Raw genomic sequence first — 57274 nt, 5'->3', positions numbered from 1 at the left:
TTCAGACCCCGAACTCCGCCCGGCAGGCGTCGAGCCCTTCCACGGTCACGTCCACGCTCCGGTGCGCCTCCCACCGGGCCCGGTCCAGGCGCAGCCGCCGGAGGGTGACCGGGGCCCCGCGCACGATGTCCGTCTCCAGGCCGTCGTCCGTGTACCCGAGCCGTCGCGAGACCCCGAGCGAACGGGGGTTGTCCGTCATGGCGGAGGACACGGCGTACCGCGCGCCGAGCCCGGCGAACGAGAGATGGAGGGCGGCGGCGCGCATCTCCGTACCGAGGCCCCGCCCCTGGAACGCGAGCCCGAGCCACGAGCCGGTCTGCACCTGCCGCCGCACCGCGAAGCCGCGCCCCGAGAGGTCCTGCCGCCCCACGGCCCTCCCCTCGTGGAGGACGGCCAGACTGAGCGTCCAGTCCTGTACGGACCAGTCGGCCACGGTCCCCAGCACATGCTGGAGCACCCCCCGCCCCACCTCCTCGGGCCGCCCGTCCGTCCACGGCACGGTGAACGGCATACGGCCCGGGGCGTGCACCCCGCCGGCGGCCACCGAGGCCAGCTCGTCGAGGAGTTCGAGCCCGGGCAGGCGAAGTTCGAGGCGAGGCGTACGGAGGCGAAGCCCGTACAGCGGCCAGTGCCGGAGGTCCATGGGGTCCATGACGGGACTCTGCCGGACGGATGCCGGAGGTGTCGACCGGAATAGGCGCGGCCCGCGGCGGCGGAGGCATCGCCGGGCCGGTGCGGCCACGCCCCCGCCGCCGTGTCAGGCCCCGATCCCGGCGGGCTGCTCGGTACCGGCCGGCCCGTCGCTCCCGCCCGGTGAGGCCCCGCTCCTCCGAGGCTCGCCGCGGTCGGCGGAGGGGCCGGCCGTCGACGCCCCCCGCCGGGCGCGGAGGCCGAACGCGCTGACGGCGGCGGCGATCAGGGTGGCGGCCACCGGGACGGCCAGGGCCGCCCGGTACCCGTCGAGCAGGGCGGCCGGCGACGTCCCGTCCGTGGCGGCGATGTTGACGGCGGCCACGGCGGACAGCCCCAGCGCGGCCCCGAACTGGAAGGACGTGTTGAGCAGTCCGCCCGCCACGCCCTGCTCCTTTGCGGCGATGCCGTCGGTGGCCACGATGGTGAGGGGCCCGTACACCAGGGAGAAGGTCACGCCGAGGAGGAGCAGGCCCGGGAACATGGCCGCGTACGACCAGTCCGCGGTGATCGGCAGGAACAGGGCGTACGAGAACGACGCGAGGAGCAGCCCGCCGAAGATGACCCGGGCATGGCCGAACCGGGCCACCAGCCTGGGAGTGAGGAGCGGCGAGAGGACCGCGTCCACGCCGATGACGAGCAGCGCGAAGCTGGTCCGCAGGGGCGACCAGCCGCGCAGCTCCTGGAGGTAGAGCACGACGATGAACTGGAAGCCGAAGAAGCCCGCGGCGAACAGCAGCCCCGACACGTTGGCGCGGACCAGCGACCCGCTGCGGAAGAGGCCCGGGCGCACCAGCGGTGAGGACGAGGCGCGCTCGATGAGGGCGAACGCGAGGAAGAGCAGCAGGGCCGCGCCGACCGTGCCGACGGTCCAGGCGGCCGGGGCGTGCGTGGCCCGCTCGACACCGAAGACGAGGAGCAGGATTCCGGCGGTGACGGTGACCGCTCCGGCCAGGTCGACCCCCTGCCCGGTGCGGTCCGGGCGCGGGGACGCGGGGACGAGCGCGAGCGCGGCGAGAAGGATGCCGAACGAGAGGATGACCGGCGCGAAGAACACCCAGCGCCAGTCGACGGCGGAGAGCAGTCCGCCGACGACCAGGCCGATGGAGAAGCCCCCGGCGGCGGTGCCCGCGTAGACGAGCAGGGCCTTGTCGCGCTGCGCCCCCTCCGGGAAGCCGGTGGTGATGATCGACAGCCCGGCCGGGGTCATGAAGGCGGCGGCGACCCCGGTCACGAAGCGGGCGGCGATCAGCATCCAGCCCTCGGCGGCCAGGCCGCCCAGGCCGGAGAAGACCAGGAACACCACGAGCCACAGGATGAACATCCGGCGACGGCCGAACAGATCGGCCGCCCGTCCGCCCAGCAGCATGAAGCCGCCGTAGCCCAGGACGTAGGCGCTCATCACCCACTGGAGTGTGCCGGTGGACAGGCCGAGGTCCGCACGGATCGCCGGCAGGGCCACGTTGAGCATGGCCACATCGATGCCTTCGAGGAAGATCGCGCCGCACAGCACGAGCAGCACACCCCGGGCGCGTCCGGTCATACGGTCACTGCTCGGAATCGATGAGGGCGGTGGTGAGGACACGGAGCGGCTCCTTGGGCACGGAAGGGAGGGCATGGCGAACCGCCGCGACAGCGGGTCGGCTGGGCGTGGTTCGCGTTCGGAGGCGTCAAGCGGCGCACCGCGGCGAGAAGTTACGAAACTGCCGGTCGGTTCCCTCTTGTAACCACTCGAAGCTTGCGGCACCGTGGGTGGGTATGGAAGAAGGCACTTCGAAGTCACCCGGTGACTGCGCGAATACCGGCGCTGACCAGGACTTCGACATCAGCCAGTGGGACGTCCGCGAGGGGTGCGAGGTACGGCAGATCCTCGACCGCGTCGCGGACAAGTGGTCGCTCCTCGCCATCGCCCACCTGGAACGCCGCACGCTGCGCTTCTCCGAGCTGCGCCGGCTGATCGAAGGCATCAGCCAGCGCATGCTGACGGTGACCCTGCGCCAGCTGGAACGCGACGGCCTGGTGCGGCGCACGGTCTACCCCGTCGTCCCGCCCCGCGTGGAGTACGAGCTCACGGAGCTGGGCGCGACGCTGCACACGACGATCCGGTCCCTGGTCGACTGGACCGAGAGCCACCAGCAGGAGATCGCGAAGGCGCGTGCCGACTACGACAGCCGTCAGGGCGTCGAGGCGTCCGGCCCGCCCAGCTCGTAGTGGTCGTACGCCGTGTCCACGCGGCCGACGCCCACTAGAGTGACGTGGTGACCTCACCTCAGCGAAACGCCGTGTCGCGTGTGGGCGAAGAAGAGCGCGAAAGCGCCGTGAGGCGTGTGCGGGAGGCGTACGCGGAGGAGCGCATCGCGCACGAGGAGATGGACGAGCGCCTCGGGAAGGCACTCGCCGCCACGACGCACGGCGAGCTCGCGGCGGCCCTGGAGTCGCTCCCGGCCGAGGACCCCGGCACCACGCTCACGATCGCCGCCGCCGGTGGACGGATCACGCGGCGCGGCGCGTGGCGGGTACCCCGCGTCCTCAAGGTCCAGTCCGCCTTCGGGCGGGTGCGCCTGGACCTGTCGCGGGCGCTCATCGAGTACCCGGTCATCGACATCGAGCTGAGCATCGGCACCGGCAACGCGCACGTCACGGTGCCGCGCGACGCGATCGTGGAGGCAGAGAGCGTGGAGACCGGCTGGAAGGACCTGCGCTACCAGCCCCGCCGGCCGTCCCGCCCCGGCGCACCGCGTATCCGCTTCTCGGGGGCGATGGGATACGGGCGGCTGAAGATCCGCCACGCCTGGCGCTGAGGAGCCTCGGGCGCGGCGGGCGGCCCTGCGGCGGCCGCCCCCGGCCGCCGTGAGTGCGTCCACGGGGCCGGGGCGGCAGCGTTCAGAGCGGCGGGAGGAGGCCGATCAGCCCGGAAGCCCCAACTCCCTCGCGATCAGCATCCGCTGTACCTCGCTCGTTCCCTCGCCGATCTCCAGGATCTTCGAGTCGCGCCACATCCGTGCCACCGGGTACTCGTTCATGAAGCCGTAGCCGCCGTGGATCTGTGTCGCCTCGCGGGCGTTGTCCACCGCGACCGTGGAGGAGTACAGCTTCGCGATCGCCGCCTCCTTCTTGAACGGCTCGCCCGCCACCAGCCGCGAGGCCGCGTCGCGCCAGCCCACGCGGGCCATGTGGGCACGCATCTCCATGTCGGCGATCTTGAACTGGATCGCCTGGTTCGCGCCGATCGGTTTGCCGAACGCATGGCGTTCGGCCGCGTACTTCACGGACTCGTCCACGCAGCCCTGCGCCAGGCCCGTGGCCAGCGCCGAGATCGCGACCCGGCCCTCGTCCAGGATGCGCAGGAACTGCGCGTAGCCCCGGCCCTCCTCGCCCAGCAGGTTCGCCGCCGGGACGCGGACGTCGGAGAAGGACAGCTCCCGGGTGTCCGAGGCGTTCCAGCCGACCTTCGAGTAGGGGGCGGCGACCGTGAAGCCGGGGGTGCCGGAAGGGACGATGATCGCGGAGATCCGGGGGCGGCCGTCCTCCTTGCGGCCCGTCACCGCCGTCACCGTGACCAACTCGGTGATGTCCGTGCCGGAGTTGGTGATGAAGCACTTCGACCCGTTGATCACCCACTCGTCGGTGGCCTCGTCCAGCACCGCCGTCGTCCGCGTGCCGCCCGCGTCCGAGCCGCCGTCCGGCTCGGTCAGGCCGAACGCGCCGAGCGCCTCGCCCGAACAGAGCTTCGGCAGCCACCGCCGCTTCTGCTCCTCCGTGCCGAAGAGGTGCAGCGGCATCGCGCCCAGCGAGACCCCGGCCTCCAGGGTGATCGCCACCGAGGAGTCGACCCGGGCCAGCTCCTCCAGGGCGATCCCGAGCGCCAGGTAGTCGCCGCCCATGCCGCCGTACTCCTCCGGGAACGGCAGTCCGAACAGGCCCATCCGGCCCATCTCGCGCACGATCTCGTACGGGAATTCGTGGCGCTCGTAGAAGTCGCCGATCTTCGGCGCGACCACGTCGTGGGCGAACGCCTCGACCGTGCGGCGCAGTTCCTCGTGCTCGGCGGTCAGCCGGTGGTCCAGGGACATGGTGGGGCTCACTCCTTGTGGGAGGGGGAAGAGGGTGGGGTCAGGGCGCGGACCGTGCGGGATGGGCTCGGCCTGCCCAGGTGTCCGGCCAGCCACGCGCTGGTGGCGGTCAGTGCGTCGAGGTCGACGCCGGTCTCGATGCCGAGGCCGTCGAGCATCCACACGAGGTCCTCGGTGGCGAGGTTGCCCGTGGCGCTCTTCGCGTACGGGCAGCCGCCCAGGCCGCCCGCCGAGGCGTCGACCGTGCTCACGCCGTGCTGGAGCGCCGCCAGGGTGTTGGACAGCGCCTGGCCGTACGTGTCGTGGAAGTGGACGCCGATCGACTCCGTGCGGACGCCGGCCTCGTTCAGCGCCGTCAGCAGCGCCGCCACGTGGCCCGGTGTGGCCACCCCGATCGTGTCGCCCAGCGACAACTCGTCGCAGCCCAGGTCCATCAGCGCCTTCGCGACCCTGACCACCTGCGCCACCGGCACCGCGCCTTCCCACGGATCTCCGAAGCACATGGACAGATACCCGCGCACCCGCACCCCGTCCGCCTTGGCGCGGGCCACCACCGGCTCGAACATGGCCAGCGACTCGTCCACGGTCCGGTTCAGGTTGCGTGCGGCGAACGTCTCCGTCGCCGAGCCGAACACCGCGATCGACCGGGCCCCGAGTGCCAGCGCCCGGTCCAGTCCGCGTTCGTTCGGCACGAGGACCGGGAGCGAGACGTCGCCCACGTCCGCGATCTCCCCGAGGAGGGGGAACAGGTCCTCCGCGTCCGCCAGTTGGGGCACCCACTTCGGGTGCACGAAGCTGGTCGCCTCGATGGTGGTCAGGCCGGCCACCGCCAGGCGGCGGATGAACTCGGCCTTCACCTCCGTCGGGACGATCCCCTTCTCGTTCTGGAGGCCGTCCCGGGCGCCCACCTCGTGGATCCGGACCCGGGCGGGCAGCCCGGGGGCCGGGACCGTCATGGGGAGCGGTCGCGTGCTCATGAGTCCTCCCGGGGCGCCACGACGGCCAGGACCTGGTCCATCGCGACCGTCGTGCCCGCCGTGACGTCCAGTTCGGTGACGGTCCCCGCGTGCGGGGCGGAGATCACGTGCTCCATCTTCATCGCCTCCACCACGAGCAGGCTCTGTCCGGCCTCCACCTCGTCCCCGACGGCGACCTTCACCACCGTGACCGTGCCCGGCATCGGGGCCGCCAGGGTGTCCGCCCCGCTCCGGCCGGCCCCGCTCAAGGACGCCTCCACCGGGTCGTGGTCCTGGACGTGCCAGGTGTCGCCGTCCCGGCCGAGCCAGTCCCCGGAGCGGTGGAAGTGGCCTACCGTGCCGTCGAGTTCGACCGTGACCCGGTCGGGCGTGACCGTCGCGGAGGCCGGCGCCCCGCAGGCCACCGGGTCCGCGCCCGGCACGCGCAACGGGAAGACCAGCGGCGCCGGCACACCGCCCGTCCGCCACCCGCTCGGCACCGAGAACGGGTCCGTCCAGCCGCCCGCGTCCGGCGTGGGCGCCAGCGCGTCGAGGCGCACGGCGGCCGCCGCCGCGTACACCTCGTCCGGCACCCCGTCCGGCACCAGGCCCTCCGCCTCGCGCTCCACCAGCCCCGTGTCCAGGTTCCCCGAGACCACGTCCGGGTGGGCCAGCAGGCGGCGCAGGAAGCCCGCGTTGGTCGGGACGCCCAGGATCACCGTGTCGGCGAGGGCCGCCCGCAGCTTGCGCAGGGCGCTCGCACGGTCGGGGCCGTACGCGATGACCTTCGACAGCATCGGGTCGTACAGGCTGCCCACCGGCACGCCCTCGCTGAGCCCCGAGTCCGTCCGCACCCCGCCGCCCTGCGGCTCGCGCAGCGCCAGCACCGTACCGCCCGAGGGCAGGAAGCCCCGGGACGGGTCCTCGGCGCAGAGGCGGGCCTCGATCGCGTGACCGGTGAGGCGGATGTCCTGCTGCGTGTACGGGAGCCGCTCGCCCGCCGCCACCCTCAGCTGCCACTCCACCAGGTCCAGGCCCGTGACCAGCTCGGTGACCGGGTGCTCGACCTGGAGGCGGGTGTTCATCTCCATGAAGTAGTACGAGGCCGGGTCGTCGCCCGGGACGATGAACTCCGCCGTGCCCGCACCGGCGTACCCGCAGGAACGCGCCGCCTGCACCGCGGCCTCGCCCATCGCCGCCCGGGTCTTCTCGTCGAGCAGGACCGAGGGGGCCTCCTCGATGATCTTCTGGTGGCGGCGCTGGAGCGAGCACTCGCGCTCGCCGAGGTGGATCACGTGGCCGTGGGCGTCGGCCAGCACCTGGATCTCGATGTGGCGCGGCCGGTCGATCCATCGCTCCACCAGGAGGGTGTCGTCGCCGAACGAGGCGCGTGCCTCGCGCCTCGCCGCCGCGATCTCCTCCGCCAGCACCGCCGTGTCGCGGACCAGGCGCATCCCCTTGCCGCCGCCGCCCGCCGAGGGCTTGAGCAGCACCGGCGTGCCGATCTCCCGGGCGGCCTCCTCCAGCTGGGCGTCGGTCAGGCCGCTGCCCGAGGAGCCCGGGACCACCGGAACCCCGGCCGCCGCGACCGTCTCCTTGGCCCGGATCTTGTCGCCCATGAGGGAGATCGCGGAGGCGGGCGGGCCGATGAAGACCAGCCCCGCGTCCGCGCAGGCCCGGGCGAAGGCGGCGTTCTCCGCGAGGAAGCCGTAGCCGGGGTGCACGGCCTGTGCGCCGGTGCGGCGGGCCGCCTCCAGCAGAGCGGGCACCGACAGGTAGCTCTCGGCGGCCGGCGGCGGACCGATCCGCACCGCCGTGTCCGCCTCCCTCACATGCCGGGCGTCCGCGTCCGCGTCGCTGAAGACCGCGACCGAGCGCACTCCCTGTTCCCGCAGGGTCCGGATCACCCGGACCGCGATCTCGCCGCGGTTGGCGACCAGAACGGTGTCGAACATCGTCATCTGTTCCTCACATCCGGAAGACGCCGAAGCCGGGCCCGGCCGGGTCCTTCTGGGGCAGCGGGGCATTGGCGCAGGCGGTCAGGGCGAGGCCCAGCACCTGCCGGGTGTCCACGGGGTCGATCACGCCGTCGTCCCAGAGCCGGGCGGTGGCGTAGTACGCGTTGCCCTGGGTGTCGTACTGGGCGCGGATGGGGGCCTTGAACGTCTCCTCGTCCTCGGCGCTCCAGTCGTCGCCGAGCTGGTCCCGCTTGACCGTCGCGAGGACGGAGGCGGCCTGCTCGCCGCCCATGACCGAGATCTTGGCGTTCGGCCACATCCACAGGAAGCGCGGCGAGTACGCCCGGCCGCACATGGAGTAGTTGCCCGCGCCGTAGGAACCGCCGACCACGACCGTCAGCTTCGGCACGCGGGTGCAGGCCACGGCCGTGACCATCTTCGCGCCGTGCTTGGCGATGCCGCCCGCCTCGTAGTCCCGGCCGACCATGAAGCCGGAGATGTTCTGGAGGAAGACGAGCGGGATGCCGCGCTGGTCGCACAGCTCGATGAAGTGCGCGCCCTTCTGGGCCGACTCGGAGAACAGGATTCCGTTGTTCGCGACGATGCCGACCGGGTGGCCGTGGATCCGGGCGAAGCCGGTGATCAGCGTCGTGCCGTACTCCGCCTTGAACTCCTGGAAGCGCGAGCCGTCCACCACCCGGGCGATGACCTCGCGCACGTCGTAGGGGGTGCGGGAGTCCACCGGGACCGCGCCGTACAGTCCGGCCGGGTCCGCCTTCGGCTCCTCGGCCGGTTCGACCGACCAGGGGAGCGGGGCGCGGTCGGGCAGCGTGGCCACGATGTTGCGGACGATCCGCAGGGCGTGCGCGTCGTCCTCCGCGAGGTGGTCGGTGACCCCCGACGTACGGGAGTGGACCTCGCCGCCGCCCAGCTCCTCCGCCGTGACGACCTCGCCGGTCGCGGCCTTCACCAGCGGCGGGCCGCCGAGGAAGATCGTGCCCTGGTTGCGGACGATGACGGCCTCGTCGCTCATCGCCGGGACGTACGCCCCGCCCGCCGTGCAGGAACCCAGCACCGCCGCGATCTGCGGAATGCCGGCGCCCGACATCCGGGCCTGGTTGTAGAAGATCCGCCCGAAGTGGTCCCGGTCGGGGAAGACCTCGTCCTGCATCGGCAGGAACGCGCCGCCCGAGTCGACCAGGTAGAGGCAGGGGAGCCGGTTCTCCAGCGCCACCTCCTGCGCGCGCAGGTGCTTCTTCACGGTCATCGGGTAGTACGTGCCGCCCTTGACGGTCGCGTCATTGGCGACGATCACGCACTCCCGGCCGCTGACCCGTCCGATCCCGGCGATCACCCCGGCCGCCGGGGCAGCGCCCCCGTACAGCCCCTCGGCCGCCAGCGGAGCCAGCTCCAGGAACGGCGAGCCGGGGTCGAGGAGGGTGTCCACCCGGTCCCGGGGGAGCAGCTTGCCGCGCGCCTCGTGGCGGGCCCGCGCCTTCTCACCCCCGCCCAGCCGTGCCGTGGCGAGGCGTTCCGCCAGCTCGTCGGAGAGCGCGCGATGAGCCGCCTCGTTGGCCTGCCAGGCCGCCGAGGCGGGATCGGCCGCGCTCGCCAGGACCGGTGCCTGCTGCATCGTGTCGAGCCCCCTTGCCCGTACCGCGGTAGAGAAATGGCGTTGACGTGGTGTTAATGAGCGTTAACGCGTTTCCCTCAGGTTAACGACCGCTAACGACCCTGTCTAGAATGAATCCTCATGAGCACCCATGCCGCCGCCCGCGTCGCGGCCCCCACCCGCCGCGAGCAGATCCTCCGGGAGGCCGCCCGCCTCTTCGCCGAGCGCGGCTTCCACGGTGTCGGCGTCGACGAGATAGGCGCCGCCGTCGGGATCAGCGGGCCCGGCCTCTACCGCCACTTCCCCGGCAAGGACGCGATGCTCGCCGAACTGCTGGTGGGCATCAGCGAGCGCCTGCTGGAGGGCGGACGGCTGAGGGTCACGGAGAACGCCGCAAGGGGCGACGGCGCTCCGGAGGCCCTCCTGGACGCGCTCATCGAGGGCCACATCGACTTCGCCCTCGACGACCGCCCCCTGATCACCCTCCACGACCGAGAGCTGGACCGGCTGCGCGACACGGACCGCAAGCAGGTGCGCCGGCTCCAGCGGGAGTACGTCGAGGTCTGGGTCGGGGTCGTCCGCGCCCTCTACCCGTCGCTGGCCGAGAACCGGGCCCGCGTCACCGTGCACGCCGTCTTCGGCCTGCTGAACTCCACCCCGCACCTGGCCCGCCCCGAGGCGCTGCCCGGCCGCGCGGCGACCGCCGCCCTGCTGCACCGGCTGGCCCGGGGCGCCTTCGCCGCCGCGGAGCCCTCCTGAGCCGCGGTTCCGCCGCCGCCGTGCGTTTCCCGGCCTGCCGGAGAAGCAGGCCGCCCCGCGCAGGGCCGAGACCGCCGACGGCCCCCGGGCGGGCGTGAGCGTGCGCGGGGCGGTCCGCGACCTCCGGGCGGCGGTCTCCACGACGACCGGGAGTGACGGACCTCCCCGAGGTGCCGCGGAACGCCCGGAGTGCCGGGTCAGCCGGCCGCGTCCCTGGCGAAGACCCTGACCAGGTCGACCCGCATCGGATGGCCCGGCTCCGTGGCCGGTCCGGCCGTCGCGCCGTCCGCCTCCGGCAGCTTGCCGCCGATCGCCACGTTCAGGATCAGGAACACCCCGTGGTCCACGGCCCGCTTCCAGGTCCCGGCGTCCATCGCGGCGGCCCGCACCCGGTGGTACACCCGGTCGTCCAGATACCAGCGCACCTCCTCCGCGCCGGGGGAGAGGTCGACCTCGACGGCGTACGTGTGGAAAGCCGTACGGCAGTCCGCGCACTCCTGCGGGCCCGACGTCAGCCCCACGGGCTCCTCGCAGGGGCCGCCCTCCAGGATGCCGCAGTGCATCGACCCGAAGAAGGTGTCCCGGCCGTTGACCGACTCCATCACGTCCAGCTCGCCGACCCCGGGCCAGCCGGTGTACCCGTCGCGCAGAGCCGACCCGAGGGTCCAGAACGCCGGCCAGTACCCCGCCGCCGCCGGACCCGTCACGTCCGGCAGCGCGATCGACGCCTCGATCCGCAGCACCCCGCCGGGCGGCGGCGCGAAGTCGGACCGCACGGTCGTGATCCGGCCCGACCTCCACGTCCCGCCCTTCCTGGTCGGGACGATCTCCAACACGCCCCGGCCGTCGAGGCGCACGTTGTCGGTCGAGTCGGTCATGGTCTCGATCTCGCCGGTGCCCCAGCGGGGCGCCGGGCAGCCCGGGTAGCAGGTGCCGAGGTCGTACTGCCAGCGCGCGGGGGAGGGGCGGCTGCCCGCCGGTCCGTCGAAGTCGTCCCGCAGCAGCTCGGTCCAGCCGTCCGCACCCGGCGCGGCGGGGGGTGCGGTCGCGGCCGGGGGCAGCGCGCCCGACTCCGTCAGCAGCCGCTCCAGCCGGGGGGCCAGCACGATCGCCGCCACGTTCGTCAGGTGGGCGTCGTCCCGGTAGAGCAGGACCCGGTCCCGTACCGCCGGGCACGTCGGGCCGTTCCCCGGGCACAGCGCCGGATTCAGGCTGACGGACCGCACGCCCGGCACCGCGCCCGAGGCGATCCGCCGCGCCAGCGGGTCGGCCGTCACCGCGTCCGCCCGGCTGAACGCGCAGGCCGCGGCCTTGTCCGGAGCGCCGGAGACGCACGCCGGGATGTCCGTCCCCGGTACGGGGGTGTCCTCGATGTACACGATGGGCGCGCCGGTCTCCCGCAGCGGCTTGAGCGTCTTCTCCCAGGCGGCGGTGAGGAGTTCACGGTCGGCGGTGTAGCGGTTGAGCGAGGCGATCACGATGAGCCGGGGCTCGGGCCCCTTCCGCAGGCGGTCCAGGGCGTCGGCCCGCCAGGTGTCGCACTCCCGGTAGACGCGCCCCAACTGCGGGCTTTTCACCGTCAGTTCCGGCAGCGGGCAGCCCTGTTTCACCAGTTCCTGGAGCGCCCAGCCGCGCTGGGAGGCGAGCGCGAGCAGCGGGGAGAACCACTGGCCGGCGTGCGAGTCGCCGAGCAGCACGACGCGGTCCGGGCTGTCCACCGCCCCGAACAGGCACTCCGGGCTGCGGGTCGCCGCCGGGGCGACCTGGCAGTCCCCGTCCGGCGGGAAGTCCTCACGCGCCTGGGCCGGGCCCGGCACCAGCGGGCCGTCCGCGGGCGCGGAGCCGTCCGCCCGGGCGAGCAGCGAAGGGCCGGAGGCCGCGCCCGGCGGCAGGCCCTTGGCGTCGACCGGGGTGACCGGGCCCAGCAGGTGCAGGGTCGTGGTGCCCACGACCAGCGCGAGCACGACGGGAAGGACGACGGCGGAGATCCCCACGGCCAGCCCGCGGCGCGGCAGTTCGGATACCGTACGGCTGCGGCGCAGCGGCTGTTCGACCCAGCGCATGGTGGCGAGGGCGGGCAGCGCGGCGGCCAGCGTCAGCGCTGTCTTCGCGGGCCAGCCGAGCGCCCCGAGACGCGTCTCGGCGAGGACGAGCACCGGCCAGTGCCACAGGTAGAGGTTGTACGAGAGCCGCCCGACCGCCCGAGGGGCCCGGCCCGACAGCAACCGCCCCACGCCGAGTGCTCCTCGGACGACGCGCTCGCCCCGGCCGGGGATCGCGGCGAGGATGACGGCGGCCGTGCCCAGAGTGGGGACGAGCGCCGCGTAGCCGGGGTACGGGGTCGAGGCGTCGTACGACACGGCGCACCAGACGATCGCCCCCGCCCCCGCCCACCCGCAGGCCGACCGCAGCGGACGCGGGCCGCGCAGCAGGTGCCAGGGCAGCAGCGCCAGCAGCGCGCCGACGGCGAACTGCCAGACCCGCGAGGGCGTTCCGAGGTACGCCAGGGAGACGGAGTCCCGCGTCCAGTGCAGGGACAGCGCGAACGAGGCGACGGCCAGGGCGGCGGTGGCGAGCGCCACGACCGCGCGCACGGCCCGCCCCCGGCGCACCGCGCGGGCGGCGACCAGGACGAGCGCCGCCAGCAGCGGGGCCCAGAACAGGTAGAACTGCTCCTCGACGGCGAGCGACCAGAAGTGCAGCAGCGGGCTCTGGTCGTGTCCGGCGGCCAGGTAGTCGGTCTGCTGGGAGACGAACCGCCAGTTGGCGACGGACAGTGCCGCGGCGAGGACGTCCTGCTCCAGGTCGGCTCGGAGCAGGGGAACGGTCAGCCACGCCCCGGCGGCCGCGACCGCCGCCAGGACGACGGCGGCGGAGGGCAGCAGACGCCGGGCCCGCCGGGAGAAGAAGTCGCCCAGCCGGATCCGGCCGGTGGTGACCGCCTCCCGCACCAGGAGCCCGGTGATCAGATAGCCGGAGATGACGAAGAAGACGTCCACCCCGACGAAGCCGCCCGCCATCCCCGGTATCTGGGCGTGGAAGGCGAGAACCGCGAGGACGGCGACCGCGCGCAGCCCCTCGATGTCGGGCCGGAACGTCGTCCGGTGCGGACTGGGCCCGGACTCGCCGCCCGAGCTGCTGGAGCCGCCCGAGCTGCTGGAGCCGCCGGGACCGCTCGGCCCGGACGGGCCGTCGGCGCGCGGCGGTGGTGTGACGGGCGGGGGAGCGGGCCGCTTCGGGCGAGGGCGAGGGCGAGGGCGGCGGGCGAGCGGGAAGGGCATGGGGCGGCGCCTTTCGGGACGGCTCAGCTCAGCCACGGGAGCATGGGGTCGACCCATCCCGAGGCGAGCAGGCCGGTGAGCAGGAGGACGGCGGAGGCGGCGAGCCCCTCGGGCCAGCGGCGGGGCAGCACGCCCGTCCGGGGCCGCGGCCGGCGCCCGGTGAGCGGATGGTTCCGGGGCCGGCCGGCCGTCGTGGCGGCCGGGCGCAGCTCGGCGAGCAGGTCCCGGATCAGGGGCACGTTGATCTGCGACTGGACCAGGAGGTAGAGGCCGAGGCCCCAGTTGGGCTCCCACCCGTTGCGGGCCACGGCCAGCGCGAGGCCCCCGGCGGCGGCTCCGTTGGACAGGACCAGCCAGACCAGCGAAGCGCCCACGACCCGGCGGGCCATCGAGCCCGGCCTCCCCTCGCCCTGTGCACCGGTGGGCACCCAGGCGGCGCGCCGGCCCCGCAGGGTGTGCCAGAACGCGGTGGCGGCGGCCACGCTGGTGAGGACGTTGGCGCGGATCACCTCCACCCGCCACCGGGTCCGGCTGATCCGGGGCAGCAGCACGTGCCACAGCCACAGCGGCGCGAGGAGCGGCAGGACGTGCCAGGGGCGGACGTCGTCCGGGTACCAGAACATCATCACCAGCGGCGGCAGCGGTGCGGCGAAGGTGTTCACGGCCGTGGTCAGATAGCCGACGACGCCCTCGTAGAAGCACAGCCGCATCCGCCAGGGCGCGCCCATCCGCTGGAGCACCGGGGCGCCGAGGAGATGCAGGTTGCCCAACGCCCACCGGTACTGCTGGTTGACGAACGAGGTGACGGTGTCGGGCGAGGTGCCCTTGGCGACCAGGACCGGGACGTACTGGGTGCGGAACCCCCGCTCGTGCAGGGCGAGTCCGGTGTACAGGTCCTCACTGTGGTCGAGCCGGGCGAAGCCGCCCGCCAGGTCGATCGCTGCGCGCCGGTAGACGGCGTTGCTGCCGCAGCAGATCGCCGCGTCGCTGGCGTCCCGCGAGGGCTGGATCCAGCGGAAGAACCACTCCTGGGCGGCTCCGGCGGCGCGCTGGATCCAGTCCATCCCCGTGTCGGTGTCGAAGCACTGCGGGCTCTGCACGATGCCGACGGCGGGGTCCGCGAGGTACGGGACCAGATGGCGCAGGAAGTCCGGCCGGGGCGCGAAGTCCGCGTCCAGGATCGCGATGAACTCGGCGCCGCTCAGGGTGAGGGCGTGGTTGAGGTTCCCGGCCTTCTTCAGGTGCCCCCGGTCGGGTCGTACGACGTACCGGTAGCCGTGCTCGGCGGCCAGGGCCGCCACCTCGGCGCGGTCGGCGTCGTCCAGCACCCAGACGGTGAGCGCGTCGGGCCAGTCGAGGGCGGCGACCGCGCGGTAGGCGTTGGCGAGGACGGGGAGCGGCTCGCCGCAGGTCGGCAGGTAGAGGTCCACGGAGGGCAGGCGGGCGGGCCGCCAGGCGCGGACGAGCACCTCGTGCGAGGCCCGGGTCAGCCGGCGCAGGCGCAGGCTGTTCACGGAGGACAGGAGCAGGGCCACGACGTTCAGCCCGAGGATCACGAGGAACGCCCAGAGGGCGGGAGTCCGCAGCGCGAAGGTGAACATCGTCGCCGCCGTGAACACGAAGGCGAGGGAGCTGCTCACCAGCACCCACCGGCGCTGGGGCCCGAAGTACCAGTAGAGCTCGTCCTCGGACGGAGGTTGCGGAAGGTGATGCACGGTCATAAAGCCCCCCACGGCTGTGTATGTGCCCGTTTCAGGTGGCCCACCCTAATGTCAAAGGTATAGACCACTCGCGCGAAACCGCCGCAACAGGCAGAACCGGACACGGGTTTGGCGTGACTCAATTGGTCCAGACCTCTGGGTGCTCCCATTCGAGCCCGGCACCTGCCCGCCGGAGGAAGGAGCAGGTCACGCGGGGGTGAACAGTCCCCCAAGACTTGCTCCGCGAAACAGCCCGACCCGGCCGTGCAAGACACCGCGCACGCCTCGTGCACCGGACGGCACAATGGGGCCATGCCGATACCCAGCCGCGCCGCCCTCGTCGACCACCTCGTCCGTACGCGTATCGCCGGGGACGTCGCCACGCCGCGCGACAACAACCTCTCCCACTACCGCAAGCTCGCCAACGGAGACCGCCACTACTGGCTGGGCCTGGAGCTCGGCGACCGCTGGACCGACGAGCAGGACGTACTCGCCGTGATGGCCGAGCGGTGCGGCGTCAACGACGACCCCGCGCACCGGCAGGGGCAGGACACCATCGACCCCGAGCTGACGGTCGACGCCCTGGAGCGGATGGCGGCCCGGCTGCGCAAGGCGGCGGACGGCCGCGAGCGGGTGCTGTTCGCCACCGGGCACCCCGGCGGCCTGCTGGACGTGCACCGGCAGACGGCGGACGCGCTGCGCCGTGCGGGCTGCGAGATCGTCCGCATCCCGTCCGGGCTGGTCGCGGACGAGGGCATGGTGTTCCAGTTCGCCGACGTGGCGATGCTGGAGCGCGGGGCGACCCTCTGGCACACCCACTCACCGGCCCCGATGGCCGCCATCCTGGACGCCATGGCCCACCTCGGCCGCCCGCTGCCCGACCTGGTCGTGGCCGACCACGGCTGGGCCGGCTGCGCGGGGCAGCGGGGGCTGGACGCGATCGGATACGCGGACTGCAACGACCCGGCCCTCTTCCTCGGCGAGTCGGAGGGCACCCTCCAGGTCACGGTCCCGCTCGACGACCACGTCACCGACCCGCGCTTCTACGACCCGATGACGGACTACCTGCTGCACGCGGCGGGCCTGCTGGAGGAGGAGCCCGCAGGGGACGTGGAGCCGGCTTTCTGAGGGCCTGGTCCGCGCCGTGTCCGGCCGGCCCGCTGACCGGCTCGTTCCGGGATCACCGTGCGGATGCCGGGATCACCGCGGGGGTGCGGCGTCCGTGGTGTCGAGCAGCACGCACTGGTCGAATCTCATGCAGCCGCACTCCAGGCAGTCCGCGACTGCCTGGCGCAGGGCCTGGGTCTCCGCGATGTGCCGGTCGAGTTCGGGCAGCTTGCGCGCAGCCATGTTCCGCCACTGGCGGGTGGCGGACGGGGTGGTGTCTTCGGCCAGCAGCCGCGCGATCTCGGCGAGGGTGAGCCCCGCCCGCTGCGCCATCCTGATCAGGGCGACCCGGCGGATCGCGGTGGCGGGCCATACCCGGCGCCCGCCTTCGCGGCGCGCGCCGGGCAGCAGACCGCGCTCCTCCCAGTAGCGCAGCGCCGAAGCCCGCACGCGGGCTCTGTCCGCGAGCTCACCGATGGGCAGAAACCGCATGCCCGCCCCTTCCTCGGTCCTCGGTCCGGCCTTGACTTCAAGCGTGCTTGAAGGGCGACCGTGACCGGCATGTTCTCAGCATTACCGGGACGTCCGGTGCCCGGCCCCTACCGCTCCCTCTTCACCGACCGGACCTTTCGGCGGCTGATGCCGGTCTTCGCCCTGTCCGACCTGGGCGACGGCATGAGCGTCGTCGCCGTCGCGTGGCTCGCGTTCGCGCTGGGACCCGAGGGCGGCCGGGGCGCGTTGGCCGGCATCGCTGTCGCCTCCTACGTCCTGCCCGGCGCGCTGGGCGCACTGGTCCTCGGCAGGTGGATGCGCCGGCTCCCCGCGCGACGGCTCCTGGTCACCGACGCCGCGTTACGTGCCGTACTGCTGGGGGCCGTCCCCCTCGCGCACGTGGCGGGGCTGCTCACCCCGCCCGTGTACGTCGGGCTCCTGGGCGCCTCCTCGCTGCTCCACGCCTGGGGCAAGGCCGGAAAGCACGCGCTCTTCGCCCCGCTGCTCCCCGCCGACCAGCGTCTGGCGGCCAACAGCGTGCTCAGTACCAGTCTGTGGAGCGCGACCATCGCGGGCCCAGCTCTCGCGGGCCTTCTCGCGGGAGCGGTGTCCCCGGCATGGATCATCGGCCTGAACGCAGCCACGTTCGCCGTGCTCGCCCTCCGGGCCGGCCGCACCACCCTGCCCCGGTCACCGGTGTCCCCGGTGGCCGGCGGGACACAGCGCGGGCTGGGCATTCTGCGCCGTCAGCCGGAACTCCTCGGCCTGCTCCTCGTGACCTGGGTGTTCAACCTCGCCTTCGGACCCGTCGAAGTCGCCCTCCCTCTGTTCGTCTCCGACAACCTCGGTGCAGGCGCCGGGCTGCTCGGCGCCTACTGGGCCGCCTTCGGCATCGGAGCCGTCATCGGCACCCTCGCACTGGGCGCGGCCAGACGGCTTCCCCTGTGGCCGGCCATGCTCGGCATCATCGCGGGCCACGGCATCGGCCTGCTCCCCTTCGCTCTCACGGACACCGCCCTCCCCTCCCTGATCGGCTTCGCCTTCGCCGGACTCGTCTACGGCCCCTACTCCGCGCTCTCCTTCACTCTGGTCCAGGACCGCGCACCCGCCGACTCGCTCACCACGGTCCTGGCCGCGCGCGGCGCCGTACTCCTGACGGCCTCGCCTCTCGGAGCCGCGCTCGGAGGCTTCCTCCTCGACCGGACCGGTGCACCCGTCGTCCTCGTCGGCTGCGGTGCGTTGATGATCCTCATCGCCCCCGCCGGCTTCGTCGTGCTGGGACTGTACGGAGGGCGTCGCCGACGGCAGCGGCCCTCACACCCTCCGGCCGGGCGGGCGAGGTGCACCGATTGAGACCGGCCGGCGACACGTCACCGGGTGCCCGGGTGGACAGCGCCCTCACCCAGTGACGGCGACGCTTCGGCGGCGGTAGTAGGCGATCGCGAGAGCGAGGGTGATGGGTCCCCAGGCGGCGAGGGGGGTGACACACACCGTCGCCAGCGTCTCCCAGGCGGCATTGCTGTACTCGACCGTGTCGATGACGCCGTACGGGGTGAGTTCGCGACCCCCGCCGATCGGAACGCTGGTGAACAGCAGGGTGAGTATCAGGCCGCCGAGGGCAGCGGGGCCCCACGCCGCCACCGGCCGGACGCGTCTTCCGCCGATGACCGGTATCCAGGCGGGCGCCACCTCCCCCCAGCCCCGGACCAGCCCGATGGTCAGCAACGCGATCCCTTCCGACAGCGCACTGAGCCCGAGGATGTACGCGATGCCCACCCAGCCCAGCCAGGAGGCCGGCATGCCGCCCTCCTGGACCTGCCCCATGTCGAAGTGCAGAGCGAAGGGCAGCCGCCACAGGCACGACGGCAGCAGAAGCAGCGGAAGCGCATGGGCCAGGCGCATCGCCCAACGGGGAACGGGCCGTTCGGTGTCACCGACGGACGGGGGCCGGTGAAGAAGCTTCGGAGCCATGGCTTCATCCTCACCAGGCGGGCGCGACGGGAAATCAACCGAGCGGGCCGGACCGCTCCGCCGCGCGAAGGAGGCGCTCTCCCCCGCGCGGGGTAGCGGTTCACAGGGCATGCCCTCCTGGGGTCCCGGCCCGGGCCGGCGCCCCGACTCCCCCTTGGGGGGCGCTGTCGCAGCACGCTCCGCACGGCCTCGGTCGACGCGGGCGCGACGGCGGAACCGCTGCCGCGATGCGTCAGGCGCCGCTGCCGGGACCGCGTCCGCCGCGTCCCGGCGTGGGGTCCAGGTAGACCCGCCGGACCGACGGGAACCGTTCGCGCAACTGCGCCTCCGCCCCCTCGCACGCCCACTCCACTTCGGCGGCGGTGGCCATGTCCCGGAAGTCGACCTTCGCGGCGATCAGGATCTCGGCCGGCCCCTGGATCAGCGTGGTCAGCTCCAGGACGTCCACGATGTGCGGGACGGACTTCAGCTCCTCGCGCACCCCCGCCCGCATCGCCGGGGGCAGCGGCCGGCCGATCAGCAGCTGGGCGTTGGACCGGCCGAGTACCCAGGCCACGTACACGAGCAGCAGGCCGATCAGACAGGACGCGATCCCGTCCCAGACACCCGACCCCGTCAGCTGTCCGCCGAGCAGTCCGCCCGCGGCGAGCAGCAGCCCGGTCAGGGCCGCCGAGTCCTCCATCACGACGGCCTTCACCGCCGTGTCCGGGGTGTGGCGGAGGTAGTACGCGTCCGGCACCCGCAGCCGTGACGCCTCGCGCCGCAGCTGCTTGACCCCGGTGCGCAGTGAGTAGCTCTCCAGGAGGAAGGCGACGCCGAGGACGAGGTAGGAGATGAGCGGATCGCCCAGCTCCTCGCCGGCGACCAGCGTGTGCACTCCGTCGTAGACGGAGAAGACGGCCCCACCGACGAAGGTGGCGATGGAGGCGAGCATCGCCCAGATGTAGCGCTCGGGGCCGTAGCCGAGAGGGTGGTCCTCGTCGGCCGGCTTCCCGCTGCGCTTGAGCGCGGCGAGGAGCATGACCTCGGTGACCGTGTCGGCGACCGAGTGGGCCGCCTCGGAGAGCATCGCGCTGGAGCCGCTGATCATCCCGGCGGCGGCCTTCGCCACGGCGATGCCGAGGTTGGCGGCGGCCGCCACGACCACCGTGAACGTGGACTCCCCGCCATCGGCCCGGCTCTCGGCCTTCGCGTCATTCATGCTGGGGAGTATGTCCGAAATGGCGCGTCAGGTGGTGTTCATCCCCGGGGGACGCGGACGACGCCTTCCTGGATGACGGTGATCGCCAGCCGCCCGTCGGCGGTGTAGATACGGGCCTGGCCCAGTCCGCGACCGCCAAAGGCGGACGGCGACTCCTGGTCGTACAGCAGCCACTCGTCCGCCCGGAACGGCCGGTGGAACCACATCGCGTGATCCAGGCTCGCGCCCACCACGTCCCCGACCGCCCAGCCGCCCCGCCCGTGGGCCAGGAGCACCGAGTCGAGCAGGGTCATGTCCGAGACGTACGTGGCCATGCAGACGTGCAGCAGAGGGTCGTCGGCGAGCTTGCCGTTCGTCCGGAACCACACCTGCGAACGGGGCTCGCGCGCCTCGCCCACCGTGCCGAACGGCGGCGCGTCCACGTACCGCAGATCCACCGCCGCCCGTGCCTCGATCAGCCGGTCCACGACCCCCGGATCGCTGAAGCGGTCCGCGTACCGGGGCAGCATCTCGGCGGCCGTCGGCAGGGTCTCCGGGTCCGGTGCGGCGGGCATGGGGGCCTGGTGCTCCAGCCCTTCCTCGTACGTCTGGAAGGACGCGGAGAGGTGGAAGATCGGCTGCCCGTGCTGGACGGCGACCACGCGGCGGGTGGTGAAGGACCGCCCGTCGCGGATCCGGTCGACGCTGTAGACGATGGGAGCGCCCGGGTCCCCCGCCCGCAGGAAGTACGCGTGCAGGGAGTGGGCGGCCGGGGCCTCCCCCGCACGGGCGGAGCCGGGGGGCCGGGGGAGGCCGGCGGGGACGGTGCGGCCCGCGGCGACGAGCGCCTGGGCCGCGACCTGGCCGCCGAACACCCGGGGAACGAGTGAGCCGCGGCTCTCGCCCCGGAAGATGTCCCGCTCGATCTGCTCCAGGTCGAGCAGGTGGAGCAGATCGAGCAGAGGGCCGGGACTCTCGTTCATGGCGGGAACGTAACCCCTTACAGGCCCATGGACTTGGCGATGATCGACTTCATGACCTCGCTGGTGCCGCCGTAGATGCGGTTGACCCGGTTGTCCGCGTACAGGCGGGCGATCGGGTACTCGTTCATGAAGCCGTAGCCGCCGTGCAGCTGGAGGCAGCGGTCGATGACGCGGTGGGCGACCTCGGTGCAGAACAGCTTCGCGGAGGCGGCCTCCGCGGCCGTCAGCTCACCGGCGTCCAGGGCCTCCAGCGCGCGGTCGGCGACGGCCTGGGCCGCGTCGACCTCCGCCTGGCAGGCGGCCAGCTCGAACTTGGTGTTCTGGAAGGAGGCGACCGTCTTGCCGAAGACCGTGCGCTCCTGCACGTACTCCTTGGCGAAGCGGACGGCGGCGGCGGCCTGGGCGTACGCCCCGAAGGCGATGCCCCAGCGCTCGGAGGCCAGGTTGGTGCCGAGGTAGCCGAAGCCCTTGTTCTCCTCGCCCATGAGGTCCTCGGCCGGGACCTTGACGTCGACGAACGCCAGCTCGGCGGTGTCGGAGGTCTTCAGGCCGAGCTTGTCGAGCTTGCGGCCGACCGAGTAGCCCTCGGACGAGGTGTCGACGGCGAAGAGGGAGATGCCGAAGCGGCGGTCGTCCTCGCGCGGGGCGGCGGTGCGGGCGCAGACGATGACGCGGTCGGCGTGCACGCCGCCGGTGATGAAGGTCTTCGCGCCGTTGAGGACGTAGTGCGTGCCGTCCTCGGAGAGCTTGGCGGTGGTCTTCATGCCCGCGACGTCGGAGCCGGTGCCCGGCTCGGTCATCGCCAGGGCCCACATCTCCTCGCCGGTGGCGAACTTCGGCAGCCAGCGCTTCTTCTGCTCGTCGGTGGCGAGCATCTTGATGTAGGGCAGGCCGAGGAGCGTGTGGACGCCGGAGCCGCCGAAGGTGACGCCCGCGCGCGCGGTCTCCTCGTAGAGGACGGCGCCGTACTTGTGCGAGTCGACGCCCGCACCGCCGTACTCCTCGTCCACCTCGATGCCGAAGATGCCCAGCTCACCGAGCTTGAGGTAGAAGTCGCGCGGCACCTCGCCCGCGGCGAACCACTCGTCGTAGACCGGCACGACCTCGGCCGCGATGAAGGCGCGGATGGTCTCCCGGAACGCCTCGTGGTCCTCGTTGAATACCGTACGGCGCACGGGATGCCTCCTGGGTCGGCAGTCGATTCACGGAATGCGCGGAACGTGCCACGCGGCTAAGCGCTTGCTCAGACTGTCTCGAAGTTACCCGCCGGTCGCGGTCGCTGTCCAGGGTGATGCTCGGCACGCGATGGCCCGGCGAGCACCGCCGGAGCACCGCTGATGCTCCGGCGGTGCAGACCGATTGTCAGTGGCGTGGGGGAGTATCGGAACAACGGCGACGGACGTATCGGGGGGACCACCGTGACGATCACGAACGACCAGCTGGCGGGGCACACGTTCCTGGCCCCGCTCTACGAGGACGACTACTTCCCGGACGCGGACCCGGAGGAACTGATCGCCGAGCGGGAGTGGTGACCGCGTGTGGCGACCGGTTTTCCCGGTGACGGGCCGGGGCGGGAGCGGCTGTGGGAGGGTGGGGAAGTGAGACTGGAGGACCTGGCCCGGCTGCGTAGGGCCCGTGACCGCATGGACCGCGAGTACGCCGAACCGCTCGACGTCCCCTCGCTGGCCCGCTCCGCGCTGATGTCGCCCGGCCACTTCTCCCGCAGCTTCCGCGCCGCCTTCGGCGAGACCCCGTACAGCTATCTCATGACCCGCCGCATCGAGCGGGCCAAGGCGCTGCTGCGCCGGGGCGACCTCTCGGTCACGGACGTCTGCTTCGCCGTCGGCTGTACGTCGCTCGGCTCGTTCAGCTCCCGCTTCACGGAGCTGGTCAAAGAGAGCCCGAGCGCCTACCGGGCCCGCCCCCACGACGCGGGCGAGACCATTCCGGCGTGCGTCGCGAAGATGTTCACGCGACCGGTCAGGAATGGAGAAGCGCATCCCAACCCCGGGCCGTAGCGTGAAACGCATGGACATCAACCTCTCGCAGTGCTTCATCGCCGTCGACGACCACGACAAGGCGCTCGCCTTCTACCGCGACGCCCTGGGAATGGAGGTGCGCAACGACGTCGGCTTCGAAGGCATGCGCTGGGTGACCGTCGGGTCTCCCGCACAGCCGGATGTGGAGATCGTCCTGGAGCCGCCGCTCGCGGACCCGAACGCCCCGGCAGCCGACAAGCAGGCCATGGCCGAACTGCTCGCCAAGGGCATGCTGCGCGGCGTCATCCTCTCCGCCGAGGATGTGGACGCGGCCTTCGAGAAGGTCCGCGCCGCAGGGGGAGAAGTGCTCCAGGAGCCGATCGACCAGCCGTACGGCGTCCGTGACTGCGCCTTCCGGGACCCCTCCGGCAACATGCTGCGCATCACCCAGGCCGGCAAGAAGTAGCACCCGCACCACACCCGCCCCGCACCACAGCGCCGGGACCCGCCCGGGTCCCGGCCCCGGCACGACGTACCGGGCACCACGGCCCGGCACGACGTGCCCGCCGGGACGGGGCCGGGCAGGACGGCCCCGTTACGACGGAGCCGGGCACGACCGGGCCATCACGACGGAGCCCGGCACGACCGCGGGGGCTTGGTGTTCGCCGCGCCACCGGGCTCCCCGGCTCCCCGCGCCGCCGGGCTTCACATAACACCGGACCCCGGCGCTCGCACCCCAGTAGGCTCCGCGACCAGCGGGCCCGCAGCACCAGGGCCCCGCACCAACAGGCTCCGCGCACCAGTAAATGGAGAGACGACGAGCATGGCTCCGAGAACGAAGACCCAGCAGCCGCCCGCGCCGCACGCTGCCGACAGCCACGACCTGATCCGCGTGCACGGTGCGCGGGAGAACAACCTCAAGGACGTCAGCATCGAGCTCCCGAAGCGCCGGCTGACGGTGTTCACCGGAGTCTCCGGCTCGGGCAAGAGCTCGCTGGTGTTCAGCACCATCGCGGCGGAGTCCCAGCGGCTGATCAACGAGACCTACAGCGCCTTCGTCCAGGGCTTCATGCCCACCCAGGCGCGGCCCGACGTCGATGTGCTGGACGGGCTGACGACCGCGATCATCGTCGACCAGCAGCGGATGGGCAGCGACCCCCGCTCCACGGTCGGCACCGCCACCGACGCCAACGCCATGCTCCGCATCCTCTTCAGCCGGCTGGGCAAGCCGCACATCGGCCCGCCCGGCGCGTTCGCCTTCAACGTCCCCTCGGTGTCGGCGAGCGGCGCCATCACCGTCGAGCGGGGCAACAAGAAGGCGGTCAAGGCGACCTTCAGCCGCACCGGCGGCATGTGCCCCCGCTGCGAGGGCCGCGGATCGGTCTCCGACATCGACCTCACCCAGCTCTACGACGACTCCAAGTCGATCGCCGAGGGCGCGTTCACCATCCCCGGCTGGAAGTCCGACAGCTGGTGGACCGTGCGGACGTACGCGGAGTCGGGCTTCCTGGACCCGGACAAGCCGATCGCCAAGTTCACCAAGAAGGAGATGCAGGACTTCCTCTACCGGGAGCCGACCAAGGTGAAGGTCGAGGGCGCGAACCTCACCTTCGAAGGGCTGATCCCCAAGATCCAGAAGTCGTTCCTCTCCAAGGACCGCGAGTCGATGCAGCCCCACATCCGGGAGTTCGTCGACCGGGCGGTCACCTTCACCACCTGCCCCGAGTGCGAGGGAACACGGCTCACCGAGGGCGCACGTTCCTCGAAGATCAAGAAGATCAGCATCGCCGACGCCTGCGCGATGGAGATCCGGGACCTCGCGGAATGGGTCCGCGGCCTGCACGAGCCGTCGGTCGCTCCGCTGCTCGCCGCCCTCCAGCAGACCCTCGACTCCTTCGTGGAGATCGGCCTCGGCTACCTCGCCCTGGACCGGCCCTCGGGCACGCTGTCCGGCGGCGAGGCCCAGCGCGTCAAGATGATCCGTCACCTCGGCTCCTCGCTCACCGACGTCACGTACGTCTTCGACGAGCCCACCATCGGGCTGCACCCGCACGACATCCAGCGGATGAACGACCTGCTGCTGCGCCTGCGGGACAAGGGCAACACCGTGCTCGTCGTGGAGCACAAGCCCGAGGCCATCGCCATCGCGGACCACGTGGTCGACCTCGGACCCGGGGCCGGCACGGCAGGAGGCACCGTCTGCTTCGAAGGCACCCTGGAAGGGCTCCGCGCCTCCGACACCGTCACCGGCCGCCACCTCGACGACCGGGCCGCCCTCAAGGACGAGGTGCGCAAGCCGACCGGCGCGCTGGAGATCCGGGGCGCGACCTCGCACAACCTCCGCGACGTCGACGTCGACATCCCGCTCGGCGTGCTCACCGTCATCACCGGCGTCGCCGGCTCCGGAAAGAGCTCGCTCGTCCACGGCTCGATCCCGGCGGGCGAGAACGTCATCTCGGTCGACCAGAGTCCGATCCGCGGTTCGCGCCGCAGCAACCCGGCGACGTACACGGGCCTCCTCGAACCCATCCGCAAGGCGTTCGCCAAGGCCAACGGCGTCAAGCCCGCCCTGTTCAGCGCCAACTCCGAGGGCGCCTGCCCCACCTGCAACGGCGCGGGCGTCATCTTCACCGACCTCGGCATGATGGCGAGCGTCTCCAGCCCCTGCGAGGACTGCGAGGGCAAGCGGTTCCAGGCGTCGGTGCTGGACTACCACCTCGGCGGCCGTGACATCAGCGAGGTCCTCGCGATGTCGGTCACCGAGGCCGAGGAGTTCTTCGGGTCCGGCGAGGCGAGCATCCCGGCCGCGCACAAGATCCTGGCCCGCCTCGCGGACGTCGGCCTCGGCTACCTGAGCCTCGGCCAGCCGCTCACCACCCTGTCCGGAGGCGAACGCCAACGCCTGAAGCTGGCAACGCACATGGGCGAGAAGGGCGGCGACCGCCAGGTCTTCGTACTCGACGAACCGACCACCGGCCTGCACCTCGCGGACGTCGAGCAGCTCCTCGGACTGCTGGACCGGCTGGTCGACTCCGGAAAGTCGGTGATCGTCATCGAGCACCACCAGGCGGTGATGGCCCACGCCGACTGGATCATCGACCTCGGCCCCGGCGCCGGCCACGACGGCGGCCGGATCATCTTCGAGGGCACCCCGGCCGACCTGGTCGCGGCCCGCTCCACACTGACGGGCGAGCACCTTGCGGAGTACGTGGGGGAGTGAGGCCGCGCCTTCGGGCCGCCTACTGGGCCTCTCCGTCCGACCTCCGGGTCAGGCGGAGAGGGCCCCGCCCTTGACCGCGTCCACGAAGGACGTCCAGCCGGTGGCGGGGATGAGCAGGGCGGGCCCGCCGGGGACCTTGGAGTCGCGCACGGGGACGGCGGTGGGGTGGTGGTCCTGGACCTCTAGGCAGCTGCCGCCGTCGCTATTGCTGTAGGACGACTTGCGCCAGCCACTGAGGGACGACGTCGCGGGGGTGGTCTCGCTATCCATGATCTCTGTAGCCCTTCGATGTCGCCTTCAGCGCAGCCAAAGACTCCTTCAGCGACAGCGCGTCGCTCAGGGCGAGAGTGTAGTTGCCCTGGAGTGCCTCAACCACGGACGGCGAATCGTGCAATCTCCCCACGCGCACCCCTTCGCTGTAGGCGATCGGAGGCTGGTCCTCGAACCACATCAGCGTCAACATGCCGTTCAGCAAAGGGTGGTGTCCGAGCTCCAGCGGGATCACATGCGTGCGGATGCGTTCGGATTCGGTCAGACCGATGATGTGGTCGATTTGTTCGGCCATGATCGCGGCCCCGCCGACCGGACGTCGCAGCACTGCCTCGTCGAGCATGGCCCAGACCACGGGTGACGTCGGATTCTGGAGAATCTGCGCGCGCTTCAGTCGAGTGACGACCGCCCTGTCACATTCGGCTGGGCTCAGAGGGGGGAACGTCCTGCCGAGTACACAACGCGCGTACGCCTCGGTCTGGAGAATGCCTGGAATGAGGGAGGGCGCGAATTCGCGGATAGACGTCGCTTGTTGTTCCAGGTGCTGTACCGGTGCGAAGTAGTCCGCGACTGCGTCGGTGTCTGCTCCGGGCCGGAAACTGGTGAGCACATTGCCGGTGCCCAGCGCCCTGTCGAGCCGCTGGGCGTCCTCCTCGCTCGGCACGCGGCGTCCGGCCTCGATGTGCGAGATATGCGACCGCGTCATGATTGCCAGGCCCGCGAGCTGCTGCTGGGTCAGTCCGGCTGCCTCCCGCTGGGCCTTCAACCATGTGCCATAGGTATTACTCACAGCCAACTCCCGTGAGACGAACGCGGTGTCACCACAAACCCTCTGGCGAGCCTAGCCGCGCCGCTCGCACTCTGTGAGTGGATCGCTACGCAGCGAAGAATCCACCCCCACCGCACACGGAGTTGACGCCCTCATGAAAGAACAGCCGTTGGACGCCGTTCGCTTGCTCCCTTGGGCCGGAACGGCAGGCAGGCCGTGCTACGTCGTGGGCAACGGCGACGGCAAGGTCTCGCGCGAGGCCGACAAGGTCGAGGCCATGCAACTCGGCATGGCGTACGAACTCCTCGACCACGCCGACGACCTGGTCGAGGACGACCGGTCCACGGCGGTCCAGCTACGCCACGTCGCCGCCGCGCTGGCGCACTCGCTGCGGGACGTCCACCGGGTCGCCCGGAGCCGGGGCCTGAGGCTGGGGATTCCCGATGCCTTCGAGCCTGGTCACCCGTCCGGCCCCGGGCTGGTCCGGCTGCGACCGTGAGGCGGCACGTCGATGAACACGGCTGTGCCGCCGTCGCCCGGCCGTGACGGGGAGGGCGGGCGGCCCACCTTTCGGGGGAGGCCCGCCGCAGGGATGCACAGGAATGTGCGGGGTGGGCGGGTGGTGCCCCGTCAGGGCGTGATGCGGTCGCGCAGCCAGGTGCGGATGCCGCTGAGCGCCGTCGCGGCCAGCGCGGTGGGGTGGCCGGTGAAGCCGTGGGGGGACTCGGGGTAGACGCGCAGCTCGACGTCGTTGCCGGCCGCCGACAGCCGTCCGGCCAGCGTCAGGTTGTCCTCCAGGAGCACGTCCTCGCTTCCCACGACCAGCAGCGCCGGAGGAAGCCCGCTCAGGTCGGCGTAGAGCGGGGAGATGTCGGGCAGGGTGCGGTCGGCGACGTGGCCGGCGTAGGCGTGGATGAAGTACTCGTCCGCGATGCGACGGCCGCCGGGTGTGTGCGCGCTCACGTCGTAGGCGCCGAAGCGAAGGGCGGCCCCGGCGAACCGGCCGGCGACGCCCCGGTCCCGTAGCCGGAGCAAGGTGGCCAGCGCGAGCGTGGCTCCCGCCGAGCTTCCGCCGATGGCGAGCCGGGAGGTCCCGAACCGGGCCTCGGCGTTCTCGACGAGCCAGAGGGCCGCGGCTTCGCAGTCGTCGGGTGCGGCCGGCCAGGGGTGCTCGGGGGCGAGCCGGTAGTCGACGCCGACGACGGCGATGCGCAGGGCTTCCGCGAGCTCGCGGTGGCGTTCGTCGCCCTGTGCCGCTGAGCCCATGTAGAAGCCGCCGCCGTGGATGCCCAGGTAGACGGCCCGGGGCCGGCCGCCGGCGGGCAGGAAGATCCGGACGGGAACGCGGACCCCGGCGGCCTCGACCGTCTCTTCGACGGCGGGCGGGACGGCGGCACGGGGCACGGGCTTCTTCGCTCGTGCCGCCTTCAGCTCCTCGAACGAGGCGGGTCCACGGCCTGCCGCCCTCGACCGGTAGAAGGCGCGAGCCTCGGCGATCTGCTCGGCGGGTACGTCGACCAGCAGTGCTTCCAGTGCGAATCGCACGCGTCGCTCCTCATCCGTTCGGGTCTCGCCCGGATGCTATCGGCGCCGCCGCGAGGCCAGTCGGCTCTGCCCCGGGGCCTGGTGGGACGCCAGTCGCGCGCGGTCGTGACCGGTGCGGGGACAGGCCGTTCTACGCACTGTCAGGTCGTGATATTTTCCTTCCGCTGTGCACTGCTGCGAACCGAGGAGGTGAGACCGATCAACACATCGACACGTCGGGCCTCCCTCCCCCGCACGGCCTAGGGACGCCCGCAGAGGCATCCCGAAAGGCACGAACCGCTATGCGCTTCATCTCCGAGACGTCGTCCGACGGCGTCCGTGAACAGCTCTTCACCCTCGACGAGATCCCCGGCGCGCTGTGGACGCCGGAGGACGCCGTGGGCACGCGCCCGCTCGTCCTGATGGGACATGGGGGCGGTCAGCACAAGAAGGCCCCCGGCATCCTCGCCCGTGCGCGCCGCTTCGTGACCGCGTGCGGTTTCGCGGTCGTGGCGGTGGACGTCCCCGCCCATGGCGACCGGCCGAAGGTCGAGGAGTACGACCGGCTCGTGACCGAGAACCGGGCTCGTGCGGAAGCCGGTGAGGAGATGGCTCCGCTGATCGCCGAATTCCAGGCGCTCGTGGCCCGCCGGACCGTGCCGGAATGGCGGGCGGTCCTGGACGCGGTCCAGGGGCTCCCGTACGTCGGCGCCGGCCCGGTGGGCTACTGGGGGGTCTCGCTGGGGTGCGGACTCGGCGCCCCGTTCGTCGCCGCCGAACCCCGCGTCCGTGCGGCGGTACTGGGTCTGGGCGGGGCGCCGGCCACGGCCGGGGCCGCTGCGCGGATCACGGTCCCGGTGGAGTTCTTGGTGCAATGGGACGATGAGCGCGTGCCGCGGGACCACAGTCTGGCGCTGTTCGACGCCTTGGCCTCCCCCGAGAAGACCTTGCACGCCAACCCGGGCAAGCACGGGGAGATTCCGGCATTCGAGCTGGAGAGCACGCTGAGGTTCTTCGCCCGGCATCTCGGCTGATACTGCCGCCTGCCGCCTGCCGCCTGCCGCCTGCCGCCTGCCGCCTGCCGCCTGCCGCCTGCCGCCTGCCGCCTGCCGCCCCCACGCCCCGGCGTCGACGGGTGGCCGGGATCAGGCCGGGCGGCGGGCCATCCACGTCTCACGGGTCGACCGTACGACGAGGTCGTCCCGGTGGCGTACGTCCTCGGGGCCGCCGTCGATGAGCCGGTCCAGTGCGGCCAGGTCCTCGGCGGAGACGCGTCCGTCGAGAGCGCCGCGGATACGTTCGAAGACGAGGTAGGCGTACCGGCCGGCCCCCTCGGGCAGCGGGGCACGCAGCTCCCACGGCTCGGCGCGTTCCTGCTCGACGGAGAAGCCCGCGGACGCCAGCAGTGAGCCCCAGTCGGCGCCCCGGTGCGGCAACCGCTCGGCATGCAGGCCGTCGAGGGCCTCACGGCAGCGGGCCTCCAGCGCGCCGGGTTCGCCGTCCTCGGGCAGGAACGTCGGCATCCCGTCCATCTCCGCGACAGCCAGCAGCCCTCCGGGGCGCAGTGCGGCGCGGATGCCGGCGAGGGCGGTGGCGGGGTCGTCCAGGTGGTGCAGGGATGCCGACGCCCAGACGAGGTCGGCGTCGACGACTCCGGGCAGCCCGGCTCCGGCGTCGGCCTCATGGGTGTGCACCCGATCGCCCAGCCCCCGCTCACGGGCTGCCGAGGCGAGCCGCTCCAGCATTGCGGGGGAGCTGTCGACGGCGGTCACCCGGGCGGTCGGGAACCGCTCCAGCAGGGCGAACGTGCCGGTCCCGGTGCCCGAGCCGAGGTCGACGACGGTGCGGACGCCGTCACCGGTCAGGCAGGCGGTACGCCTGGTGAGCGCGGTCAGGTGGGGCGCGAAGAGGGCGGCGTCGAGGTCGAGGATCTCGGGGAGACCGTTCGACGGCCCACCGGATGCGTGGTCGTGGTCGTGGGTGTGCGAAGAGGGTGCCGTATGCCCGTGCTGGTGCTGGTGCTGGTGCTGGTGCTGAGGTCCGTGAGTCATGCGATCGAGCCTACGGGGACTTGCGCGCGCTGCATGGAATCTTGCCTAGAACGCAAGAAGGTGGCATCGGGACCTGCCTCGTACGCATGGAAGAGACGGTGCGGGGGAGCGCCGGTCCGTCCGATCGCGCCGGGCATCGTTTTGGGGCGTCGTTCCGGGGCCGGGCGGATGTGCAACCGTCCCGGCCCGGGGCCCGCGCCGGCACTGAGCTGTCGAGTGCTGAACGGCCGGCGGGGTCGGCCGGTTGTCAGTACCCCCCTCTATCTTGATGACATGAAGATCACCGAGCGGGCATTGACGGATGCCTGGCAGCGGACGGCCGTGCGACACGCGCTGCTCGACGGGGTCGGGTTGCCGCCCATGGCTTTTTCGGCCGACGAACTGGAGGAGCGGGCCGACCGGGCCGAGCGGGCCGGGGAGACGGAGGAGAACGGCCTGTGCCTGCTGCTGGACGAGGACGGTACGGTTCGCGGCCATCACGGCCCCTACCAGGAGGTCTTCGCCACCGGCGACCTCGAACAGGTGCTGTATCTGATCGCCGAGACCGCGATACGTCGGCGCGACGGCAGCCTTGAGGCGGTGGCCGACGCGCTGGGCCGGATCGATCCTGCGTGGGGCAGACGGTTCCGCAGCGGTGGTCTGGACGACACGGGGACCGTCGAGGCGTGCGGGCGTGACCCGCTGGACGGATTCGCCTGGATAGCCGAGTCCTGGTGCGAGCAGGACCCGTACACGGAGCTGGCCTTCTTCCGCGCGACACCCGGGCAGGCCGTCGACGCGGAGCGGCTGGCCGCGCTGTACGGGGCCGACCCCGCGCAGCTCGCGGCCGGTACGCGCCTGAAGGACCTGCGGGCCGTGGACGGCGGCCGGGCCCACTGGGACCGCCAGTGGGAGAGCTGCTGTTTCGGGCAGGCGGGCGAGTGGACATACCTGCTCTACCACGACACGCCGCCGGGGTCCTTCGCCGACAAGGAGGCGTACACGGCGCTCGGGATCAAGGAGAGCGTGCAGCTGTCCGCCACCTCCGCGAAGGCCATCTACAGCTTCGACTACACGCGGGACGGCCGCCGCGTCGACGACGACTGGGGCATGCTGGAGCTGATCTGGTACGAGCGCGGCCGCGCCCCCTATCGGCGGGGCGGTGAACTGGACTTCCTCAACAGGGCGTTGCGCCGTGCCGAGCTGGACCACCCCGAACTGACGAGCACGTTCCAGCTGTACTTCCACGCCCTGGAGGAGTCCCTCGGCCTGCGCCTGCCGCGCCGGGACTTCGCGGAGGGGGAGGTGCGGGCCGCGTACTGGGCCGCTGGTGGACGCCCCGGCACAGCGCCGGAAGCGGCTTCCAAGGAGAGTGGTCGACCGTCGTAGGTCAGATCCACCATGGGACAGCCTGAGCCGAGTCTTCCCTGACGGACGGTGCGCACGGCGAGCACGGGGTTCCTTTGTCGCCGCCGCATGCCGAGGGGCGGCTGCGGAATGCGCACCGGAGTGGCCGGGGCACCAAGGGCCGGGACGCCAAAGGGCGTCCGGGTTCACGCCCGGCGGGGGCGTGTCCAGTCGTGGCTTTCGCGTACGACGGTGAATCCGGCCGATCGGTAGAGCGCGACAGCCGCCTCATTGCCGGCCGTGGTCAGAACGGCCACCGCGCTCGCGCCCCGGTCGGTGAGGGCCGCGCAGGCGCCCAGCACGGCGTCGCGGCCGTAGCCGTGCCCCCGGTGGTCCGGATGCGTGCCGACCGGTTCGAGCAGTCCGCACCGGCCCGGGCCCGCGAACCAGCCGGTCGCGGCGGAAGCGGGGTCCCCGGCGGGGGTGCGGACGAGGGCCTCCACGGCCAGGTGGCCGGCCGGGGACGCCTTCATCGTGCGCCAGTGACCGATGCTGAACGCGGATCCCGCGAAGGCGGACCGCTGCACCAGCACCCGGTCGTCCGCATCGCCCTCGCCGACCGGCGCGGCACGGCCCGGCACCGGCTCCGGGCCCCTGGTCAGGAGGAGCCAGGTCTCGTCGAGGTCGGGCCCCCAGCCCCGCACGGGCAGGCCGTCGCACCAGTCGTTGCCGGGTACGAGCAGGTCCTCGGCGTCCGCCGCGAGCGCCCCCAGGTCCGCGCCCGGAGCGGCGGTGACCCGGAGGACGGGGCCGTCGAGGAAGCCGACCGCCACGGGCGCCGGACGGCCGGTCCCGGTGCCGATCGGTGTGCCGGCCGGGGCGGCGCCCTGTGCGGCATCCCGCGCGTCTGCCGGCGCGCCGGCCCGTGTCCTGCTGGGCGCCTCGGCCGGTGCGTCGGCCCGTGTCCAGCCGGGTGCTTCGGCCGGTGCGTCGGTCCAGAGGAAGACGGTCGCGTGGTCCAGCCTCAGGAGCCAGCCCACGTCGCCGGGATGGAGGCCGCCGCCCGGGGCGTCGGAGGGCGTCCACGCGCACAGCGCGCGCAGCGCCGGGCCGATGTCGGCAGGGGCCAGGCGGTGCCGTGTGAGTGAGGCCATGAGCGGGACCCTAACCAGCCCGCCAGGGGGGCGCGAAGATTTTTGGCCTCCCGGGTCCTCCCCGCCCCGCGTGCTCCCGTGCCCTCCCCGCCCCGCGTGCTCATCTCTGCCGCAACGCGAACCACAACTCCGCCCGTACGTCCATGTCGTCCAGGTCCATGCCCAGCAACTGGCCGCACCGCCCCACGCGTTGACGGACGGTGTTGCGGTGGACGGCGAGGGCCACCGCCGTACGGTCCCAGTTGCCGTGGAGGGAGAGCCAGCACCGCAGGGTGTCGGCCAGCGGTGCGGTGAGCGGGGCGAGGAGGGTGCGGGCGTGGGCGGCCGCCTGTTCGGGCGGGACCAGGGCGGCGAGGCCGCCCGTGGGCGCGTCCACCGTCAGCGGGGCGCGGGTCGCCCGGGCGTGGGCCAGGGCGCGGGCGGCCCGGGCGTCGGCGGCGTCGAGACCGGTCACAGGGGTGGGGGCGGACGCGCCGAGCGTCCAGCCGGGCTGGGCCTCGATCCGGCCGGGCTCCTGGCCGGGGCCCAGCAGCACCCGTACCGCCTCGCCCTCCCCGCGTCCCGCGTCGATCAGGGCCGTGCCCAGCGACGCGCCCAGGGCCCCGACGGTCAGCACGTCCGCCGGAGCACCGTCCGTACGGCGGGCGTGGACCACCGTCCACAAGCCGGGGGAGCCGGGCGATCCGCCGGAGCCGGCCGATCCGCCGGAGCCGGGTGGGCTGACTGAGCCGGGGGCGCCGCCCGAGGCGCCGGAGCCGAGGAGCGGGGCCACCTCGTCGGGGGACGCGCCCAGGAGCATGCGGACCAGGGCCGCCGACCGGCCCGCCGCGTCCGCGCCCTGATGCGGAGCCGCCAGGAGCGACAGCAGGACCACCGCGATGCCCGCCACCGTGTGATCGCCGGGCTCCCGCCGCCGGGTCGCGAGCGCCAGGACCAGGCCCTCGCCGCCGCCCAGGGCGTACGCGGCCAGGTGCGTGCCGTCGTGGGAGTCGGTCGCCGAGGCCGGGGAGGCGGGGCGCTCCCGGGCCACCACCCCGGCCAGCCGGATCAGGGCCGCCGATGCCTCCGGGTCCACGCGGCGGCCCGCCGCGTGGACCTCCTCGCCCCGTGCCGTCAGCAGGGCCGCCCGGCCGCCGAGCCGCGCCGCGAGCTGGTGGAGGACCGCCGGTACGGGATCGGGACGGGCCGCCGCCGTCGCCAGGGCCTGCTGGGCGCCGGCCACCCGGCGCAGCTCGCGGTGGCGCGCCTCCGCCATCAGCCGCCACACCGCCCGCGCGATCGTGGTGAACGGAGTCTGCGGCGGCACTTCCAGCAGCGGCAGACCGTGCCGGTCGCACGCCTCGATCAGCGACCGCGGCACCGTCTCGTGCACCGGCCGCACACCGAATCCCAGCGCCGCCGCCCCGGCCTCCACCAGCCGGCGGACGTAGCGGTCCGGGTCCGTCAGCAGCACCCCGGCGCTGAGCAGCAGCTCGCCGCCGAGCAGATACGGGTACGGGTCGGCCATCTCCGAGGTGTGCACCCAGAGCAGGTCGGCGTCGGCCGGGCCCGCGATCCGGCGCAGCCCCAGTTCCTCCCTGGCCAGCAGCTCCGCCAGCGGGATGGGCGGCGTCGGCGGGCCGGCCGGCGGGAGCGGAGCCGGCGTCGGGGCCGAAGCCGAAGCCGAGGTCGGGGCCGGGTCCGGTGCCGTGATCGAGGCAGGGGGCGGGGTGGGAGCCGGTGTGGCTCCTGCGGGAGAATGCGGCATGGACGGTTCATCCATTCAGAGCGTCGCGAATGGAGGAAACGTACACTTCAGCGTCGGCTTCGGGCCACCTAACGTCTTCCCTGCACGTCCAACCGTTCGTGCGGGACAACGGGACAACGGGACAACGGGACAACGGGCCGAGGCGCGACGGGACGGGGCGAGACGGGCCGCCGCCCCCCGGCCGGACGAGCCCGGGCCCGCCCGGCGTCCCGGGCCGGGCCCCGGCGTCGAAGGGCGAGGCCGGCACCGGACGAACCCGGCGGCGCACCGCGTCCCCGCACACTTGACACCGTACGAAACCCGAAGGAAAGGCACACCACCCATGAGCAGCACCGATGCGCCGCGCGGCCCGATCGACTCCTCCCGCGTCCCCCGCTACGCCGGGCCCGCGACCTTCGCCCGGCTGCCCCGGCTCGACGAGGTCGGCCGTACCGACGTCGCCGTGGTCGGCGTGCCCTTCGACACCGGGGTCTCCTACCGGCCCGGCGCCCGCTTCGGCGGCAACGCGATCCGTGAGGCGTCCCGGCTGCTCCGCCCGTACAACCCGGCGCAGGACGCTTCCCCGTTCGCCCTCGCGCAGGTCGCCGACGCCGGGGACATCGCGGCCAACCCGTTCAACATCAACGAGGCCGTCGAGACGATCGAGGGCGCGGCCGACGACCTGCTGGGCACCGGCGCACGCCTGATGACCCTCGGCGGCGACCACACCATCGCCCTGCCGCTCCTGCGCTCCGTCGCCAAGAAGCACGGGCCCGTCGCCCTGCTCCACTTCGACGCGCACCTGGACACCTGGGACACCTACTTCGGCGCCGAGTACACCCACGGCACCCCGTTCCGCCGGGCCGTCGAGGAGGGCATCCTCGACACCTCCGCCCTCTCCCACGTGGGCACCCGCGGCCCGCTCTACGGCAAGCAGGACCTGACCGACGACGAGAAGATGGGCTTCGGCATCGTCACCTCCGCCGACGTCATGCGGCGCGGCGTCGACGAGATCGCCGACCAGCTCCGTCAGCGCATCGGGGACCGGCCGCTGTACATCTCCATCGACATCGACGTCCTGGACCCGGCGCACGCCCCCGGCACCGGCACCCCCGAGGCCGGCGGCCTCACCTCCCGCGAGCTGCTGGAGATCCTGCGCGGGCTCTCCTCCTGCCACCTGGTCTCCGCCGACCTGGTCGAGGTCGCCCCGGCGTACGACCACGCCGAGATCACCTCCGTGGCCGCCTCGCACGCCGCGTACGAGCTGACGACGATCATGTCCCGCCAGATCGCCGCGGAGAAGGATGCAAAGGAAGCCGAGGACGCCAAGTGAGCCACGACCACGACGACCGGCCGCGGCTCACCGCCGCCCAGGCCGTCGCCGCACTGCGTCCGCCGCCCGGCCGCAACGGCGGCGACCTCGTCGCCGAGTCCCTCCAGGGCCTCGGCGCGACCACCGTCTTCGGGCTGCCCGGCCAGCACGCGCTGGGCACGTTCGACGCCCTGCGCCGCTCCTCCCTCCGGTACGTCGGGCTCCGCGTCGAGAACAACGCGGGCTTCGCCGCCGACGCGTACGGCCGGATCACCGGCGAGGTGGCGCCCCTGCTGCTGTCCACCGGCCCCGGCGCGCTCACCTCGCTCGCCGCGCTCCAGGAGGCGGCCGCCGCCTCCGCGCCCGTCCTCGCGATCTCCAGCCAGATCCCCACGCCGGGGCTCGGCGGCGGGCGGCACGGCTATCTCCACGAGCTGCGCGACCAGCAGGCCGCCGTCCGGGACATCGTGAAGTCCGTCCACACCGTGCGGACCGCCTCACAGATCCCCTCCGCGATCGCCGCCGCCTGGGAGTCCGCGCTGAGCGCCCCGCACGGGCCGGTCTGGGTGGAGATCCCGCAGGACGTGCTGCTCGCGGAGACGACGCTGCCGGTCGTCAGCGCCATGGACGCCACCCCGCGCGAGCTCTACCCGCGCCCCGAGCTGACGGTCGCCGCCGCCCACCTGCTGTCGAACGCCGAACGCCCGGTGATCATCGCGGGCGGCGGAGTCGTCCGCTCCGACGCCTCCGGCAAGCTGCGCGCGCTGGCCGAGAGGATCGACGCACCGGTCGTCACCACCTTCGGCGGCAAGGGCGCGTTCCCCTGGGAGCACCCGCTGTCGCTGCGCTCCTGGCTGGAGGACCGGCACACCACCGACTTCCTGGAGGACGCGGACGTCCTGCTCGTCGTCGGCTCGGGGCTCGGCGAACTCTCCTCGAACTACCACACCTTCCGCCCGCGCGGCCGGGTGATCCAGATCGAGGCGGACGCCGGGAAGCTGGAGTCCAACCATCCCGCGCTCGGCATCCACTCCGACGCCCGCGAGGCGCTGTCCGACCTCCTGGAGGCCGTCGACCGCCGCGAGGACTCGGACGCGGCCGAGCGGGTCCGTACGGTGCTGGAGAAGGTACGGGCCCGGATCGACGCCCAGGACCTCGCCCTGGAGCAGCGGGTCCTCGCGGCCGTCCGCGAGGCGCTGCCCGACGCCGCGCCCAGCTTCTGGGACATGACGATCCTGGCCTACTGGGCCTGGTCCGCGTTCGACGCCCGGCGGCCCAACACCATGCACTCCGCCCAGGGCGCGGGCGGCCTCGGCTACGCCTTCCCGGCGGCCATCGGCGCCGCCGCCGCCGACCCGACGAAACCCGTGCTCGCGGTCTCCGGCGACGGGGGCGCGATGTACTCGATCGCGGAGCTGGCCACCGCCCGCCAGTACGACCTGCCGCTGACCTGGCTGATCGTCGACGACGGCGGCTACGGCATCCTGCGCGAGTACATGACGGGAGCCTTCGGCGAGTCCATCGCCACCGAGCTGTCCCGCCCGGACTTCGTCGCGCTCGCCGAGTCCTTCGGCGTCCCCGCGGTCCGTACGGCACCGGAATCCCTCGCCGCCGACCTCGGCAAGGCGCTGGCGGCCCCCGGGCCCTCGGTCGTCGTGCTTCCGGCGCTGCTGCGGATGTTCGAGCCGACACACCTGTAGCGGGCGCGCCCGCCCGCGGCCCCCGGACGCCCCCGGCCACCGGACCCGCTCGCCGCCCCCTTGGCCGCGGCGGGATGAAATCCGCAGCCCCGGGCGTTGGTGCCTTGCGGTAGACCGGGTGGATCACCAGGTCTGCCGCAGGACCGGCGGACAGGCCGACGGACAGGCCGAAACGGGAGGCAACGCGTGACGGGCGCAGACCAACAGGGGTGGGGCCGGCGGCTGGCCGGGTACGCGTGGCGGTACCGGCGCAACGTCGTACTGGCTCTCGGCTCGTCGCTCGCCGGAATGGCCGTCATGGCCCTCGTGCCGCTCATCACCAAGGTGATCATCGACGACGTGGTCACCGACCACACCCGTTCGCTCGCGGTCTGGACCGGACTGTTCATCGGCGCGGCCGTCCTCGTCTACATAGCCACCTACATCCGCCGGTACTACGGCGGCCGGCTCGCCCTGGACGTCCAGCACGACCTGCGTACGGACATGTACGCGACGATCACCCGGCTCGACGGGAAACGCCAGGACGAGCTGTCCACCGGCCAGGTCGTCGGCCGGGCCACCAGCGACCTCCAGCTGATCCAGGGGCTGCTGTTCATGCTCCCGATGACCATCGGGAACGTGCTGCTCTTCGTCATCTCCCTGGTGATCATGGCGTGGCTCTCCCTCCCGCTGACGCTCGTCGCCCTCGCCGTCGCCCCCGCCCTCTGGTTCATCGCCCGCCGCTCCCGTACCCGCCTCTTCCCCGCCACCTGGTACGCCCAGAGCCAGGCCGCCGCCGTAGCCGGAGTCGTCGACGGGGCCGTCTCCGGCGTCCGGGTCGTCAAGGGCTTCGGCCAGGAGGACCAGGAGACCGGCAAGCTCCGCGCGGTCGGGCGCCGGCTGTTCGCCGGGCGGCTGCGCACCATCCGGCTGAACTCCCGCTACACCCCGGCCCTCCAGGCGGTGCCCGCCCTCGGCCAGGTCGCCATGCTCGCCCTCGGCGGCTGGCTGGCGACGCGGGGCGAGATCACCCTCGGCACGTTCGTCGCCTTCTCCACCTACCTCGCGCAGCTCGTCGGCCCGGTCCGGATGCTCGCCATGGTCCTCACCGTCGGCCAGCAGGCCCGCGCCGGCGTGGAACGCGTCCTGGAGCTCATCGACACCGAGCCCTCCATGAAGGACGGCACCAAGGAGCTGCCCGCCGACGCACCGGCCGGCATCGAGTTCGACGACGTCCGCTTCGGATACGCTGCGCCGCGCTCCCCCTCCGCTACGGACACGGACCTTGGAAGCGGAGCCTCCGAGCGGCCCGTCCTCGACGGCTTCTCGCTCACCGTCGAACCCGGCGAGACCGTCGCCGTCGTCGGCGCGTCCGGCAGCGGCAAGTCCACCGTCTCGCTCCTGGTGCCCCGCTTCTACGACGTGTCCCACGGGGCCGTCCTCATCGGCGGCCACGACGTCCGCGAGCTGACCCAGGCATCCCTGCGCTCCGCCATCGGGCTCGTCCCCGAGGACAGCTTCCTCTTCTCCGACACCGTCCGCGCCAACATCGCCTACGGCCTCCCCGACGCCACCCAGGAGCAGATCGAACAGGCCGCCCGCGCCGCCCAGGCCCACGGGTTCATCTCCGACCTGCCGAAGGGGTACGACACCACCGTCGGCGAGCACGGGCTCACCCTCTCCGGCGGCCAGCGCCAGCGCGTCGCCCTGGCCCGCGCCATCCTCACCGACCCCCGGCTCCTCCTGCTCGACGACGCGACCTCCGCGGTCGACGCCCGCGTCGAGCACGAGATCCACGAGGCCCTGAAGCAGGTGATGGCGGGCCGCACCACCCTGCTCATCGCCCACCGCCGCTCCACCCTCCAGCTCGCCGACCGCATCGCCGTCCTGGACGGCGGGAAGCTCGCCGCGGTCGGTACCCACGAGGAGCTGGAGCGCACCTCCGCGCTCTACCGCCGCCTGCTCACCGACCCCGACGAGCTGGGCGGCGCCTCGCCCGGACACCAGCCGCCGAGCGCCGGGGCCGCCCCGGAGGACGACCGCGCCCTCCAGGAGGAACTGGACGCCGAGTTCGACGCGGAGCGCGGCATCACCCCCGAGCTGTGGATCCGCAAGGAGGAGGAGCGGGACACCACGGTCGCCGGTATGCCCGCGACGCCCGAACTGCTCGCCCAGGTCGAGGCGCTGCCGCCGGCCACGGACACGCCCGCCGTCGACGAGGCCGCCGCCGTGCGGGCGGAGGACTCCTACGGGCTGCGCCGACTGCTGCGCGGCTTCGGCGGGGCCCTGCTGATCAGTCTCGGACTCGTCGCCGTCGACGCCGGCATGGGTCTGCTGCTGCCGGTCCTGATCCGGCACGGCATCGACGAAGGCGTCACCCAGGTCTCGATCGGGGCGGTGTGGGCGGCCTCGGCGATCGCGCTCGTCGTCGTGCTCGTCCAGTGGGTGGCCCAGACCGGCGAGATCCGGATGACCGGCCGGACCGGCGAGCGGGTGCTCTACTCGCTCCGTCTGAAGATCTTCGCCCAGCTCCAGCGCCTCGGCCTCGACTACTACGAACGTGAGCTGACCGGGCGGATCATGACCCGGATGACGACGGACGTGGACGCGCTCTCCACGTTCCTCCAGACCGGCCTCGTCACCGCGTTCGTCTCCGTGGTCACCTTCTTCGGCATCATGGCCGCGCTGCTCGTCCTGGACGTCCAGCTCGCCCTCGTCGTCTTCGCCACCCTGCCCGTGCTGATCATCGGCACCGTCTTCTTCCGGCGCAGCAGCGTCAAGGCGTACGAACTGGCGCGGAACCGCATCAGCGTCGTCAACGCCGACCTCCAGGAGTCCGTCTCCGGCCTTCGCATCGTCCAGGCGTTCGGCCGCGAGCGCGACGGGGCCGCCCGCTTCGCCGAGCGCAGCGACCACTACCGCCAGGCCCGGGTACGCGGCCAGTGGCTGATCTCCGTCTACTTCCCGTTCGTCCAGCTGCTGGCCGCCGTCGCCGCCGCCACCGTCATGATCGTCGGCGCCGGGCGCATCGACAACGGCACCCTGACCACCGGAGCGCTGGTCGCCTACCTCCTCTACATCGAGTTGTTCTTCGCCCCCGTCCAGCAGCTGTCCCAGGTCTTCGACGGCTACCAGCAGGCGACCGTGTCCCTCGGCCGCATCCAGGAGCTGCTGCGCGAGCCCACCTCGACGGCCGACCCGGACGAGCCGCTCGACGTGACGTCGCTGCGCGGCGAGATCGCCTTCGAGGACGTCTCCTTCGCGTACGGCTCCGAAGAGGAGGCCCTGAGCGGCATCGACCTGCGCATCCCCGCAGGCCAGACGGTGGCGTTCGTCGGGGAGACGGGGGCGGGCAAGTCGACCCTGGTCAAGCTCGTCGCCCGGTACTACGACCCCACGGCCGGCCGGGTCACCGCCGACGGCACCGATCTGCGGCGCCTCGACATGAGCGCCTACCGGCACCGCCTCGGCGTCGTCCCGCAGGAGGCGTACCTCTTCGCCGGCACGGTCCGCGACGCCATCGCCTACGGGCTGCCCGACGCCACCGACGCCCGGGTGGAGGCCGCGGCCCGCGCGGTCGGCGCGCACGAGATGATCGCCACGCTGGAGGACGGCTATCTCCACGAGGTCGCCGAGCGCGGCCGCAACCTCTCCGCCGGGCAGCGACAGCTCATCGCGCTGGCCCGCGCCGAGCTGGTCGATCCGGACGTCCTGCTCCTGGACGAGGCCACCGCCGCCCTGGACCTCGCCACCGAGGCCCTGGTCAACCAGGCCACCGACCGGCTCACCGGCCGCCGCACCACGCTGGTCGTGGCCCACCGGCTCACCACCGCGGCGCGCGCCGACCGGGTCGTGGTCATGGACCACGGGCGCGTCGTCGAGGACGGCACGCACGACGAACTGCTCGCCCGGGACGGGCACTACGCCCGGCTGTGGCGGGTCTTCATCGGCGAGGGCATAGGGGAGGACGAGCCCGCGGGCGTCTGACCGGCCCCGGGCCCCCGCCGGTCGGCGCAACCTCCAGCGGGTCCGCTGCGTCGTAACCAGGGAAGCGGGGGCGTGGACAGACGTCAGGTGGGGGAGAGCGTGTTCGACATAGCGGCGGTGGCGGCCGTGCCGGAGGGACCGAAGGCTCCGGGGAGCCGCAAGCGGCTGCTGGTCCGCCTCCTCGTCCTGCCGCTCGTGGCCGGACTCGTCCCGCTGCTCGGCGCTCCCGGTGCAGCCCAGGCCGCCGCCGCCTGCTCCGGCCGCCCGGCGAAGACGGTCGGGTTCTCCACAGGGGAGCTGCGCGTCTACAAGAGCCGCGCCCACGTCTGCGCGGTCACCGTCGCGAAGAAGCCCGGCAAGCGGCGGACGATGAGCGTCACGCTCCAGGCGCGCGGCGGACGCGCCGTCTCTGACAAGGGCTCGTACACGAGGATGGCCGGCCCGGTGACGGTCAACGCGCTCAACCGCTGCGTACGGGCGACCGGCGCGATCGGCAAGAAGTCCGCCTCCACCGGGTGGATCCTCTGCTGACTTCTTCACAGCCACGGACAACCAGGTCTGGCGTGGCGTGTGTTGCCCCGATAAGTTCACGGCGACTGTTGTGAATCAAGGGGAGGGTGCATGCGCAAGGCGCTCACAGGGGTTCTCTCGCTCGCTGTGCTCATAGGCACGGTCGGAGCCACGGGGGCCTCGGCCGGTGCGGCCACCGCCGCGGAGCCGGCCGCGAATCGGAGCAGCGGCGCCGCCGGAGGCGGCGAAGCGAGCGACGAGGACATCAAGGACCGCATCCTGGCCATCCCGGGCATGCGTCTGATCGAGGAGAAGCCGTACGCCGGCTACCGCTACTTCGTCCTCGACTACACCCAGCCGGTCGACCACCGGCGCCCGTCCAAGGGCACGTTCCAGCAGCGTCTCACGCTGCTGCACAAGGACGTGAGCCGTCCGACGGTCTTCTTCACCAGCGGCTACAACGTCTCCACCAACCCGAGCCGCAGCGAGCCGACGCAGATCGTCGACGGCAACCAGGTCTCGATGGAGTACCGCTACTTCACCCCGTCCCGGCCGGCCCCGGCCGACTGGTCCAAGCTCGACATCTGGCAGGCCGCCAGCGACCAGCACCGGGTGTTCACCGCGCTGAAGAAGATCTACGACAAGAAGTGGCTGGCCACCGGCGGGTCCAAGGGCGGCATGACCGCCACGTACTTCGAGCGCTTCTACCCGAAGGACATGGACGGCGTCGTCGCGTACGTCGCGCCCAACGACGTCGTGGACAACGAGGACTCGGCGTACGACCGGTTCTTCCGCAACGTCGGCACCGAGGAGTGCCGCGACAAGCTGGCCGGTGTGCAGCGCGAGGCGCTGATCCGCCGCACCCCGCTCCAGAAGAAGTTCAAGGAGCTGGCCGCGTCGCAGGGCTGGACCTTCAACACCGTGGGTTCCCTGGACCGCGCCTACGAGGCCACCGTCATGGACTACGGCTGGGCGTTCTGGCAGTACAGCCTGCTCGCCGACTGCGTCGACATCCCGGCCGACGCCGGCAAGGCCACCGACGACGCCATCTGGGACTCCGTCGACATCATCTCCGGCTTCGGCGCCTACGTGGACCAGAGCCTGGAGAGGTACACCCCGTACTACTACCAGGCGGGCACCCAGCTCGGGTCGCCGGACATCAAGCAGCCCTGGCTCCGCAAGCTGAGCCGCTACGGCTACCAGCCCCCGCGCAACTTCGTGCCCCGCTCCATCCCGATGACGTTCGACCGGGGCGCGATGCGGGACGTCGACCGCTGGGTCAAGCGCAACGCCCGGCAGATGATGTACGTCAACGGCGAGAACGACCCGTGGAGCGCGGAACCGTTCCGCCTGGGGCGCGGCGCGAAGGACAGCTACGTCTACACCGTCCCCGGCGGCAACCACGGCGCGAAGGTCTCCGGACTCGTGGCCGACGAGAAGGCGAAGGCCACGGCCGCGATCCTGCGCTGGGCGGGCGTCGCCCCGGCGGCCGTCGAGGCCGACCCGAGGAAGGCGAAGCCGCTGGCGAAGTTCGACACCAGGCTGGACCGGCGCAACGGCGAGATCGAGCGCGACGAGGCCACCCTGCGCCCGTAGGGCTCACGCGGCCGAGGGGCCGCGGCGCCCCGTGGCCCGGTCGGCGGCGGGCGCCCGCCGGTCGCCGTCCCCGGTGACCGGCGGGCACGCGGACGTACTCCCGGCGCGGCCCGCCGGACCGGGGCGGCGCCGGGTGTACGGACGCCTGGCGTCCGCGGCCGGATGCCCGGGGCGTCCGGACACGCCCTAGTACGACAGCCCGTGGCCCACCGGATACAGCACCTGTGCCGGGTCGTCCGCGCGCTGCACCGGGACCGGGAGCGTGCCCCGCGGATCGGCGCGGCCGGCGATGACCCGGGCGGCGGCGCGCAGTTCGACGTCGGTCCAGGAGTACGCGGCGAGGCTCGCCGCGACACCGGCGTCGGTGAGGTGGGCGACGTCGTAGGGATTGCGCACGGCGACCGTGACCACCGGGACGCCGGTCGACACGAGCGCTGTGACCAGGGCGCGTTGGGAACTTCTCGCCGTGACGTTGTACGTCGCCACGACCACCGCGTCCCGGCCCTCGGCGGCGCCGACCGCCTCGGCGATCTTCGCCTCGCTCGGGGCCGTGCCGGTGGACAACGCCCGTGCGGTGAAGCCCAGTTCACCGAAGGCGTGCGCCAGTGTGCTGGTCGGCGGGCCCGTCGTCCCGGAGGGCGACGCCGGATCGGCCCCCACCACCAGCAGGTCGCGGTGGGTGCGGCGGGAGAGCGGCAGCGTCCCGCCCGGGTCGGCGAGCAGGGTCGTCGTGCGTTCGGCGATACGGTCGGCGGCGGCCCGGTGGGCGCGGCTGCCGACCGTCCGCTCCACCCCTCGGTGGCTGACGAACGGGTCCCGGAACAGGCCCAGCCGGCTTTTCAGCCGCAGGACGCGCAGGAGCGATTCCTCGATCCGGGCCTCGCTGATTTCGCCGCTCCGCACCGCGTCCAGGACCGCGTTCCAGGCGACGGAGAGCTTCGGGGGGTTCAGCAGCTGGTCCACGCCCGCCAGCAGCGCGAGGACCGGCACGCGGTCGTCGCCGTACTTCGTGCGCACCCCCTCCATGCCGAGCGAGTCGGTGACCACCACCCCGTCGTAGCCCAGTTCCTCGCGGAGGATGCCGGTGAGGATCGGCCGGGAGAGCGTGGCCGGGTCCTCGGACGGGTCGAGCGCGGGGACCACGATGTGCGCGGTCATGATCGAGTCGATGCGGGCCCGGATCGCGGCGCGGAACGGCGGGGCGTCCAGCTCCTCCCACTGCGTGCGGGTGTGGTTGATGACGGGCAGGCCGGTGTGGCTGTCGGTGCTGGTGTCGCCGTGTCCGGGGAAGTGCTTGGCGGTCGAGGCGACGCCCGCGCCCTGGTAGCCCTTCACCTGGGCCGCGACCAGGGCGGCCACCGACTCGGGGTCGGAGCCGAAGGACCGTACGCCGATGACCGGGTTGGCCGGATTGACGTTGACGTCGGCGTCCGGCGCGTAGTTCTGGTTGATGCCCAGCGCGGCCAGTTCCGTGCCCGCGATCCAGGCGGCCCGGCGGGTGTCGGAGCGGGAGCCGCCCGCGCCCAGGGCCATCGCGCCGGGCAGCAGCGTGGCGGGCTCGCCGACCCGGCAGACGATGCCGTGTTCCTGGTCGGTGGAGACGAGCAGCGGCAGCCGGGAGCGTCCGGCGAGCGCGGCGCGCTGGAGGCCGTTGGAGAGGTCGGCGATCTGGTGCGGGTCGCGGGTGTTGTGCGCCCAGGTGAAGTAGATGATGCCGCCGACGTGGTACGTGGAGATCAGCTCGGCGGCGGTACGGACCCCGAGCTCGGCGAGGTTCGCGTCGATGTCGGCCTGGTCGGGGTCGGTTGCGGAGTGTCCGTAGACCCGCGTCACGAAGAGCTGGCCGACCTTCTCCTCCAGGCTCATCCCGGCGATGATCCGCCGCAGCCGGCGGTCGGTGGAGGCGTCGGCGGAGGGCGTGGAGGCGGCGGAGGGGGCGGCGAGGACGCCGGTGGCCGCGGCCGCCGTGGCGGCCGCGGTGGCGGTGAGGAGGGTGCGTCTTGAGGTGCGGTGGGGCACGTGAGCTCCTTCCCGGGGTGAAAGAAACTTTCGAGAAAGTAGGCTTATAGGGAAAGTAACTTCCGGTCAAGAGGGCGGGCCGGGTCCGCGGCGCTGCCCGCTCGAACGGATGGGGACCCGGCCCGCGGTCGGCGGTGATCCGCCCCGCGAGGACATGACGAGGCGTCAGCCGACGCTGAGGAGCAGCACGGTGTTGTGCCCGCCGAAGCCCAGCGAGTGACTGGCGGCCAGACGCACGGTTTGCTGCCGGGCCGCCCCGCTCACCACGTCGATGCCTTCGGTGGTCGCGTCCGGCGTCGTGAAGTTGGCCGTCGGCGGCACCGTGCCGCGGGCGATGGTCAGGACGGTCAGGGCCGCCTCGATCGCGCCGGCCGCGCCCATGGTGTGCCCGAGGACGCCTTTGGCCGAGGTGACCGTCGGCGGTCGGCGGGCGTACAGCTCCCGGATCGCCGTGGCCTCCACCGCGTCGTTCAGCGCCGTGCCCGTGCCGTGGGCGTTGACATGGTCCACGTCGTCGGCGGAGCGGTCCGCCGAGGCAAGGGCGCTCCCGGTCGCCGCCCGCAGCCCGGCGCCCCCGGGATGCGGGGCGGTCGGGTGGTACGCGTCGCCGGAGGACCCGTGCCCGGCGAGGAGGGCCAGCGGGCGGGCGCGCCGCGCCTCGGCGTGGCTGCGGCGCTCCAGGACCAGGACCCCGGCGCCCTCACCGAGGACGAACCCGTCACGGTCCCGGTCGAACGGGCGCGAGGCCCCGAGCGGATCGTGGCCGCGCCGGGACAACGCGCCCGTCTTCGCGAACGCCGCCGCGCACAGCGGGGTGACCATGGCGTCGGTCCCGCCCGCGACGGCGATGTCGCACAGCCCCGCACGCAGCAGCAGGGCCGCCGTGATGATCGCTGTCGCCCCCGAGGCGCAGGCGGTCGACGTCTGCAGCGAGGGTCCCGTGGCACCGAGTTCGAGGGCCAGATGTCCGGCGGCCATATTGGGCAGGAAGGCGGACAGCGTCATGGGGGAGAGCGCGCCCGGACCGGAGGCGAGCAGTCTGCGGTGCTGCGTCTCCAGGGTGCCGATGCCGCCCGCCGCCGTCCCCACGACCACCGCGACCCGCTCCGGAGCCCACTCCGCGGCGTCCAGCCGCGCGGCGGCCAGGGCCTCGCGGGCGGCGGTGAGCAGGAAGAGGGTCCCGGCGTCGAAGCGCCAGAGCCGCCCCGGACCGCGAGCCGTCGGCGGCACCCGGCAGGAGATCCGGACCGGGACGTCCGCCAGGGCCGGGTCCGTACGGGCCGCCGGCCGCCCCGCGCACACGGCCTCCCAGGTCGCGACGGCGCCGGTGCCGCCGGGCGTCACCAGCCCGGTCCCGGTGACGGCGATCTGCTCGCTCACGGTGCTCCCCCGGGGTCCGCGGGCGCCGCGGACGAGCCGGCGGCCAGGTCCGGACCGAGGAGGCCGGCCACCGCGCGTGCGACATCCTCGACGGTGAGGTCGGCGGTCGCGGCGGAGTCGTCGAGCGGGACCCCCCACTCCTCCTGGAGGGTGACGTAGAGCTCCACCACGGCGAGGGAGTCCAGTTCGAGGTCACCGAGGGTGACATCCGGAGTGATCCGCTCCGGGGCGACCTCGAACTTGTCGCCGAGCAGGGACACGAGACGGGTGTAGACGTGTTTCACGAGATGCTCCTGTTGGGGTCGGGGGTGCGGGGGACGGCACCGCTGTCCGGACCGGCCGGATGCTCCGCGCGGGGCGTGACGGAGGGCCAGCTCAGCGCGGCGGCCGCCCAGGTGAAGCCGCCGCCGAACGCGGTGAGCAGGCACCGCCCGCGGGGCGCGAGCGACCGGTGGACGGCGGGGTCGGCCAGCACGAGCGGGATGGAGGCGGCAGCGGTGTTGCCGAGCTCGCGGATGTTCCCGTACCGGTGCTCGCGGGAGATGCCCAGCCGGTCGCCGACCGAGTCGAGGATCCGCTGGTTGGCCTGGTGGCCGATGAACGCCCGCACCGAGTCCGGTGTCCACCGGGCCCGGCGCAGGACGGCGTCGGCGGACTGCGTCATCCGGCGCACCGCGTGGGCGTAGACCGCACGGCCCTCCATGTGGAAGACGTGTGCGTCGGGCGTGGGCGGCGGCAGCCGGAGAGGATGCCGGGCACCGCCCCCGGGGACGGTGATGGCCCCCCGGCCGCTGCCGTCGGCGCCGAGGTCCGTGGCGAGGACCGCGCCCGGCTCGTCCGGCGCCCCGGTGCGCAGCAGCACCGCGCCCGCACCGTCGCCGAAGATCGGGGCGGTCGTCCGGTCCAACGGATCGACGATGGTGGTGTAGGTGTCGGCCGCGATCACCAGGGGCATGGCGCACACGCCGCCCCGCACCAGCCCGGTGGCCACGGCCAGCGCGTACAGGAACCCCGAGCAGACCGCCGAGACGTCGAACGCGGCGATGCCCCCCAGCCCGAGCCGGTGGGCGACCGCCGGGGCGGTCGCGGGGCACGGGTGGTCGGGGGTCCCGGTGGCCAGCAGCACCAGATCTGGCCGGACGCCGCCTGCCGACGCGAGCGCGGCCCGGCCCGCACCGGCCGCCAGGTCGCCCGTGCTCGTGCCCGGGTCGGCGTGGCGGCGGCGCAGGATGCCCGTGCGGTGGTGGATCCAGTCGGCGTCGGTCCGCAGCCCGCCGCGCGCGATCACCGCGTCGTTGTCGACGACGCGCGGCGGGAGGCAGGAGCCGATGCCCGCGATGACGGCGGTGGAGTCGTCGGTCCGCATGCCGCTCCTTCCGGGGGTGGGCACTCAGGCCGCGGCGAAGGGGGAGGGAGGCTTGGGATGGCCGGCCAGTCCACCGTCCGGCACGGCCAGGCCGCCGTCGACGACGAGGGCGTGGCCGGTCACGAACGACGCGGCGGGGGAGGCGAGGAACAGCGTCGCCCCGACCACCTCGTCCGCCGTGGCCCAGCGGCCCATCGGCACATGAGCGGTGAGCCAGTCGGACAGGGGACCGGCCTCACTGGCGAACGCGGTCATGTCCGTCCGCGTCCACCCGGGGCAGAGGGCGTTGACCCGGATGCCCTGGCGGGCCCAGCCGACCGCCAGGCTGCGCGCCAGGGAGAGCTGGGCCGCCTTGGTGGCCGCGTACGCCTCCATCATCGGAGTGCCGACGATCCCCGCGATGGACGACATCAGCACCAGGCTCGCCCGGCCCGACTCCAGCAGATACGGGTGGGAGGCCCGGCAGACGGCGGCCGTGGCGTTCAGGTTGACGGTGATCACGGTCTCCCAGTCGCGCTGCTCGGAGTGCTGGAGCGGGACCAGCAGCGGGCCGCCGTCCTCGGCCGTGGGCAGGGTGCCCGCGTTGTGCACGACGACGTCGAGCCCGCCCAGCGCGGCCGCCGCCCGGTCCACCAGACCCGCCGCCACGCCCGGCCGCGCCAGGTCGCCGTCCAGCGCCACGGCCTTGCGGCCCCGCTCCTCGACGGCGCGGACGGCGGGGTCGAGGGCGGGCAGGGTCCGGGCGGTCAGGGCCAGGTCGCAGCCCGCGTCCGCGAGGCCCTCCGCGACGGCCCGTCCGATGCCCCGCGAGGCGCCGGTCACCAGGGCGCGCGCACCGTCGAGGCGGAAGAGGTCCAGGGCGTTCATGGCAGGTTCCTTTCTGACAGGTCGAGCACGGAGGGGCCGGTCGGCGGCGGGGGCATGCGGGCGGGGGCCCCGCTCCAGGTCAGGAGCGCGCTGCCCCAGGTCATCCCGGCTCCGAACACGGTGAGCAGAACCCGGTCCCCGGGGCTCAGCCCGTGCCGGGCAGCGGCGGCGGCCAGCGCGTAGGCGGCGCTGGCCGCCCCGATGTTGCCGACCTCGTCACCGACGACGACCAGTCGGCCGGGCGGGATGCCAAGCTCGCCGCCGAGCCGCCGGAGCAGTACGGGGTTGGGCTGGTGGCAGACGAAGCACGCGATGTCCGCCACACCGAGACCGGCGCGGTCGAGGCCCTCGGTGATCAGCCGGGGCAGCACCTCGACGATGAAGCGGCTGACGGCCCGTCCGTCCATGCGGATGTGGTGGCTTCCGTCGGCGAGCGTGGCCGGATTCGCCGGCAGCCGGCTGCCGCCCCCCGGGATCAGGACGAGACCGGCCTGTGTCCCGTCCGAGCCGAGCCGGAAGTCCGCGAAGCCGTACGGTTCCGCCACCGGCCCCAGGACGGCGGCCGCCGCCCCGTCGGCGAAGAGCACCGAAGTGCCCCGGTCGGCGCGGTCGAGGAACTTCGAGTACGCCTCCACCCCGACGACCACCGCGTAGCCGTCCCGGTCGGCGCCGCGCAGCCAGTCGTACGCCACCTTCGCGGCGAACAGCCAGCCGGAGCAGGCCGCGCCGACGTCCAGGGCCACGGCGCGGTGCGCGCCCACGGCGGCCTGCACGCGGCAGGCCGTGGCGGGCCCCAGCTCGTCGGGGGTCGAGGTCGCGCAGACCAGCAGACCGACATCGGCGGCGTCGATGCCCGCGGCCTCGACCGCCGACCGGACCGCGTGGGCCGCCAGGTCCGAGGCCGCCTCGTCGGAGCCCGCGACGTGCCGCGTGAGGACGCCGGTGCGCTCCCCGATCCACTCCGCGCTCACTCCGGCGTCCCGGGCGACCTCCTCGTTGGTGCGGGTGCCCGGCGGAAGGTAGGTGCCCATGCCGACGACGCCGACCGGGCGCGGGCCGGACCTCTCCCGGTCCCCTCGGCCGGTCATGACGCACCTCCCCGCTTCCAGGTCAGCCCGGCCGGGGCTGCGTTGACGTCGAGGGCGGCCGCCGGGTCCGGATCGGCTCCGTCGCAGACGCCGAACACCGCCGTCAGCAGCGGCAGATGCTCCATGACCGCGTCGCACAGCCGGTCGACGACCGGGGCGAGCGCCTCGACGTCCACCGGTGCCAGCGTGCCCACGGTGAGCAGCGAACCGGACCAGCGCCGGGCGGCCAGGACGCCGTGCAGCGCGGCCAGCGGCGTGAGGGCCCGGGACAGGCCGGCGTCGCGCAAGCCCGCGGTCACCCGGGCCAGGTCCTCGGCGACCATCAGCGTCGCCCGGGCCTCGCCCAGCAGACCGGCGCGCTCCAGCAGCGGGTTCCACCGCTCGAAGGGGTCCCGGCCGCCGTCCGCGCCGCCGAGCCGCCTCAACTCCCGGGCCAGGTCGTCCCGGTGGCGGCGCAGGACCACGGGCCACCAGTGCGGCGACGTGGTGTCCGGGGTCGGCTCCCGGCCCGTGCGGGCCTCCTCCTCCGGCGACTGCCCCTCCACGAATGAGCGGCCCATGTCGTAGAAGACGAGCTGGCTGTCGCCGCCCGCCGTGTCGAACGCGTGGTGGAAGCCGTGGTAGGCGGAGAGGCCGTGCACGCTCAACTGGCCGGAGAAGCCGCTGCGGTGCCGGCACTCGGAACTGACCCGGGCGGCGGTCCGGACGGTCACGGCCTTGTAGGCGGCCAGCGGCTCGCTGACGGCCGCCCAGGGCGTGAACCCGACCGCCGCGTCCCCGGCGTGCGGTGACGGGGCCGCCGCGGCGGCCGACCGCACGGCGCGTGCCCCGTCGGCGGCGCAGGTCAGGGCGAAGGCGTCGGCGAGGGCCCCGAGCACGGCGGTCTGCTGGCTGCGGTACGTGATCAGCGGGATGCCCGGGGCGAGTCGGCTCTGGGTGCGGCGGCGACGGGCGTAGGAGAGGGCCCGGACGGCGGAACGGCGTGCGGTGGCGGCGGCCACCGCGGGCATCGTCGCCCACAGGCCCTGCCCCACGCGCAGGGTCCGCTGGAGGCGCTGCTCGGGCGACCCGGCGGGATCGTGGAACACTCCGTCCGGGCCGATACGGGCTCCGTCGGCGAGCCAGTGGCCCGCCGGCACCCGCACGCCGTGGAACCGCACCTGGACGTAGTCCAGTGGCAGCGCGTCCAGGGCCACCGGGGAGGACATCTCGACGCCGGGTGACAGACCGCGCTCGTCGGAGAGGGCGACCATGAACGCGAAGACCCCGCGGTCGGCGCCCCCGGCGAAGAGCCGGGCCAGGACGACTCCCGTCTGCGGTACGCCGAAGGTACCGGCGCTGCCGAACTTGGCCGACTCCGGGCCGGGCGTGCGCAGGACGAAAGTACCGTCGGCCGGGTCGAGGTCGGCGCGGGTGCCGGTCGCGAGGTGGCTGTTGGCCTGGCCGGCCTCGGTGATCAGGTAGACGCCCTTGGCCCGGCCCTCCCGCAGTGCCGACAGGTGGGGCTCCAGACGGGCCGGGTCCTCGCAGAGTTCGGTGAGGGAACCGAGGCAGAGCAGATAGTGGACCAGTCCCGCCAGACAGAGCGACGGGTCGGCGACGGCGGCACAGGCGTGGACGGCGGCGATCCGGGCGGGGTCGTCGAGGACTCCCGCCCCCGGAGGCAGCGCCGCGCTCATGGCGCGTAGCCGCCGCAGCAGGACGGGGCCCCGGCCGGGGCCGTGGACGGGCCCGTTGAGGGGGAACCGCCCGGCCCCGCCCGTCGCTCCGCCGGGTATGCCGGGGTCGTCGGCCAGCGCGGTGCGCAGGGTCGCCAGGGCGGAGCGGGACGCGGGATCGAGGGGGCCCTCGACGAGCCGGAGCATTTCGGCACGGGCGCTGTCGGGCAGGGGGGTGAGCAGCTTCACAAATCCTCCGGGAGGTGCGGGAAGGTGCGGGGCGGGGGAGCCGGTCACCACGGGAAGTCCGGCTCCGCCAGCGGGGCGCGCACGGGGGGCGCCGGGGCCGGGCCGGCTGCCAGCACGCGGCGGGCGCCGGTCGCGAGCGCGCCGCCCGTGCCCGCTTCGAAGAGCACGCCCGGCCGGTAGGCGGCCGTCTGCCGCAGCACCGCGGGCACGGCGGCCGGCCGGATCAGACAGTCGGCCAGACGCGCCGCCAGATCGTCCCCGGGGCGGTAGCGGCGGCCCGCCACGGCCGAATGGACGGGGAAGCGGGCGTCGGACCGCGGGTAGGCCCGGAGCGCCGCGGCGAAGGACCCGGCCGCCGCGCTCAGGCCGGGGTGATGGGACGAGAACGGCAGCCGCAGGCGCACCGCGGCCACCCCCGTCTCCGCCGCCGCCTTCTCGGCCCGGACCAGGGCCGGCACCGGCCCGGCGATCACCACCGACTCCTCGTCGTTGACGACGGCCACCACCGCGTCCCCGGACCCGGCCCGGTCCAGCAGGTCGTGCGCGGCCCGCTCGGAGCAGGCCAGCGCCGTCAGCCCACCGGGGCACGAGGTCAGGACGAGGGCGAGGTCGTGGGCCGCGCGTGCGCCGTCGCCGACGGTGAACACCCCGGCGGCCGTCAGCGCGGCGATCTCGCCGAAGCTGACGCCCACGGCGGCGGCCGGTGTCCCGTACGTCCGGCACAGCGCCCGGTGCACGGCCATGGACGCGCCGAACTGGACGAGTTGGGATACGCCCGGAGCGGCGAGCGCCAGGTCGCGTCCGGTCGGCGGCCGCGGCCCCAGCAGCCGTGGGCCGAGCGGATCCAGTCCGCGTTCGGCCGCGGCGGCGTCGACTTCCTCGAAGACCTCCTGGACGGCCGTGCGCAGCCGGCCGGAGGCACGGACGCCCGTCACCAGGGAGCTGACCGAGAAGTCGCCCTGTCCCGGGAACAGGTGGACGGGCCGCTCCGGGCGGCCGGGCGGCCGGGCGGGATTCGCGTTCATCACTTTCCTCCGTTCACTGAAGGCCCTGAGGGAACTCGCGGCCACGGGCCGGCCGACGGGCCGGGGCTCTTCGGGCGGCCGCTGGGGCCGGGCCCCGGAGCCGTCGGGCGAGGGGCGGCCTGCGAGGGCTGTGCACGAGGGGCGCACAGCCGGCCGTGTGTGCGCTCCGCATGGGCACTGTGCACGGCCGGAGAGGGCCTTCACGCTGAGTCTGGGGGGAAGAGAGCGCTCGCCTCGCCGGAGGATGCGCGCGGGCACGTTGAACATGCAACGACGTTGAACCGGCGGGCCCGCAGGCGGCCGACAGGGGGCATGGTGAGAAACGTGCGAGCCCGCCGGATACCGAACCAGGCGCTGCGCGTCCTCCTCGCCGAGGCGGGATGGAGCGGCGCGCGGCTGGCGCGCGAGGTCAACGCGCTCGGCGCGGCGCAGGGCACCGCACTGCACTACGACCGCACGGCGGTGGCACACTGGCTGGCCGGCAGCCGCCCGCGCCGCCCGGTGCCCGCCCTGGCCGCGGAAGCCCTCACCCGCCGCCTGGGCAGAAGGGTGCGCGAACAGGACACCGGGCTCGACGGCACCGGCGGGCCGGGCCGCGACCCGGGGCCGCCCGCCGGCGGAGGGAGCGCCGTGGACCACCTCGACCACGTGCTGCGCGCCACCGACCGGCGCGGCGTCACCCGCGTCGGCGCCTATTCACTGGCCGCCCTGGTGGTACCGCACGGCCCACCGGCAGCCCCCGGCCCGCCGACCGCGGCGACCGGCCCGCCCGGCAGGGTGGGCATGGTCCATGTCGCCTCCGCCCGCGAGATGCTGGGCCTCTTCTCCCGGGTGGACGTCGTCTTCGGGGCCGGGCGGGTGTACGAGCCGCTGCGCCAGTACCTCTCCGCCACGGTCCTCCCCTGGTTGCGGCGCGACATGAGACCCGGCGTCCGGCGCGAACTGCTCACGGTGGCCTCCCGGCTCACCTATCTGTGCGCGTTCACCCACTTCGACATGAACCGCCACGCCGCCGCCCAACGCTTCTACCTCACCGCCGGCGAGCTGGCGCGGGAGGCGGGAGACCGGATCGGCCACGGGCTGGCGCTGCGCGGGCTGAGCGTGCAGGCTCACGCGCTGGGACACTTCGCCGAGGCCCACCACCTGGCCGAACAGGCCGTGGAGGAGGGCCGCCGCTATGCCCCGCCCCACCAACAGGCGTTCTTCCACGGCCAGCTGGCCGTGGCCCTCGCCGCCCGGGGCGACACCCGGCACGCCCGTCACCTGACCGCGGCGGACCGCTGCCTGGAGCGGTCGCCGAGCGGCGACTGGCCGGTCGGCGCCTTCCACCCGGGCTCGCTCGCCCTCCAGCGTGCCGCCGTGGCGGTGAGCCGGGGCGACCGCCGCTCCGCCGCGGCGGCGCTCGACGTCTCCCTGCGCCACCGCCCCGCCGACGAGCGCCGCTCCCGCGTCCTGAGCCTCGCCGAACTCGCCGAGAACCGGCTGGCGATCGGCCACCTGGAACAGGCGTGCGGTACCTGGCACGAGTTCCTGGACGACTACCCGCGCGTGCGCAGCGCCCGCGCCGACGACCGGCTGCGTCTGCTGATCGCCAGGACCCGCTCACACCGTACGAGCCCTGCCGTGGCCGCCCTGCACGCCCGCGTCCGCGAGCTGCGCCACAGGAGTGCGCCAGAGGAGTGAGAGCGGGGCGTCGTGGAACGGCGGGCGGGGGACCGCTCGGTTGTATGGCGTTGGCAGCCTCTCTCCGGACTTCCTCCGCATCGCCCCCGCTCGCGCCCCTCTCCGCCCCCCCGGGGGCGACCACCGGCAGGAACGCATGAACCGAACCAAACGCTCCGACGTCCTCCCCTCCTCCCTCCCCCTCGCCCGGGGCACACTCTCGGTGGCCACGACCTGGCTGCATCCCCACCGGGGCTGGATGGACTGCCCCGCCCATCCGCTGCTCTCGGCCCACGCCCGCCGGGCCGGGTTCCTCGTCGAGGCCCTGCCCCGGCGGGCCGGGGACCCGGCCGGCGGGGGCAAGCCGCCGACGACCGTCTTCGCGGTCTCCTACGAGAGGGCGGAGGGCGGACACCACGGCCTCGCGCTCGCGGCCCCTACCGAGGACCCCGCGGCGATGGCCTTCGCCCACCACCAGATCGAGACCTGGGGCGCGGTCCTGAGGACGCGGCGCGTGCTGTACGTCAACGAGGAGCGCCCGGCCCCGAGCGTCCCGGCTCCCGGCGCTCCGGCCGTCGCCGGCGCGATGGCGGCCGGATCCGCCCGCCTGCGGCCCACCGTGCCGTCGCAGGCGGTGACGGGCTGGCTGGCCTGCGGATGCCCAGCCGCCACGGAATGCCCCTCGGCCGGGTACGCCGAACGCTCGCTGCGCCGCTCGGCGGAGCGGGGGGACCAGGTGGTCGTCGTGGGCGCACCCGTGACCGGTCCGGGAGCGTGGCCGCGCAGGGCTCCGACGGGCCCGACGGGCCGGACGGCCGCGGCGGCGAACCCACGGCAGGCGGAGGAACTGGTCGTGCCCGATCCGGACCGCCTCGCGTTCGTCGTCGCCCCCGGCGCGGTGGTGTCGGAGGCGGCCGAGACCCTCGGCGTACTGCGCCGTCGCTTTCCGCGGCTGCGCGGCCAGCACCCCGGAGAATGGTGCTACACGATGGACGACCTGCGGACGGCCGCCGGTTCGGTGCTCGCCCAGTCCGACGCGCTCCTCGTCACCGGCGGCGGCGACGGTCCGCTCGCCCGCACCGCCCTCGCCGAAGCCGCGCGGACGGGCGTACGCGTCCGGGACCTGACGAGCCTGGACCGCCTGGGCCCCGAGGACGTCGACGGGGCGACCATCACCGTGCTGGACACCCCGGCCGGCGACGGGCCGGGCGGCCGGAGCGTGGCCCAGATCCTCGGCGGCCTGGGCCCGGCCAGCCATGTCCGGCGCACGGTCCGCTCCGAGGCGGTGCCGTCGCCCTCCGGCGCCCGGAGTGAGACACCGGCCCGCGTCTGAGGAGGCGCCCCCCCTGCCGCGGCCGGGGCGGGGCGGTCCTGCGCCCGCGCCCCGCCGGGCAGGGAGCAGCACCGTAAGCCCTGCCCTGGCGGGCCGGGGCACGGCCGCCGTCAGTCCTTCGGCGCCCCGAGCCGCAGCAGGTGCTCGCGCCCCGCGCCCAGCAGCCCCGGCAGCTCCGCCACTTCCGGGTACCAGCGCTTCTCGTACTCCCAGCACACCCACGTGTCCGGGCCCAGCGGGTCCAGGCAGGCCGCCAGCGGAAGCACCCCGGAGCCCAGCGCCACCGGGGTGAGGTCGTCCGCCGACACGACGTCCTTCACCTGGACGTATCCCAGGTGCGGGGCGAGCACCGCATGGCTCGCGGCCGGCTCCTCACCGGCGAGCCAGGTGTGCAGCACGTCCCAGATCGCGCCGACCCGGGGATGCCCGACCGCGGCGACGACCCGGGCGACGTCCAGGCCCGCGCGGTGCGAGTCATGGGTCTCCAGCAGGATGCTCACGCCCATGTCGGCGGCGGCCGGGGCGGCGGCGCCGAGCCGCCGGGCGGCCGTCGCGTCGGCCTCCGCCCGGTCCTGGCCGCCGCCGGGGAAGACCCGCACCCGGGGCGCGCCCAGGTCCCGGGCGAGCTTCACCAGCTCCGACAGTTCCGCCAGGACCGGAGCGTCGTCCCCCTCGGCTGCCGCCCGCACATATCCGGCGAGGGCCGGGATCTCCACCCCGCCGCTCCTGAACGCCTCGACCACCTCGGCCCGTTCCAGCGAC

Annotated in this window: 46 protein-coding genes (1 of these 46 only partly in view); 18 read left to right on the top strand and 28 right to left on the bottom strand. The window is 73.5% G+C overall.

Annotation, left to right across the window (positions count from 1 at the left end):
• Window position 1: 1 nt before the first annotated feature.
• A complete protein-coding gene (locus tag ACIQMU_RS06815) occupies window positions 2–643 on the bottom strand; it encodes a GNAT family N-acetyltransferase (RefSeq protein ID WP_402688423.1) in 642 nt (213 codons plus the stop codon).
• Between the two features lie 114 nt (window positions 644–757).
• Window positions 758–2233, bottom strand: coding sequence for an MFS transporter (locus ACIQMU_RS06810; RefSeq protein WP_402688346.1), 1476 nt, complete (start codon window positions 2231–2233; stop codon window positions 758–760).
• 215 nt (window positions 2234–2448) lie between these two features.
• Between ACIQMU_RS06810 and ACIQMU_RS06805 the strand changes: the two genes are divergently transcribed.
• Together ACIQMU_RS06805 and ACIQMU_RS06800 are read left to right on the top strand one after the other, a co-directional pair.
• Entirely contained in the window at window positions 2449–2901 is a 453-nt protein-coding gene (locus tag ACIQMU_RS06805) for a helix-turn-helix domain-containing protein (RefSeq protein ID WP_352241743.1), read from the top strand.
• A gap of 47 nt (window positions 2902–2948) precedes the next feature.
• Window positions 2949–3491 carry a DUF1707 domain-containing protein gene (locus ACIQMU_RS06800; protein ID WP_352241744.1) on the top strand — a complete coding sequence of 181 codons (543 nt, stop codon included), beginning with the start codon at window positions 2949–2951 and terminating at the stop codon, window positions 3489–3491.
• 105 nt (window positions 3492–3596) lie between these two features.
• On the opposite strand, the gene ACIQMU_RS06795 is transcribed toward ACIQMU_RS06800, so the two are convergent.
• From ACIQMU_RS06795 to ACIQMU_RS06780, 4 genes are read right to left on the bottom strand one after another with little or no spacing between them, the layout of a single operon-like run.
• Complete coding sequence (locus tag ACIQMU_RS06795) at window positions 3597–4763, bottom strand: acyl-CoA dehydrogenase family protein (RefSeq protein ID WP_352241745.1); 1167 nt, start codon at window positions 4761–4763, stop codon at window positions 3597–3599.
• A gap of 8 nt (window positions 4764–4771) precedes the next feature.
• Entirely contained in the window at window positions 4772–5740 is a 969-nt protein-coding gene (locus ACIQMU_RS06790) for a hydroxymethylglutaryl-CoA lyase (RefSeq protein WP_352241746.1), read from the bottom strand.
• On the bottom strand, window positions 5737–7680 hold the full coding sequence (locus ACIQMU_RS06785; protein WP_402688345.1) for a biotin carboxylase N-terminal domain-containing protein: 1944 nt from the start codon (window positions 7678–7680) through the stop codon (window positions 5737–5739). The genes ACIQMU_RS06790 and ACIQMU_RS06785 overlap by 4 nt, the downstream gene beginning before the upstream one ends.
• A gap of 7 nt (window positions 7681–7687) precedes the next feature.
• On the bottom strand, window positions 7688–9310 hold the full coding sequence (locus ACIQMU_RS06780) for a carboxyl transferase domain-containing protein (protein WP_402688344.1): 1623 nt from the start codon (window positions 9308–9310) through the stop codon (window positions 7688–7690).
• Between the two features lie 120 nt (window positions 9311–9430).
• On the opposite strand from ACIQMU_RS06780, the gene ACIQMU_RS06775 reads away from it, so the two are divergent.
• Window positions 9431–10048, top strand: a complete 618-nt coding sequence (locus ACIQMU_RS06775; RefSeq protein ID WP_402688343.1) for a TetR/AcrR family transcriptional regulator — start codon at window positions 9431–9433, stop codon at window positions 10046–10048.
• A gap of 197 nt (window positions 10049–10245) precedes the next feature.
• On the opposite strand, the gene ACIQMU_RS06770 is transcribed toward ACIQMU_RS06775, so the two are convergent.
• Both ACIQMU_RS06770 and ACIQMU_RS06765 read right to left on the bottom strand, forming a co-directional pair.
• Window positions 10246–13329 (bottom strand): SGNH hydrolase domain-containing protein, encoded by a 3084-nt coding sequence (locus ACIQMU_RS06770; RefSeq protein ID WP_402688342.1) that lies wholly within the window; start codon window positions 13327–13329, stop codon window positions 10246–10248.
• Window positions 13330–13352: 23 nt separating this feature from the next.
• Complete coding sequence (locus ACIQMU_RS06765) at window positions 13353–15050, bottom strand: glycosyltransferase family 2 protein (RefSeq protein WP_402688341.1); 1698 nt, start codon at window positions 15048–15050, stop codon at window positions 13353–13355.
• Window positions 15051–15341: 291 nt separating this feature from the next.
• On the opposite strand from ACIQMU_RS06765, the gene ACIQMU_RS06760 reads away from it, so the two are divergent.
• Entirely contained in the window at window positions 15342–16157 is an 816-nt protein-coding gene (locus ACIQMU_RS06760; RefSeq protein ID WP_402688340.1) for a phosphatase, read from the top strand.
• Between the two features lie 72 nt (window positions 16158–16229).
• Here the strand turns inward: ACIQMU_RS06760 and ACIQMU_RS06755 are convergent, their stop codons facing one another.
• The gene (locus ACIQMU_RS06755; RefSeq protein ID WP_402688339.1) at window positions 16230–16628 is read right to left on the bottom strand and encodes a MerR family transcriptional regulator; all 399 of its coding nucleotides are present in this window, start codon (window positions 16626–16628) and stop codon (window positions 16230–16232) included.
• A gap of 69 nt (window positions 16629–16697) precedes the next feature.
• Between ACIQMU_RS06755 and ACIQMU_RS06750 the strand changes: the two genes are divergently transcribed.
• Window positions 16698–17981, top strand: coding sequence for an MFS transporter (locus ACIQMU_RS06750; RefSeq protein WP_402688338.1), 1284 nt, complete (start codon window positions 16698–16700; stop codon window positions 17979–17981).
• Between the two features lie 45 nt (window positions 17982–18026).
• Here the strand turns inward: ACIQMU_RS06750 and ACIQMU_RS06745 are convergent, their stop codons facing one another.
• From ACIQMU_RS06745 to ACIQMU_RS06730, 4 genes are all read right to left on the bottom strand, one after another.
• Window positions 18027–18599 (bottom strand): hypothetical protein, encoded by a 573-nt coding sequence (locus tag ACIQMU_RS06745; protein WP_352241754.1) that lies wholly within the window; start codon window positions 18597–18599, stop codon window positions 18027–18029.
• 232 nt (window positions 18600–18831) lie between these two features.
• On the bottom strand, window positions 18832–19800 hold the full coding sequence (locus ACIQMU_RS06740; protein ID WP_402688337.1) for a cation diffusion facilitator family transporter: 969 nt from the start codon (window positions 19798–19800) through the stop codon (window positions 18832–18834).
• Between the two features lie 38 nt (window positions 19801–19838).
• Window positions 19839–20762, bottom strand: coding sequence for an acyl-CoA thioesterase II (locus ACIQMU_RS06735; protein WP_352241756.1), 924 nt, complete (start codon window positions 20760–20762; stop codon window positions 19839–19841).
• Between the two features lie 17 nt (window positions 20763–20779).
• Window positions 20780–21937, bottom strand: coding sequence for an acyl-CoA dehydrogenase family protein (locus ACIQMU_RS06730; RefSeq protein WP_356728828.1), 1158 nt, complete (start codon window positions 21935–21937; stop codon window positions 20780–20782).
• Window positions 21938–22360: 423 nt separating this feature from the next.
• Here ACIQMU_RS06730 and ACIQMU_RS06725 point away from each other — a divergent pair, with 423 nt between their 5' ends.
• The 3 genes from ACIQMU_RS06725 to ACIQMU_RS06715 all read left to right on the top strand — a co-directional run bounded on the left by ACIQMU_RS06725 (window position 22361) and on the right by ACIQMU_RS06715 (window position 25961).
• On the top strand, window positions 22361–22780 hold the full coding sequence (locus ACIQMU_RS06725) for a helix-turn-helix transcriptional regulator (protein WP_352241758.1): 420 nt from the start codon (window positions 22361–22363) through the stop codon (window positions 22778–22780).
• Between the two features lie 10 nt (window positions 22781–22790).
• On the top strand, window positions 22791–23207 hold the full coding sequence (locus ACIQMU_RS06720) for a VOC family protein (RefSeq protein WP_402688336.1): 417 nt from the start codon (window positions 22791–22793) through the stop codon (window positions 23205–23207).
• A 357-nt stretch (window positions 23208–23564) separates the two neighbouring features.
• The gene (locus ACIQMU_RS06715) at window positions 23565–25961 is read left to right on the top strand and encodes an excinuclease ABC subunit UvrA (protein WP_402688335.1); all 2397 of its coding nucleotides are present in this window, start codon (window positions 23565–23567) and stop codon (window positions 25959–25961) included.
• A gap of 48 nt (window positions 25962–26009) precedes the next feature.
• On the opposite strand, the gene ACIQMU_RS06710 is transcribed toward ACIQMU_RS06715, so the two are convergent.
• A complete protein-coding gene (locus tag ACIQMU_RS06710; RefSeq protein WP_352241762.1) occupies window positions 26010–26231 on the bottom strand; it encodes a DUF397 domain-containing protein in 222 nt (73 codons plus the stop codon).
• Window positions 26224–27021: a Scr1 family TA system antitoxin-like transcriptional regulator gene (locus tag ACIQMU_RS06705; protein ID WP_402688334.1), complete on the bottom strand. Its 798-nt coding sequence runs from the start codon at window positions 27019–27021 to the stop codon at window positions 26224–26226. The genes ACIQMU_RS06710 and ACIQMU_RS06705 overlap by 8 nt, the downstream gene beginning before the upstream one ends.
• 133 nt (window positions 27022–27154) lie before the next feature.
• On the opposite strand from ACIQMU_RS06705, the gene ACIQMU_RS06700 reads away from it, so the two are divergent.
• Window positions 27155–27499, top strand: a complete 345-nt coding sequence (locus tag ACIQMU_RS06700) for a hypothetical protein (RefSeq protein WP_402688333.1) — start codon at window positions 27155–27157, stop codon at window positions 27497–27499.
• Between the two features lie 131 nt (window positions 27500–27630).
• On the opposite strand, the gene ACIQMU_RS06695 is transcribed toward ACIQMU_RS06700, so the two are convergent.
• Window positions 27631–28545, bottom strand: coding sequence for an alpha/beta hydrolase fold domain-containing protein (locus ACIQMU_RS06695; RefSeq protein WP_352241765.1), 915 nt, complete (start codon window positions 28543–28545; stop codon window positions 27631–27633).
• Between the two features lie 281 nt (window positions 28546–28826).
• Here ACIQMU_RS06695 and ACIQMU_RS06690 point away from each other — a divergent pair, with 281 nt between their 5' ends.
• On the top strand, window positions 28827–29558 hold the full coding sequence (locus ACIQMU_RS06690) for an alpha/beta hydrolase (protein WP_352241766.1): 732 nt from the start codon (window positions 28827–28829) through the stop codon (window positions 29556–29558).
• A 111-nt stretch (window positions 29559–29669) separates the two neighbouring features.
• Here the strand turns inward: ACIQMU_RS06690 and ACIQMU_RS06685 are convergent, their stop codons facing one another.
• Entirely contained in the window at window positions 29670–30575 is a 906-nt protein-coding gene (locus tag ACIQMU_RS06685) for a methyltransferase (RefSeq protein WP_352241767.1), read from the bottom strand.
• 273 nt (window positions 30576–30848) lie between these two features.
• Between ACIQMU_RS06685 and ACIQMU_RS06680 the strand changes: the two genes are divergently transcribed.
• Window positions 30849–31943, top strand: a complete 1095-nt coding sequence (locus tag ACIQMU_RS06680; protein WP_352241768.1) for a hypothetical protein — start codon at window positions 30849–30851, stop codon at window positions 31941–31943.
• Between the two features lie 164 nt (window positions 31944–32107).
• Here the strand turns inward: ACIQMU_RS06680 and ACIQMU_RS06675 are convergent, their stop codons facing one another.
• Both ACIQMU_RS06675 and ACIQMU_RS06670 read right to left on the bottom strand, forming a co-directional pair.
• Complete coding sequence (locus ACIQMU_RS06675) at window positions 32108–33055, bottom strand: GNAT family N-acetyltransferase (protein ID WP_402688332.1); 948 nt, start codon at window positions 33053–33055, stop codon at window positions 32108–32110.
• Between the two features lie 100 nt (window positions 33056–33155).
• Window positions 33156–34802, bottom strand: coding sequence for a PucR family transcriptional regulator (locus ACIQMU_RS06670; RefSeq protein ID WP_402688331.1), 1647 nt, complete (start codon window positions 34800–34802; stop codon window positions 33156–33158).
• 322 nt (window positions 34803–35124) lie between these two features.
• Between ACIQMU_RS06670 and speB the strand changes: the two genes are divergently transcribed.
• The 5 genes from speB to ACIQMU_RS06645 all read left to right on the top strand — a co-directional run bounded on the left by speB (window position 35125) and on the right by ACIQMU_RS06645 (window position 43865).
• A complete protein-coding gene (gene speB, locus ACIQMU_RS06665) occupies window positions 35125–36114 on the top strand; it encodes an agmatinase (protein ID WP_402688330.1) in 990 nt (329 codons plus the stop codon).
• Window positions 36111–37793: a thiamine pyrophosphate-binding protein gene (locus ACIQMU_RS06660; RefSeq protein ID WP_352241772.1), complete on the top strand. Its 1683-nt coding sequence runs from the start codon at window positions 36111–36113 to the stop codon at window positions 37791–37793. The genes speB and ACIQMU_RS06660 overlap by 4 nt, the downstream gene beginning before the upstream one ends.
• 186 nt (window positions 37794–37979) lie before the next feature.
• The gene (locus ACIQMU_RS06655) at window positions 37980–41759 is read left to right on the top strand and encodes an ABC transporter ATP-binding protein (protein ID WP_402688329.1); all 3780 of its coding nucleotides are present in this window, start codon (window positions 37980–37982) and stop codon (window positions 41757–41759) included.
• A gap of 165 nt (window positions 41760–41924) precedes the next feature.
• Window positions 41925–42290, top strand: coding sequence for a hypothetical protein (locus tag ACIQMU_RS06650; protein ID WP_402688422.1), 366 nt, complete (start codon window positions 41925–41927; stop codon window positions 42288–42290).
• A gap of 90 nt (window positions 42291–42380) precedes the next feature.
• Window positions 42381–43865 carry a S28 family serine protease gene (locus tag ACIQMU_RS06645; protein WP_352241774.1) on the top strand — a complete coding sequence of 495 codons (1485 nt, stop codon included), beginning with the start codon at window positions 42381–42383 and terminating at the stop codon, window positions 43863–43865.
• A 186-nt stretch (window positions 43866–44051) separates the two neighbouring features.
• Here the strand turns inward: ACIQMU_RS06645 and ACIQMU_RS06640 are convergent, their stop codons facing one another.
• The 8 genes from ACIQMU_RS06640 to ACIQMU_RS06605 form a co-directional block, all read right to left on the bottom strand.
• The gene (locus ACIQMU_RS06640) at window positions 44052–45884 is read right to left on the bottom strand and encodes a glycoside hydrolase family 3 protein (RefSeq protein ID WP_402688328.1); all 1833 of its coding nucleotides are present in this window, start codon (window positions 45882–45884) and stop codon (window positions 44052–44054) included.
• 165 nt (window positions 45885–46049) lie between these two features.
• Window positions 46050–47264: a beta-ketoacyl-[acyl-carrier-protein] synthase family protein gene (locus ACIQMU_RS06635; protein ID WP_352241776.1), complete on the bottom strand. Its 1215-nt coding sequence runs from the start codon at window positions 47262–47264 to the stop codon at window positions 46050–46052.
• On the bottom strand, window positions 47261–47548 hold the full coding sequence (locus ACIQMU_RS06630; RefSeq protein ID WP_352241777.1) for a phosphopantetheine-binding protein: 288 nt from the start codon (window positions 47546–47548) through the stop codon (window positions 47261–47263). The genes ACIQMU_RS06635 and ACIQMU_RS06630 overlap by 4 nt, the downstream gene beginning before the upstream one ends.
• The gene (locus ACIQMU_RS06625; RefSeq protein WP_352241778.1) at window positions 47545–48630 is read right to left on the bottom strand and encodes a beta-ketoacyl-ACP synthase 3; all 1086 of its coding nucleotides are present in this window, start codon (window positions 48628–48630) and stop codon (window positions 47545–47547) included. The genes ACIQMU_RS06630 and ACIQMU_RS06625 overlap by 4 nt, the downstream gene beginning before the upstream one ends.
• Before the next feature lie 24 nt (window positions 48631–48654).
• On the bottom strand, window positions 48655–49497 hold the full coding sequence (locus tag ACIQMU_RS06620; protein WP_352241779.1) for an SDR family oxidoreductase: 843 nt from the start codon (window positions 49495–49497) through the stop codon (window positions 48655–48657).
• Entirely contained in the window at window positions 49494–50585 is a 1092-nt protein-coding gene (locus tag ACIQMU_RS06615) for a ketoacyl-ACP synthase III (protein ID WP_352241780.1), read from the bottom strand. The genes ACIQMU_RS06620 and ACIQMU_RS06615 overlap by 4 nt, the downstream gene beginning before the upstream one ends.
• A complete protein-coding gene (locus tag ACIQMU_RS06610) occupies window positions 50582–52492 on the bottom strand; it encodes an acyl-CoA oxidase (protein ID WP_352241781.1) in 1911 nt (636 codons plus the stop codon). The genes ACIQMU_RS06615 and ACIQMU_RS06610 overlap by 4 nt, the downstream gene beginning before the upstream one ends.
• Before the next feature lie 44 nt (window positions 52493–52536).
• Window positions 52537–53517 carry an acyltransferase domain-containing protein gene (locus ACIQMU_RS06605; RefSeq protein ID WP_352241782.1) on the bottom strand — a complete coding sequence of 327 codons (981 nt, stop codon included), beginning with the start codon at window positions 53515–53517 and terminating at the stop codon, window positions 52537–52539.
• A 312-nt stretch (window positions 53518–53829) separates the two neighbouring features.
• Between ACIQMU_RS06605 and ACIQMU_RS06600 the strand changes: the two genes are divergently transcribed.
• Both ACIQMU_RS06600 and ACIQMU_RS06595 read left to right on the top strand, forming a co-directional pair.
• A complete protein-coding gene (locus tag ACIQMU_RS06600) occupies window positions 53830–55200 on the top strand; it encodes a hypothetical protein (RefSeq protein ID WP_402688327.1) in 1371 nt (456 codons plus the stop codon).
• A gap of 136 nt (window positions 55201–55336) precedes the next feature.
• A complete protein-coding gene (locus ACIQMU_RS06595) occupies window positions 55337–56512 on the top strand; it encodes a 4-hydroxy-3-methylbut-2-enyl diphosphate reductase (RefSeq protein WP_352241784.1) in 1176 nt (391 codons plus the stop codon).
• A 110-nt stretch (window positions 56513–56622) separates the two neighbouring features.
• On the opposite strand, the gene ACIQMU_RS06590 is transcribed toward ACIQMU_RS06595, so the two are convergent.
• On the bottom strand, window positions 56623–57274 hold the 3' portion of the coding sequence (locus tag ACIQMU_RS06590) for a sugar phosphate isomerase/epimerase family protein (protein ID WP_402688326.1). It continues 134 nt past the right edge of the window; only the last 652 of its 786 coding nucleotides appear in the window; the start codon falls outside the window, past its right edge; the stop codon is at window positions 56623–56625.

The organism is Streptomyces sp. NPDC091649, assembly GCF_044756785.1.
GTDB lineage: Bacteria > Actinomycetota > Actinomycetes > Streptomycetales > Streptomycetaceae > Streptomyces.
The sequence above is the reverse complement of the archived record's forward strand: the minus strand, read 5'-3'. Positions and strand labels throughout refer to the sequence as shown.

Bases quoted from the DNA above. Each gene is read 5' to 3' on its own strand.
- ACIQMU_RS06685 (WP_352241767.1), bottom strand. From the start codon at position 30,575: ATGACTCACGGACCTCAGCACCAGCACCAGCACCAGCACCAGCACGGG.
- ACIQMU_RS06715 (WP_402688335.1), top strand. From the start codon at position 23,565: ATGGCTCCGAGAACGAAGACCCAGCAGCCGCCCGCGCCGCACGCTGCC.
- ACIQMU_RS06675 (WP_402688332.1), bottom strand. From the start codon at position 33,055: ATGGCCTCACTCACACGGCACCGCCTGGCCCCTGCCGACATCGGCCCG.
- ACIQMU_RS06735 (WP_352241756.1), bottom strand. From the start codon at position 20,762: ATGAACGAGAGTCCCGGCCCTCTGCTCGATCTGCTCCACCTGCTCGAC.
- ACIQMU_RS06770 (WP_402688342.1), bottom strand. From the start codon at position 13,329: ATGCCCTTCCCGCTCGCCCGCCGCCCTCGCCCTCGCCCTCGCCCGAAG.
- speB (WP_402688330.1), top strand. From the start codon at position 35,125: ATGAGCAGCACCGATGCGCCGCGCGGCCCGATCGACTCCTCCCGCGTC.
- ACIQMU_RS06745 (WP_352241754.1), bottom strand. From the start codon at position 18,599: ATGGCTCCGAAGCTTCTTCACCGGCCCCCGTCCGTCGGTGACACCGAA.
- ACIQMU_RS06815 (WP_402688423.1), bottom strand. From the start codon at position 643: ATGGACCTCCGGCACTGGCCGCTGTACGGGCTTCGCCTCCGTACGCCT.
- ACIQMU_RS06595 (WP_352241784.1), top strand. From the start codon at position 55,337: ATGAACCGAACCAAACGCTCCGACGTCCTCCCCTCCTCCCTCCCCCTC.
- ACIQMU_RS06805 (WP_352241743.1), top strand. From the start codon at position 2,449: ATGGAAGAAGGCACTTCGAAGTCACCCGGTGACTGCGCGAATACCGGC.
- ACIQMU_RS06670 (WP_402688331.1), bottom strand. From the start codon at position 34,802: ATGCCGCATTCTCCCGCAGGAGCCACACCGGCTCCCACCCCGCCCCCT.
- ACIQMU_RS06810 (WP_402688346.1), bottom strand. From the start codon at position 2,233: ATGACCGGACGCGCCCGGGGTGTGCTGCTCGTGCTGTGCGGCGCGATC.
- ACIQMU_RS06765 (WP_402688341.1), bottom strand. From the start codon at position 15,050: ATGACCGTGCATCACCTTCCGCAACCTCCGTCCGAGGACGAGCTCTAC.
- ACIQMU_RS06755 (WP_402688339.1), bottom strand. From the start codon at position 16,628: ATGCGGTTTCTGCCCATCGGTGAGCTCGCGGACAGAGCCCGCGTGCGG.
- ACIQMU_RS06645 (WP_352241774.1), top strand. From the start codon at position 42,381: ATGCGCAAGGCGCTCACAGGGGTTCTCTCGCTCGCTGTGCTCATAGGC.
- ACIQMU_RS06740 (WP_402688337.1), bottom strand. From the start codon at position 19,800: ATGAATGACGCGAAGGCCGAGAGCCGGGCCGATGGCGGGGAGTCCACG.
- ACIQMU_RS06615 (WP_352241780.1), bottom strand. From the start codon at position 50,585: ATGACCGGCCGAGGGGACCGGGAGAGGTCCGGCCCGCGCCCGGTCGGC.
- ACIQMU_RS06785 (WP_402688345.1), bottom strand. From the start codon at position 7,680: ATGACGATGTTCGACACCGTTCTGGTCGCCAACCGCGGCGAGATCGCG.
- ACIQMU_RS06720 (WP_402688336.1), top strand. From the start codon at position 22,791: ATGGACATCAACCTCTCGCAGTGCTTCATCGCCGTCGACGACCACGAC.
- ACIQMU_RS06605 (WP_352241782.1), bottom strand. From the start codon at position 53,517: ATGAACGCGAATCCCGCCCGGCCGCCCGGCCGCCCGGAGCGGCCCGTC.
- ACIQMU_RS06780 (WP_402688344.1), bottom strand. From the start codon at position 9,310: ATGCAGCAGGCACCGGTCCTGGCGAGCGCGGCCGATCCCGCCTCGGCG.
- ACIQMU_RS06680 (WP_352241768.1), top strand. From the start codon at position 30,849: ATGAAGATCACCGAGCGGGCATTGACGGATGCCTGGCAGCGGACGGCC.
- ACIQMU_RS06750 (WP_402688338.1), top strand. From the start codon at position 16,698: ATGTTCTCAGCATTACCGGGACGTCCGGTGCCCGGCCCCTACCGCTCC.
- ACIQMU_RS06625 (WP_352241778.1), bottom strand. From the start codon at position 48,630: ATGCGGACCGACGACTCCACCGCCGTCATCGCGGGCATCGGCTCCTGC.
- ACIQMU_RS06690 (WP_352241766.1), top strand. From the start codon at position 28,827: ATGCGCTTCATCTCCGAGACGTCGTCCGACGGCGTCCGTGAACAGCTC.
- ACIQMU_RS06775 (WP_402688343.1), top strand. From the start codon at position 9,431: ATGAGCACCCATGCCGCCGCCCGCGTCGCGGCCCCCACCCGCCGCGAG.
- ACIQMU_RS06760 (WP_402688340.1), top strand. From the start codon at position 15,342: ATGCCGATACCCAGCCGCGCCGCCCTCGTCGACCACCTCGTCCGTACG.
- ACIQMU_RS06710 (WP_352241762.1), bottom strand. From the start codon at position 26,231: ATGGATAGCGAGACCACCCCCGCGACGTCGTCCCTCAGTGGCTGGCGC.
- ACIQMU_RS06600 (WP_402688327.1), top strand. From the start codon at position 53,830: ATGGTGAGAAACGTGCGAGCCCGCCGGATACCGAACCAGGCGCTGCGC.
- ACIQMU_RS06700 (WP_402688333.1), top strand. From the start codon at position 27,155: ATGAAAGAACAGCCGTTGGACGCCGTTCGCTTGCTCCCTTGGGCCGGA.
- ACIQMU_RS06790 (WP_352241746.1), bottom strand. From the start codon at position 5,740: ATGAGCACGCGACCGCTCCCCATGACGGTCCCGGCCCCCGGGCTGCCC.
- ACIQMU_RS06620 (WP_352241779.1), bottom strand. From the start codon at position 49,497: ATGAACGCCCTGGACCTCTTCCGCCTCGACGGTGCGCGCGCCCTGGTG.
- ACIQMU_RS06795 (WP_352241745.1), bottom strand. From the start codon at position 4,763: ATGTCCCTGGACCACCGGCTGACCGCCGAGCACGAGGAACTGCGCCGC.